The organism is Rhizobium sp. BK591 (assembly GCF_014195045.1).
Lineage (GTDB): Bacteria > Pseudomonadota > Alphaproteobacteria > Rhizobiales > Rhizobiaceae > Rhizobium > Rhizobium anhuiense.
In genome coordinates, this window is the sequence record NZ_JACIAZ010000005.1 from 54,580 (window position 1) to 110,187 (window position 55,608).

56 protein-coding genes and 1 pseudogene (2 of these 57 cut by a window edge) are annotated in these 55,608 nt (G+C 60.8%); 17 read left to right on the plus strand and 40 right to left on the minus strand.

Going from position 1 to position 55,608, the window contains the following annotated elements; genetic code table 11:
* From FHX10_RS22240 to FHX10_RS22320, 18 genes and pseudogenes are all read right to left on the minus strand, one after another.
* A protein-coding gene (locus tag FHX10_RS22240) for a lytic murein transglycosylase (protein ID WP_184390274.1) crosses the window boundary here: on the minus strand, window positions 1-500 show its start. The gene continues 1,918 nt to the left of window position 1, outside the view; the window shows 500 of its 2,418 coding nt (coding positions 1-500); it begins with the start codon at window positions 498-500; its stop codon lies off the left edge, out of view.
* On the minus strand, window positions 500-1,501 hold the full coding sequence (locus FHX10_RS22245; RefSeq protein WP_184390277.1) for a tail fiber domain-containing protein: 1,002 nt from the start codon (window positions 1,499-1,501) through the stop codon (window positions 500-502). Before FHX10_RS22245 ends, FHX10_RS22240 begins: the two co-directional genes overlap by 1 nt.
* Window positions 1,470-1,883: pseudogene (locus FHX10_RS35225) on the minus strand (GNAT family N-acetyltransferase); the annotation flags it as partial. The pseudogene FHX10_RS35225 and the gene FHX10_RS22245, both read right to left, overlap by 32 nt.
* Complete coding sequence (locus tag FHX10_RS22250) at window positions 1,880-3,703, minus strand: hypothetical protein (protein ID WP_184390279.1); 1,824 nt, start codon at window positions 3,701-3,703, stop codon at window positions 1,880-1,882. The pseudogene FHX10_RS35225 and the gene FHX10_RS22250, both read right to left, overlap by 4 nt.
* Window positions 3,700-4,404: a hypothetical protein gene (locus tag FHX10_RS22255; protein ID WP_184390282.1), complete on the minus strand. Its 705-nt coding sequence runs from the start codon at window positions 4,402-4,404 to the stop codon at window positions 3,700-3,702. Before FHX10_RS22255 ends, FHX10_RS22250 begins: the two co-directional genes overlap by 4 nt.
* A gap of 15 nt (window positions 4,405-4,419) precedes the next feature.
* Complete coding sequence (locus FHX10_RS22260) at window positions 4,420-4,983, minus strand: hypothetical protein (RefSeq protein WP_184390285.1); 564 nt, start codon at window positions 4,981-4,983, stop codon at window positions 4,420-4,422.
* Between the two features lie 73 nt (window positions 4,984-5,056).
* Window positions 5,057-5,842 carry a hypothetical protein gene (locus FHX10_RS22265; RefSeq protein WP_184390288.1) on the minus strand — a complete coding sequence of 262 codons (786 nt, stop codon included), beginning with the start codon at window positions 5,840-5,842 and terminating at the stop codon, window positions 5,057-5,059.
* Between the two features lie 21 nt (window positions 5,843-5,863).
* Window positions 5,864-6,838, minus strand: a complete 975-nt coding sequence (locus FHX10_RS22270) for a phage major capsid protein (protein WP_184390291.1) — start codon at window positions 6,836-6,838, stop codon at window positions 5,864-5,866.
* A 17-nt stretch (window positions 6,839-6,855) separates the two neighbouring features.
* Window positions 6,856-7,962 (minus strand): hypothetical protein, encoded by a 1,107-nt coding sequence (locus FHX10_RS22275; protein WP_184390294.1) that lies wholly within the window; start codon window positions 7,960-7,962, stop codon window positions 6,856-6,858.
* 35 nt (window positions 7,963-7,997) lie between these two features.
* Window positions 7,998-8,309, minus strand: coding sequence for a hypothetical protein (locus tag FHX10_RS22280; protein ID WP_184390297.1), 312 nt, complete (start codon window positions 8,307-8,309; stop codon window positions 7,998-8,000).
* Window positions 8,306-8,572 carry a hypothetical protein gene (locus tag FHX10_RS22285; protein WP_184390299.1) on the minus strand — a complete coding sequence of 89 codons (267 nt, stop codon included), beginning with the start codon at window positions 8,570-8,572 and terminating at the stop codon, window positions 8,306-8,308. Before FHX10_RS22285 ends, FHX10_RS22280 begins: the two co-directional genes overlap by 4 nt.
* Window positions 8,572-9,384, minus strand: coding sequence for a hypothetical protein (locus tag FHX10_RS22290; protein ID WP_184390301.1), 813 nt, complete (start codon window positions 9,382-9,384; stop codon window positions 8,572-8,574). The genes FHX10_RS22285 and FHX10_RS22290 overlap by 1 nt, the downstream gene beginning before the upstream one ends.
* Before the next feature lie 42 nt (window positions 9,385-9,426).
* A complete protein-coding gene (locus FHX10_RS22295) occupies window positions 9,427-11,550 on the minus strand; it encodes a hypothetical protein (protein WP_184390302.1) in 2,124 nt (707 codons plus the stop codon).
* Window positions 11,550-13,124 carry a terminase gene (locus FHX10_RS22300; protein WP_184390304.1) on the minus strand — a complete coding sequence of 525 codons (1,575 nt, stop codon included), beginning with the start codon at window positions 13,122-13,124 and terminating at the stop codon, window positions 11,550-11,552. Before FHX10_RS22300 ends, FHX10_RS22295 begins: the two co-directional genes overlap by 1 nt.
* Window positions 13,090-13,566 (minus strand): DUF2280 domain-containing protein, encoded by a 477-nt coding sequence (locus tag FHX10_RS22305; protein WP_184390306.1) that lies wholly within the window; start codon window positions 13,564-13,566, stop codon window positions 13,090-13,092. Before FHX10_RS22305 ends, FHX10_RS22300 begins: the two co-directional genes overlap by 35 nt.
* 23 nt (window positions 13,567-13,589) lie before the next feature.
* The gene (locus FHX10_RS35230) at window positions 13,590-14,228 is read right to left on the minus strand and encodes a putative metallopeptidase (protein WP_246781251.1); all 639 of its coding nucleotides are present in this window, start codon (window positions 14,226-14,228) and stop codon (window positions 13,590-13,592) included.
* Window positions 14,173-14,355, minus strand: a complete 183-nt coding sequence (locus FHX10_RS22315) for a hypothetical protein (RefSeq protein WP_184390416.1) — start codon at window positions 14,353-14,355, stop codon at window positions 14,173-14,175. The genes FHX10_RS35230 and FHX10_RS22315 overlap by 56 nt, the downstream gene beginning before the upstream one ends.
* Before the next feature lies 1 nt (window position 14,356).
* Window positions 14,357-14,659 (minus strand): hypothetical protein, encoded by a 303-nt coding sequence (locus FHX10_RS22320; protein WP_184390310.1) that lies wholly within the window; start codon window positions 14,657-14,659, stop codon window positions 14,357-14,359.
* A gap of 130 nt (window positions 14,660-14,789) precedes the next feature.
* On the opposite strand from FHX10_RS22320, the gene FHX10_RS35235 reads away from it, so the two are divergent.
* Together FHX10_RS35235 and FHX10_RS22330 are read left to right on the plus strand one after the other, a co-directional pair.
* Window positions 14,790-15,116, plus strand: coding sequence for a hypothetical protein (locus FHX10_RS35235; protein WP_246781252.1), 327 nt, complete (start codon window positions 14,790-14,792; stop codon window positions 15,114-15,116).
* A gap of 243 nt (window positions 15,117-15,359) precedes the next feature.
* On the plus strand, window positions 15,360-15,653 hold the full coding sequence (locus FHX10_RS22330) for a hypothetical protein (protein WP_184390312.1): 294 nt from the start codon (window positions 15,360-15,362) through the stop codon (window positions 15,651-15,653).
* Window positions 15,654-15,986: 333 nt separating this feature from the next.
* Here the strand turns inward: FHX10_RS22330 and FHX10_RS22335 are convergent, their stop codons facing one another.
* The 10 genes from FHX10_RS22335 to FHX10_RS22380 form a co-directional block, all read right to left on the minus strand.
* Window positions 15,987-16,898 (minus strand): transcription termination/antitermination NusG family protein, encoded by a 912-nt coding sequence (locus FHX10_RS22335; RefSeq protein WP_184390314.1) that lies wholly within the window; start codon window positions 16,896-16,898, stop codon window positions 15,987-15,989.
* On the minus strand, window positions 16,895-17,182 hold the full coding sequence (locus tag FHX10_RS22340; protein ID WP_184390317.1) for a hypothetical protein: 288 nt from the start codon (window positions 17,180-17,182) through the stop codon (window positions 16,895-16,897). Before FHX10_RS22340 ends, FHX10_RS22335 begins: the two co-directional genes overlap by 4 nt.
* 123 nt (window positions 17,183-17,305) lie before the next feature.
* Window positions 17,306-17,791 carry a hypothetical protein gene (locus FHX10_RS22345; RefSeq protein WP_184390319.1) on the minus strand — a complete coding sequence of 162 codons (486 nt, stop codon included), beginning with the start codon at window positions 17,789-17,791 and terminating at the stop codon, window positions 17,306-17,308.
* Window positions 17,733-18,410 (minus strand): hypothetical protein, encoded by a 678-nt coding sequence (locus FHX10_RS22350; protein WP_184390323.1) that lies wholly within the window; start codon window positions 18,408-18,410, stop codon window positions 17,733-17,735. The genes FHX10_RS22345 and FHX10_RS22350 overlap by 59 nt, the downstream gene beginning before the upstream one ends.
* Before the next feature lie 5 nt (window positions 18,411-18,415).
* Entirely contained in the window at window positions 18,416-18,832 is a 417-nt protein-coding gene (locus FHX10_RS22355) for a hypothetical protein (protein ID WP_184390326.1), read from the minus strand.
* The gene (locus FHX10_RS22360; protein WP_184390329.1) at window positions 18,829-19,074 is read right to left on the minus strand and encodes a hypothetical protein; all 246 of its coding nucleotides are present in this window, start codon (window positions 19,072-19,074) and stop codon (window positions 18,829-18,831) included. Before FHX10_RS22360 ends, FHX10_RS22355 begins: the two co-directional genes overlap by 4 nt.
* Complete coding sequence (locus FHX10_RS22365) at window positions 19,071-19,304, minus strand: hypothetical protein (RefSeq protein ID WP_184390332.1); 234 nt, start codon at window positions 19,302-19,304, stop codon at window positions 19,071-19,073. Before FHX10_RS22365 ends, FHX10_RS22360 begins: the two co-directional genes overlap by 4 nt.
* Before the next feature lie 3 nt (window positions 19,305-19,307).
* The gene (locus FHX10_RS22370) at window positions 19,308-19,694 is read right to left on the minus strand and encodes a hypothetical protein (protein ID WP_184390335.1); all 387 of its coding nucleotides are present in this window, start codon (window positions 19,692-19,694) and stop codon (window positions 19,308-19,310) included.
* The gene (locus FHX10_RS22375) at window positions 19,691-20,206 is read right to left on the minus strand and encodes a hypothetical protein (RefSeq protein ID WP_184390337.1); all 516 of its coding nucleotides are present in this window, start codon (window positions 20,204-20,206) and stop codon (window positions 19,691-19,693) included. The genes FHX10_RS22370 and FHX10_RS22375 overlap by 4 nt, the downstream gene beginning before the upstream one ends.
* A 71-nt stretch (window positions 20,207-20,277) precedes the next feature.
* Window positions 20,278-20,469 (minus strand): hypothetical protein, encoded by a 192-nt coding sequence (locus FHX10_RS22380; protein ID WP_184390340.1) that lies wholly within the window; start codon window positions 20,467-20,469, stop codon window positions 20,278-20,280.
* A gap of 109 nt (window positions 20,470-20,578) precedes the next feature.
* Here FHX10_RS22380 and FHX10_RS22385 point away from each other — a divergent pair, with 109 nt between their 5' ends.
* The 5 genes from FHX10_RS22385 (at window position 20,579) to eat (ending at window position 26,695) form a co-directional block, all read left to right on the plus strand.
* Entirely contained in the window at window positions 20,579-21,184 is a 606-nt protein-coding gene (locus tag FHX10_RS22385) for an Arc family DNA-binding protein (RefSeq protein WP_184390343.1), read from the plus strand.
* Window positions 21,184-22,419 (plus strand): site-specific integrase, encoded by a 1,236-nt coding sequence (locus tag FHX10_RS22390; RefSeq protein ID WP_184390346.1) that lies wholly within the window; start codon window positions 21,184-21,186, stop codon window positions 22,417-22,419. The genes FHX10_RS22385 and FHX10_RS22390 overlap by 1 nt, the downstream gene beginning before the upstream one ends.
* A gap of 690 nt (window positions 22,420-23,109) precedes the next feature.
* A complete protein-coding gene (locus FHX10_RS22395) occupies window positions 23,110-24,558 on the plus strand; it encodes an ethanolamine ammonia-lyase subunit EutB (RefSeq protein ID WP_063476280.1) in 1,449 nt (482 codons plus the stop codon).
* A complete protein-coding gene (gene eutC / locus FHX10_RS22400; protein WP_063476279.1) occupies window positions 24,555-25,301 on the plus strand; it encodes an ethanolamine ammonia-lyase subunit EutC in 747 nt (248 codons plus the stop codon). The genes FHX10_RS22395 and eutC overlap by 4 nt, the downstream gene beginning before the upstream one ends.
* 29 nt (window positions 25,302-25,330) lie before the next feature.
* Window positions 25,331-26,695 carry an ethanolamine permease gene (gene eat / locus FHX10_RS22405; RefSeq protein WP_063476278.1) on the plus strand — a complete coding sequence of 455 codons (1,365 nt, stop codon included), beginning with the start codon at window positions 25,331-25,333 and terminating at the stop codon, window positions 26,693-26,695.
* 176 nt (window positions 26,696-26,871) lie between these two features.
* Here eat and FHX10_RS22410 read toward each other — a convergent pair whose 3' ends face one another.
* Complete coding sequence (locus FHX10_RS22410) at window positions 26,872-27,390, minus strand: DUF2937 family protein (protein WP_063476277.1); 519 nt, start codon at window positions 27,388-27,390, stop codon at window positions 26,872-26,874.
* 160 nt (window positions 27,391-27,550) lie between these two features.
* Between FHX10_RS22410 and FHX10_RS22415 the strand changes: the two genes are divergently transcribed.
* Window positions 27,551-27,793, plus strand: coding sequence for a hypothetical protein (locus FHX10_RS22415; protein WP_063476276.1), 243 nt, complete (start codon window positions 27,551-27,553; stop codon window positions 27,791-27,793).
* 128 nt (window positions 27,794-27,921) lie between these two features.
* Window positions 27,922-28,074 (plus strand): hypothetical protein, encoded by a 153-nt coding sequence (locus FHX10_RS22420; RefSeq protein ID WP_164736003.1) that lies wholly within the window; start codon window positions 27,922-27,924, stop codon window positions 28,072-28,074.
* Window positions 28,075-28,154: 80 nt separating this feature from the next.
* Here the strand turns inward: FHX10_RS22420 and FHX10_RS22425 are convergent, their stop codons facing one another.
* Entirely contained in the window at window positions 28,155-28,457 is a 303-nt protein-coding gene (locus tag FHX10_RS22425; protein ID WP_028756459.1) for a BON domain-containing protein, read from the minus strand.
* 62 nt (window positions 28,458-28,519) lie between these two features.
* On the minus strand, window positions 28,520-29,170 hold the full coding sequence (locus tag FHX10_RS22430; protein WP_063476275.1) for a hypothetical protein: 651 nt from the start codon (window positions 29,168-29,170) through the stop codon (window positions 28,520-28,522).
* A gap of 381 nt (window positions 29,171-29,551) precedes the next feature.
* Here FHX10_RS22430 and dxr point away from each other — a divergent pair, with 381 nt between their 5' ends.
* Window positions 29,552-30,742: a 1-deoxy-D-xylulose-5-phosphate reductoisomerase gene (dxr, locus tag FHX10_RS22435; protein WP_063476274.1), complete on the plus strand. Its 1,191-nt coding sequence runs from the start codon at window positions 29,552-29,554 to the stop codon at window positions 30,740-30,742.
* A gap of 54 nt (window positions 30,743-30,796) precedes the next feature.
* On the opposite strand, the gene FHX10_RS22440 is transcribed toward dxr, so the two are convergent.
* The 7 genes from FHX10_RS22440 to hemA form a co-directional block, all read right to left on the minus strand.
* Window positions 30,797-31,870, minus strand: coding sequence for an ABC transporter ATP-binding protein (locus tag FHX10_RS22440; protein WP_174824527.1), 1,074 nt, complete (start codon window positions 31,868-31,870; stop codon window positions 30,797-30,799).
* A gap of 23 nt (window positions 31,871-31,893) precedes the next feature.
* Complete coding sequence (locus tag FHX10_RS22445) at window positions 31,894-33,816, minus strand: glycoside hydrolase family 127 protein (RefSeq protein ID WP_047615509.1); 1,923 nt, start codon at window positions 33,814-33,816, stop codon at window positions 31,894-31,896.
* Between the two features lie 19 nt (window positions 33,817-33,835).
* Window positions 33,836-34,699 carry a carbohydrate ABC transporter permease gene (locus FHX10_RS22450; RefSeq protein WP_063476273.1) on the minus strand — a complete coding sequence of 288 codons (864 nt, stop codon included), beginning with the start codon at window positions 34,697-34,699 and terminating at the stop codon, window positions 33,836-33,838.
* Window positions 34,696-35,613: a carbohydrate ABC transporter permease gene (locus tag FHX10_RS22455; RefSeq protein ID WP_063476272.1), complete on the minus strand. Its 918-nt coding sequence runs from the start codon at window positions 35,611-35,613 to the stop codon at window positions 34,696-34,698. The genes FHX10_RS22450 and FHX10_RS22455 overlap by 4 nt, the downstream gene beginning before the upstream one ends.
* Before the next feature lie 73 nt (window positions 35,614-35,686).
* Window positions 35,687-36,925: an ABC transporter substrate-binding protein gene (locus FHX10_RS22460; RefSeq protein ID WP_063476271.1), complete on the minus strand. Its 1,239-nt coding sequence runs from the start codon at window positions 36,923-36,925 to the stop codon at window positions 35,687-35,689.
* Window positions 36,926-36,979: 54 nt separating this feature from the next.
* Window positions 36,980-37,957, minus strand: coding sequence for a LacI family DNA-binding transcriptional regulator (locus FHX10_RS22465; protein WP_063476270.1), 978 nt, complete (start codon window positions 37,955-37,957; stop codon window positions 36,980-36,982).
* A gap of 363 nt (window positions 37,958-38,320) precedes the next feature.
* A complete protein-coding gene (gene hemA, locus FHX10_RS22470; RefSeq protein ID WP_132574534.1) occupies window positions 38,321-39,535 on the minus strand; it encodes a 5-aminolevulinate synthase in 1,215 nt (404 codons plus the stop codon).
* A gap of 326 nt (window positions 39,536-39,861) precedes the next feature.
* Here hemA and FHX10_RS22475 point away from each other — a divergent pair, with 326 nt between their 5' ends.
* The 3 genes from FHX10_RS22475 (at window position 39,862) to FHX10_RS22485 (ending at window position 48,385) form a co-directional block, all read left to right on the plus strand.
* Entirely contained in the window at window positions 39,862-40,119 is a 258-nt protein-coding gene (locus tag FHX10_RS22475; RefSeq protein ID WP_028756469.1) for a YMGG-like glycine zipper-containing protein, read from the plus strand.
* A 169-nt stretch (window positions 40,120-40,288) separates the two neighbouring features.
* The gene (locus FHX10_RS22480; protein ID WP_176707316.1) at window positions 40,289-42,217 is read left to right on the plus strand and encodes an autotransporter assembly complex protein TamA; all 1,929 of its coding nucleotides are present in this window, start codon (window positions 40,289-40,291) and stop codon (window positions 42,215-42,217) included.
* A 66-nt stretch (window positions 42,218-42,283) separates the two neighbouring features.
* Window positions 42,284-48,385 carry a translocation/assembly module TamB domain-containing protein gene (locus tag FHX10_RS22485; RefSeq protein WP_184390410.1) on the plus strand — a complete coding sequence of 2,034 codons (6,102 nt, stop codon included), beginning with the start codon at window positions 42,284-42,286 and terminating at the stop codon, window positions 48,383-48,385.
* A 71-nt stretch (window positions 48,386-48,456) separates the two neighbouring features.
* Here FHX10_RS22485 and FHX10_RS22490 read toward each other — a convergent pair whose 3' ends face one another.
* Entirely contained in the window at window positions 48,457-48,894 is a 438-nt protein-coding gene (locus tag FHX10_RS22490; protein WP_174824498.1) for an Lrp/AsnC family transcriptional regulator, read from the minus strand.
* Between the two features lie 123 nt (window positions 48,895-49,017).
* Between FHX10_RS22490 and rocF the strand changes: the two genes are divergently transcribed.
* The 4 genes from rocF (at window position 49,018) to FHX10_RS22510 (ending at window position 53,961) form a co-directional block, all read left to right on the plus strand.
* Window positions 49,018-49,953, plus strand: a complete 936-nt coding sequence (gene rocF, locus FHX10_RS22495) for an arginase (protein WP_028756020.1) — start codon at window positions 49,018-49,020, stop codon at window positions 49,951-49,953.
* 74 nt (window positions 49,954-50,027) lie between these two features.
* Window positions 50,028-51,227 carry an ornithine--oxo-acid transaminase gene (rocD, locus tag FHX10_RS22500; RefSeq protein ID WP_028756021.1) on the plus strand — a complete coding sequence of 400 codons (1,200 nt, stop codon included), beginning with the start codon at window positions 50,028-50,030 and terminating at the stop codon, window positions 51,225-51,227.
* Window positions 51,228-51,424: 197 nt separating this feature from the next.
* Complete coding sequence (locus tag FHX10_RS22505; protein ID WP_011427049.1) at window positions 51,425-51,901, plus strand: chemotaxis protein CheW; 477 nt, start codon at window positions 51,425-51,427, stop codon at window positions 51,899-51,901.
* A gap of 290 nt (window positions 51,902-52,191) precedes the next feature.
* Window positions 52,192-53,961 carry a methyl-accepting chemotaxis protein gene (locus FHX10_RS22510; RefSeq protein WP_028756022.1) on the plus strand — a complete coding sequence of 590 codons (1,770 nt, stop codon included), beginning with the start codon at window positions 52,192-52,194 and terminating at the stop codon, window positions 53,959-53,961.
* Window positions 53,962-54,077: 116 nt separating this feature from the next.
* Here FHX10_RS22510 and FHX10_RS22515 read toward each other — a convergent pair whose 3' ends face one another.
* On the minus strand, window positions 54,078-55,608 hold the 3' portion of the coding sequence (locus FHX10_RS22515) for an OFA family MFS transporter (RefSeq protein WP_028756023.1). Its footprint extends 125 nt past the window's final position; only the last 1,531 of its 1,656 coding nucleotides appear in the window; the start codon falls outside the window, past its right edge; its stop codon occupies window positions 54,078-54,080.

A 55,608-nucleotide genomic window follows, 5' to 3' on the forward strand; every position in this document is an offset into this window, starting at 1 on the left:
TCTCTGATCGGCATGCTCGAAACGGATGTGCCAGCAAAAGGGCCATCTTTTTGAGCGTGTCCGAACAGAGTGTCGTAATCTCCTGCCCCTTCCGTCTTGTCGACCGCGGCAAGGAACGAACTCGGGAGACCGCCAGTGGACGGCATGGCGACATTGCCCGCGGCATCCACCTTCGGCATAGACGATCCGGAAGCACCGGGGTTGGCCTTGCTGCCGCCGAAGATCGACGACAGGAAGCCCTTGGGCTGCTCAGGCGGGGTATAAGGCTGCCCGGTGATAGCGGACATGTATTGAGCGTCGGCGGCGCTCTGCATCTCGCCTTGCTTGCGAATAGCGAGACCACCCATGAGTGCTTGCGCCATGCGGGCAGCACCTTCCCAAGGCGACTGGATAGGGCTCGTGTCGGTTCCTTGCTGGAGCATTGCCGCAGCGAGCCGCTTGCGCGCATCGGTGACATCTGCCTGCGATTGACCGGTGTCGCCACCGAAAATGAAGCCCATTACAGAACCCCCGCGTAGTTGACCATTTTGAACCCGCCCGGGCCTTCGGCAATTGCTTCAGGGAAGACGGTCTCGACTTCATCGGCCATAAGACCGACCTGACGGCCACCGCCAAAGACATATTCGTATTCGTAGACTGGAAGACCGGATTCCGTGACGCCGATCTGATGAACGTCGCGCTTCAGGCGGCGATCGGACATTGCCCAGCCGCCAAGCAGCGATGAGCCCAGACCGAAGAGACCGCCCATGGCGGCGTTAGACTTGGCCACCTGCTGATTATAGGCGCCCATCTGCTGATTGTAGTTTTCGTTGATGAGGCCGGCTTGGTCCACCGTCGGCAACTGCGTCGTCGGCGAATTCACGTAGTTCGGTTGATTGACCTGAGACCCAGACATCAGCGCCGAAATCTCGTTCAGCGGCTGGTTTCGCTCGGTCAGGATCGAGTTCTGGGCGTTCGAATACATGTCGCCGAGATATTGGTCGGATGCGGCCTGCTTGCGCGTGCTGAAGTCCTGCATGGCGTTATTGTAAGCCGCGGAACCCATCGAAATGCCTTTATCGGCAAGGCTCTGGTCAAGGCTTGCCTGATCGCGATCCCACTGATTGTTGAAACCACCCTGCCAATGGTCGTTGACATATTTGTCAACGTTATTGCCGCTGAGATCAACGTTCGTGCCGAGGATGCCGGAGATCTTGCCGGTCTGTTCATTCGCCAGTTTCGACAGACCGAGCTGCGTCTGCTGCGTCTGATCATAGATCGCCTGGTTTTGCGGAGAATAGCTCTGATAGGCCGAATAGGTCGGCAGCTGGTAGGTCTTGCCGTTCTGGTCGGTCATCGTCTGGTAGCCGCTGACCTTGTATTCCAGCGAACCGTCCGGCGTGTACTGGTTGGTGTGGCTCAGACCTGCATTGGCGATCGCGGTATCCACGTTCGTCGCCGTCTGCGCCGCTGCTGTCTGTGTCGGATCGGGCGCTTTTGGCGCCTTCGGGGTCGAGACCATAAGGGAAGTCCTCTTTCAAAATTCCATAGAGAAGCGCGTCGCAGTCGCCGAAATAATTGCGCTGGCGACCTTCCGGACGGGCGCCGAGCCTATCGAGCGCCTTCTGAGCGGCCATGTTATCGGCCCGCGTCCTGAACGTTGCACGACGGCAGCCAAGCTGCTCGACGACATATCGGAAGGCTGCCCGCATCAGAGTTGCCGAAAGCCGATCGGCGGCGAGCGACACCTCGACGTCATGCTCGGTCCAGACGTTGAACACATAGCCCGCGATGATCCGGCCGCCCTGGACCTGGGCAATGGCCGTAAATGGCGGATGGAATGTCACCCCGATCTTGCCGCCCACCCATGCCGCGATATCCTCTCGGGGCTCGGTGACGATCAAATCGGAGCACCCTTCTCATAGAGGACCGAACCGCCAACGACGGCCGCTTCGGATACCGAACCAGTTGCTCCGGAAATCAACGCCCGGATCGTCGGCGCCAAGGCAGAGCCAACCCCTCCTGCGGAGGCAAACTTGCGCACAAGCGACGTCCCCGGAAATTTCGAGACGCCCCAGATCGCAGTTCCCCACTTGGCTGCGGCGTTGCTGTCGACCGATGCCAGGAGCGCCGTCGGGATCTTCACCTGATAGTCGAAGGAGATGCCCGCATACATCAGGGTCGAGACGCCGATCTGGCCAGTCACGCCGATGAGCTTCGAAAACTTCGAAGCCAGATCTTCGCCGTACCGGTTCCATGCCCCGACCATGAGAGCGTCGATCGTGGCGCCGTTGTCGTTGGCACCGACTTCCGCTTCGTAAACTGTCCCATTAGCCGCGCCGAAGAACAGCCGGTCTTGCCAGTTGGCCCAGCAGGAGGCGGCAAGTCCGACAAAGCGGCACCATGCCCCGGTTTCCGTGTTCATTACGTATTGATAAGGCCCCAGAGACGACGGCAGGTTGACGATTGCCATTTGTCGTGACGGAAAGCTTGCCAACTGCCATTCCTGTGACGTCGTGCCGGCCGTCATCACGGTTTCGCGCCATGTCGGCCCGATCTTGGCCGTGATCGCACCAAGACTGGTCGCGCCGCGATCGAGCTGCACCGCCTTGGTGATCGGAACAATCCCGTCTGTTGTCATGATCGCCAGATCTGCACCGACGGGCAGGAAGCAACGTTCGGTCCCGAGCGGCCGCCCGAGCTTGAATGTGCCCAGCAGGCTCCAGTTCGAAGCGCTCGACGGATCGGAGCCCTGATAGACGATCACCTCGCCCTCGGTCGACATGAGGACCAGGCACTGCTGCAGCCCGGTGGAGACAGGGATCGTCCAGACGCCGATCGCCGCAAGCGTGCCACCGTATTTCATGTTGCCGCCGACCGGCAGAACCGTCGCCGCGCCGCTGACGGCGTCGGTGGCGAGATACCAGACATTGGTCGAATTCTTCTCGATGAACCACAGGCGCGAGCGATAGGCCGTCACCGCGATCAGCAGCGAGGCGTCAGGAATGCCCGTGATCATCGTCGAGGGGACGTAAGGGGTTGCGACCGCGCCCGTCTCCAATTGGGCATTGGTCACTGAACCCGCCACCGTGAGCGTCAGCGTGCCGGCAGTAGGTGTAAACGTCAGCGTGACGCGGTTGCCAACACCAGTCCCGTTCAACACGCCCACGAACGCCCCAGAGAGCGTTACCGAGCCGGTCCCGAAGAAGCTTAGAGTATATTGGACCGCCCTCACCGCGACGTTCTGCGTGGCGAGGGTGGCCGTTCCGACCAACATATTGTTGGTCCACGACGTGCCATTGTAGAGCAGCGGTAAATCGAGGCCGTTGACGAGGCGCAGATATTCCTGACCAGCTGGGTTGGTGTATTGCTGAAAGGCCCAGCGCGCGCTGCTCTGCCCGCTCACTGCAGCAGTCCCGACGGCGCCGCCGGCCGTGACGTCAAATATCTTGTCGCCGGCGGCTGCGAATAGACGATTGCTCACCCCTACATAGGGAATGATCGTCAGCACCGAGGCTCCGAGGCCCGTCGCAAAGGCTGTATGACCGTATCGCGCACGGACTCGGTTGGCTTCCGGAAAGAAGTTATCGAGTTGGAACGCGGCATCCTTCGGCATATCCGCCATCTCGACGTCGGTTCGCCAGCCGCCAGTGGGCGCGATCCAGTCTTTGCTTGGCGAAACGCGGGCGGTACGCCCGTTCGGTTGAACTGGTTTTCTTGTCATGAGTTTGAAATGATGGTCCCTGGCCAGTAGTTGTCGGGGACTTCGCCGCGGTACGGCATCGACAGGCTTACGGGTTGCGCAGCCCGATCGGCACCGATCGCCGACTCTTTGGCGCGCTCGAAGTTTTCGAGCTCCTCGCCGTAGTCGAGGCCCTTGGCACGCTTCCAGCGCCAGATCAGCGAGAGCTCGATGAGGTCTTCCGGAATGCGGGAAGTATCGGTGTCGTTGGCCCAATTCTCGGCATAGGTCGATCCGCCGGCAACCGCGATCCAGTATTTCGAGATGTACTCATACCGCATGGTTTCGGTCGCGACATTCGGGAAGAACGCCAACTTACCGCCCAACATGCGCCAGATCTGCGGCACTGGATTGGAGTTGAGGATAGTGTTCCGGTCCCAGGTTTGCGGCTCGACAGGGCCGTTCAACTTCCAGAGGCGCGATGTATTCCAGATAACCGAGTTGGTGGTGAACTTGGCAAAATCGTCCGGCGGCTCTGTCGGCTCCGGGATCACCCCGGTTGCCGCAAAATTCCGGATGGTGTTGAGCACCGACCAGTCATGGTCTTTCAGCAGATCCTTACCGGCACGATACGACAATATCTGCAACTGCCTGATCTGCGGGTCCGCCGACGACATAACTGCGGCCGGCGGATCGAGGCTGATTTCCGCGCAAACGTTCTGGATGATAGTCAAGAGCGACATGCGCGGAACTCCGGTTCAGGCGGCTGCATTGCGGCGGCCGGGGGCGCCCTGTTCTTTTGCAAGCGCTTCAAAACGCTTGCCCATTTCGTCGATCTGCTGCTGCATGCGAGTGACGTCGTCCTTCAGGCGTTCGTTCTCAGCAGCGAATGCGGATGCGGCGCTGGCGTCCTTGGCCGTGGCGAGGAAAGCCTGGGCGGCCGCCACGAGCTCGTTCGCCCCCATACCGATCTTCTGCTTGGCGGTATCGGAAAGCGCGGCCAGCTGCTCGACGCTGTAGACATTCATCGCCTCCAGCTCCTTGATCTGGCTGGGCTTCAGATAAACCCATTGCGACAGCGGCGTGCCGATCAGTTGCTCACGCGCCGCCGCGCCTTCCTTGAAGCGCTTATAGGCCTCCGAAAACCGATCTTTGTCGTGCTCTGTCGCAAGGCGATGAACTTCCGTGTGCTTGTCGCCGGCAATGAAGATGGTGACGAATTCCGTGTCTTTGAAAATCGGCCGTCCTTCCTGTTCTGTCAGGAACGGCTGTTCAACGGGCTCGATGCTGAAGGAGGCGTAGACGCCCTTGTTGTCGGTCATGGTGATTGTCTCGCTGTTGATGGCGTGGAGAAAGGGGAAAACGGGCGCCGAAGCGCCCGCCGTTGATCGCTGCTTAGTTCACCTTCGACAGGTACGGACGCATCAGCGTTGCTTCGAGCACGCCCGTTGCCGTGACCGTGATGCCAGTGCCATTGGCCGTGGCGTTCGCGGACATGGTGATGCTCTGGACCACGCCAGAAGGGCTGTAGGTGATCGAGCTGATGGTCGTGGAACCGGGAATGCCGGTACCGGAGATGGCAGCACCGATGAACGGCCCACCTTCCGGGGTGACGCTCCCGAGCGCCGTCAGCACAGCTGAACCGTTGACGGTCGTCGCCGTGAACGTCTGGTTGGCGGCCGCGAAGTTGACGCCCTGGATCGCCTTGGTGGTTGCCGTCGGAGATGCCGGGGCAGTTGCCAAGCCTGCGGTCGCCGTGGTTTCAGCCACGACGAGAGCCGCCGTTGCCGTGGTCACGAGAGCCGGAGCCTGTCCGTTGCGCTGCAGCCAGATGTAATAGGTGCCTGCTGCAAGCGTGATGGCGCCGACCGGGCCGCCGGTCAGCGTCGGGGGCTGGGCAGCGCCGGAGAAGACGCCGCAGCGCTGGCCGACGACAGCAGCGGCCGTGGTCAGCAGCGATGCGACATAGTCCTTGGTCCACTGGAACCATTGGCCGGGCTGAAGGGTCGTCTGCGACGCCAGCACGAGCTGGCAATAGACCCACTCGGATTCCTTGGTTCCGCCGGAAACGGAGCCAAGGGCAAAGTTCGGACCCGGGATACCCGAGCCGGCGACGATCGGGCCTTCGACGACGAACGGATTCGCGCCAAGACGATCGATCTGAGATGTTGCGATAGTCATGGAAGTTGATCCTTTCTCGACTTAGGCGAACAACACGCCCTGCAGGAAGGCGTTGTTCATGGTGAGGTTGCCGGCGAAGCCCATCAGCTGCACGAAGGCGTCCTGGTTGGTGTTCATGCGCTCGTCGCCGATCGGAGCCATGTCGCGGTCGCGGTGCGGGCGGTAAAACAGGTACTTGGTGTTCAGGAAGAACATCTGGTTGAGAGGCGCACCGCCGCCGAAGCCGCCGTCGAAGATCACGTCGGCGCCCATGTACTGCAGCGACTGGAAGCCGGCCATGCCCTTGTCCGCCGAGGTGATGCGCTGGATCGCCTGCAGCGATTCCCAGTAGAGGCGGAAGAAGTTGTTGTCGGCGACGACAAGATCAGGTGCATCGGGACCGCGAACACAGCTCATATAGAGCCGGTTCATGTACGACTGGATGTTTGCGGTCGATGCCGCGGCGCCGCCATCCGCCGAGGCCGAGAACTTCTGATTACGCCAGAAACCCCACGTCGCCCGGCTGATGCCGCCTACGGTGCCCGAGGTCGGCGTGGTTGAGATCAACAGCTGCAGGCCGCCGATCTGCTTACCGCCGTCCGCCGTGCCATCGGAATAGCAATCGAGGGCGATGTTGTTCTTCAGCGTGCTTTCGGCATTCTCGATGCGCTGCTCAAGCAGATCCAGAACGGCATCTTCGCCGGAATTCTGCAACTGTTCCAGACCGGACATCGAGACGGCAACGGCTGCCTGCTTGTAATCGTATTCGGCAGCGGTGATGACATCAGAGGGCTGGACGTTCAGGATCTCGTAGCCGGAATAGCGCTTGAAGGTGCTGTTTTCCTGGTATTGCAGTTCCTGGACGATGGTGCGGCCGCCCGAGACGGGCTTCTTGCGGCCGCGGCTGTTCAGACGAGAGAGAAGACCGTTGTTCTTCGTCACGTCGTCGGCGACCGTGCCGCTCCGGTTGCGCAGCGTGGTGGTCACGATTTCAGAGAGGTTGGGCGAAATGGGCATTGATCATGGTCCTTTGGTCAAACGCGACCATTCGCGGCGTGCAATGCGCTGCGGAGGGATTCGCGGATTGAAGTTGGTTGGCCGGCACCGGCGCCCTGGGTTGGCCCAGGCGCGGAAGAGCCGGAGATCGATCGCGAGGCGCGGCGGGCTTGATCTGCCGCTGCTGCCCTCTGGGAATTCTGGTCCTGGACTGTGTTCACCGTCGGCGCAGCCTGGCTGATCAGCTGCTGGCGAATATCAGGACGCATCCAACATGCCGCGTCGTAGGCGTCCTTTAGGCTCGATGCTCGCCCCGCGCTGATAAGGGCGACCATGTCGTCGAGAACTGCTTCGGCGTGCACATTCGCTGGGTCGGAAATGAAGGCATTGACCTGAGTTTCAGTGTCTCGCTTCCGAAGTACCTGTTCAACCGTGGCCTCGACATTGACGGGCTGAGGGCGCGGCTGTTGCTGGGCCTGCTGCGGCTGGCGCTGCAGGATCTGATCCGTCTGGCCATTGACGAGGGCGGAGAGGTTTACCCCTGCCATCTTGGCGACGTGAATAACGGTGTTGACCGGGTCGCGGATGAGCGACTGTTCCCAGTCGATCGCCTTGCGCATGACGTCGGCATGGGTGATGCCGGCGTTCTTCACAAGCGGCGTGAATTCCTCGAGGCCCTTATAGTCCTGAAGGACGCGGAAGCCGTTGTCGACCTCCTGCTCTCGCTTGGCGACGGCGGCCTGCACTTCCGGCGGCAGGGTTGCGAACTGCGCCTTTGCCTCAGGCGACCAGCCTGGGGGAACACGGTGCGTCGTTGCGGCCGGCTGCTGCTCTGCTGGCTGTGCTGCGGCAGGAGCCGCCGCCTGTGCGGCCGCCGGAGCGGCGTTGGCGGCTGCCGGTGCATCGCCGGGCTTCGGCGCTGCTGCGGCGGCCTGCTGTGCTGCTGGAGCGGTTACGCCCTTGTCCCCATCCTTCGGGGCGAAGCGTCCATGCTCATCGCGCTGTCGGTCACTGCCAACGGATGTCGTTGCCGTTTCGGTGCTGTCGAGCGCGGCTTTAAGGCTGTCGCGGATACTTAATGGCTTTTCGGTGGACGTGCCGAGGTCTTCGCTGCCGTTGCCGGCGTCGTTAATCAAGTCTTCCATGTTGGGTGGTTCCTATTTCGGGGATTGATGCCCGTTCAGGCGTTGTATTCGGCGTGAACGCGCCGCAGTTCGTCCCGGATCGCCTTGCGGTCCGTTTTCGGCTTCTCGATCGGCTGCGGCTTTTCGTTGCCGATCTCGACCACGCCGGCCGCCCGGTAGGCGGAGCGCAGCTTGGCTTTCGAGGTGTAATGCCTTCCGTCATGCATCGACTGGATATCGATGGCGTCGCTGATGAAATGAGGCGCCGGCAGATCCGACTGTGCAGGGTTCTGCACCGGCATGCAGTTGTACGGCCATTTGTCGAGTTGGTGCCAGCCGCCGCAGGTTCGGCAATAGCGCTCTCTCATGGCTCAACTGCCTCATAAGTGGCTTCGAAGATATCTGGCTTGCAGGGATAGAACTCGCCCTTCACGCCCTTGATGATCCAATCACCCGGTCGCGCTGTCATTTCGCCTTCGAGCGTGGGGATAACGGGATGGTCTGTCGTATGAAGCATCTCGTTATCGACGATCTCCTGCGACCGTCCGATAAACCGCAGGACTTCGAAGAAGTTGCTGCCATTGAACTGAAGGGCCTCGATCACAACCGGCTTCTTGCGAAACTTTGCCATTATGCCACCCCGACGAACGTCATCTTATTCTCGGAACAGTAGCGGCGGAAAGCAGCCTCATGCAGTTCGGTCTTCTTCATCTCGATCGCATGCCCGACCGTGCCGCCCTTCCACGAACCTTTGCGCCGCCCGGTCTCGCCGCTGAACTGGATATCAAGCGATCGACGAATCCGACGGCGCCGGAAGAGAGATAGCCATTTGAAGCAGCCGGTACCGAACCGCCATTCCATCTCTTCAAGATGTGTGGTGGCGGTCAATTCCTCTCCGTCGAAATCTTTGAAGGCGAAAACAGCCTTCGGCATAGCGTCCTCGAATTCACGCTGCACCTGCCAGGCGTTGCGGCGCGTCTCCATATCGGAGCTTTCCCAGTCGGTGCGAAGGTGCTCACCATCGAGCCCAAACCACGACTTGCGAACATAGCGCCACTGCGTCCACGGCAGAAAGTAGCCCTTTGTGCGGTCCGTGGTGCTGTCGCCGGTCGAGCGGCCAAGCTTAAACTGCAGGAAGCCTTCGCTGTACGAGAGGCCGAAGACACGCTCGTCCGTCTGCGTGTAGCCCTTCCGTCCGTCCTGCCGTGGCGTGGCCCAGTCTCGGTCACTCAGGTCAACCCACTCCGAATGGGGCCGGATGATCTGAGGCAGGCTGACGATGACTGTGAAGCCGTAGCAGCTGAACCGAAGGAAACAGCCGTCTTCGTCATCATCGACACTGCCCGAGCTGATGAGGAGTGCCAGGTGCTTGTAGCGGCGGTCACGGGCGAACAGGAACGGGCCGAAGTGGCGATCGTGGTCGCCCCATCTACGTGCATACATATGCGATTTCCTTTGGTTGACGAAAGAAAACAGGAAAAACGTTTACTGCTGATAGACGGGCTGCTGCGGTTGCTGGAACTGCTGCATCGCGCTCTTCGCCATGTCGGCGCGGGCCTGCTCCACCGTGGTCTGATGCTCGATCTGCGCCGTAGCAACCCCAAGCTTGGCCTTCGTCTCTTCGGCGCCTGCCTTCACCTGTGCCGTCTTCAGATTGATCATGTCCTGCGGCGTTGGCTCGGGAGGTTCCTTCGGAGCGGTCGCGGACTGCGAGAGTTGCGCGCCGACCTGCTCCAGTGTGTTTTCGAGCTGACGCCCTGCCCTGAAGCCGCGAGCGGCGAACAGCAATGTCTCGACCATGACAGGCACGAGCATCGGAGTCTGCTGCGCTATCGCCCCGGCCTGTTGCATGAAGCCTCCGACCATCTGGACGAATTCCATGCGGCGCTGCTTCTCAGCATCCTCGTCGGGCTCGATCGTCGAATCCGTCTCGATGTCGATCCGGAAGCCGCGCACGCTGTCATTGCGCAGCAGCTGCACGACTTCATCGATCGTCGGCTGCTCCATCATCTTCTGGATTTCAGGCGGCAACTGAGGCGGTTGCGGCGGCGGTGCGGGCTGGCCCATCTGCTGAGCGCGCTGCGCTGCCTGCTGGGCCATCATCTGCTGCTGTTGCATCTGCATCTGGACCTGCTGCTTCTGCGCTGCGGTCGGAAGCTGGATGCCGCTGACGAGCATCAGCGTTTCCGGCTGGAACTGGTCGCAGATGATCTCGCCGGCAAGGTTGACGATGTCGCGCGCAAACCGTGCCAACTCAGCCTGGCGATCACGGATGCGGATAGACCCCCATTGGCTTTTGATGCGCTGCGCCGTCGCCGTCTCCGAGGCTTGCGTGTCGCCCCGGACGATGTCGGAGATGCCGGTGATCTGGTAGACGTCCTCGACAAGCTGCTTGCGCACCTCGATGCAGGCAACGATGACCTTCTGTACCTGATCGATCGGCAGGGTGACGATGGCGTTCGAACCGCCCTTGTCGGTAAAGGCAGCCCATTCCGGGATCGGGACCATCACCGTGTCGTTGTCGGGTCGCATGGCCTTTTCGATCGCAGGCGATACCGAACCGTCACCCGATGGATAGAACACCTTCAGCCGGAGCTGATCTGTCAGCTTGTTGATGCGCTTGGTGAGAACGTCGATCTCGTCGCACTGGCCCTGGTAATAGACGTAATCCGGGACTGGAATTAGCGAGCTCGTCGACAAGGTACCGAATGCCGGACGTGGGCAAGGCCAGAAGCCATTGAGCTTCAGCGGCGGCTCGGATACCTCAAGCGCAACCGGCGCGCCTTCCGCGATCCAGACGGTGTAGTTTTCGCTCTTGCACCAGATTTCAATAACGTTGATCTTGCCCTCGTTCTGAGCGCGTTCGGTCTGGTTTGCACCTTGTCGGGAGCCCTGACCATCGGCATTCAGGCTGGTCCGCCCTTCCGGAAACCGCTTGTCAAACTCCTCATCTGTCATCGGGACGCGGCGCGCCACCCAGGTGACATCTTTCCAGCGCCGCGCTGGCGAGTGCAGGAAATCCGACCAGTGCACGTAGTCGACGCACACACGTTCGTCGGTGATCTGCTCAGGAGCAGGCCCACCATTATCGCCCATGCCGCCACTTAGAAACCCTTCTTCCGCTGGCGGATCGGAAGGCTCGACGCCCATGTCGAGCGGTTCGAAATCGGCTTCGTAGCGCAGCCACACTGTGCCGCGGGCGCAGAGCAGGAAGTCGTCCCGTACTGCCCGCATGACGGAATCGAGATCGGCATCGTCCGCAGTGAAGGCAAGGTTGCGCTCCACAAGCTCGGACGCCATCCGCGCCACCGGCTGAGCGTCCTTGAAGCGGCGCTCGACGACCGGCTGCGGCACCCGGGCATAGACGGCCGGCTGCAATACCGAAGTGTTCGCCCACAGCATGGGGAACTTTCGCTTGGCACTGCTGTTGCTGGTGCTGTCCTGCCCGGACTGCTGCAGGTAGATCTTCTCAATCTTCGTGCAGCGATCGATCCAGGATTTGAAATAGCGCTCAGCGCGTTCAAGTTCGCCCTGCCACTTCTGTCCGACCTTCGCGAGATCCCACGGGTCGTCAGCCTCCAGCGATGCCAGCCCTGTCGTGCTATTCATCAAACGCGCTCGCTATCAAATGTCGGTGTGGAGTTGACGAAGTCGTTGAAGGTCATGGTCTGGAACGTCGGCAGCCGCTTTGGTTCTGGCTTCAATGGTTCGGCCGCCAGGCCGGTGAAGATGATAGCGAGGCCGCCGAAAGCGTCGGCGCCGTGCGAAGCCCAGTTGTGCAGCGGCTCATCTCGGAACACGCCAAGATCCTCGTCCCACTCTTTCCGGTAGTTCCTCAGGCACTTGACGCCCTGAGCGCACCCCGCCTGGTCGAACTCGACCTTGCCCAGGATCCGCCGCGTACCGTTGATCCGGTCGTGGACATAGGCGCGCTCAACCTTGCGAACCGTGCCGAGGTTTCGAGCCTTGACGTCCTTCAGCATGATCTCGATGCGGGTCATGCCCCCTCTGGTCCATTCCCGCACCTTGATATCGTGCGGCATGTTGTGGACGCCGTAGACATAGCCGTGCTCTTCAGCGCGGCGCTCCAGCTCGTCGAGCATGCCGTCCATGCCGGTGCCGGTGTGCTCGAAATAGCCGATCATCCGCACGCGGCTTGGGAGCACCTGGAACAGCCAGACGCTATTCGTGTCATCCATGCCGATGTCGGATATCGTGTGGACTGGATAGCCAGGCACATGCGGGAAGATGCCAATCCGTTCTTCAGCGTCGGCGACGGCCATCTGATCGGCGTAGTAGGCACCCTCGACGCTCGCCTCGAACGCTTCCGCCGGTGACGACGGATATTCGCGTTTCATGTCCCCGAGCTGCGTTTCCGCTTTCTTTACGTACCAGGCCTTTTGGCCGTCCGTCAGTTCGATGCCCTGATCAGCCAAGGAGCGGAAGTACTTCGCGAACGCTGCAGTGATGATGACGCCCTCGGGCGCGATCGAATACAGTGGCTCTTTCCACCATGGAAAGAAATGGAACTTGAAATCCAAAGACGTCAGCGACGAGACCTGGCGCTGCTTGATCTGAGCATCTTCGCACAGATTGTAGAAATGACCTTCCTGCCCCTCGGCAGTGCTTTCGATAAACACCAGTTGGCCGGCCTGCACGGTGTTGAGCGCGCCGGTTCTGACTTCCCTCGCCTTCTCCGGATACTTCGCGCAGAGCTTTCCGTATTCCGAGATATGCAGGTACTGCAGCGTGCCCGATCGGAGAGACGTGCCGACGCGGATGCTCGAATTGTTTGCGAGCAGCAGTTCCGTCTGGTTGTCCCTTATGATCGGGACGGCATTCCGAATGCCCTCGGGCAAGTTATCGTAAGGGTATTTCACCTTGTCCCGGAAGATGGTCTGAGCGTCGCCCAGGGTGTGCGCGATGGTGCCGGCGCGGATATCCCGGTTGAATACGCAGGCATCGAGCATGAAGATCTGAATGAACGTGGTCAGCCCGAGCTGGCGAGCTTTCAGCAGCACGTTGAGATAGTGCATCTGCTCAAAGAAGGTCATCTGAGCCCAGTTCATTTCGAACCGCACTCGTTTGCCTTCCTTGTCCGTGATCCAATAGAGATTATTAAGACGCCAGCGCCAGTCCGAGAACTGATCAACCGCCGTTTGGAAGTCCGCGGGTTTTGCCATTGATAGCTTCCAGCAGCTGCGACACCTCGCCGGTCACGCCGTGTTCAAGCTTCCCAGCGAGTTCGCGGCGGTTTGTGTAGACACCTCCAGATTCCTCCGCAGCCTGCTTCAACAACGATGAGGCGAGGACCAAGTTGCCCCGGTCTTCAGCCTTGTCGGCCATGCGCTGCAGAGCGCGGAGACGGACGGCACGATGGCTGATCGCGATCTTGCTCGTATCTTCCAGAAACGTCTTCCGCGTCTCCTCGAACAGAGACTTCCAGCGGACGGCCAGATTACGCCCAGCCCTCTTATTCGGGTCATAGGCCTCGATCGACTGCGGCGTTAACGTGATGCCCAAGTCCCTCTTGATCGCCGCAGCGACGACAGAGGGAGTGTCAAAGCATGCAAGCGCCTGCACGACATAGGTTTGCTGTTCAACCGTGAGCTTCGATTTTGGCATGGTTTATCAGGAAGCCATCAGGTCTAAGCGACACGCAGATTGCATGTGCCGCATGCATGGTCGATGAAAGCGCGGGCGACCGCTGGCGGCCGGCGGGCTGCATCCACCAATTCCCGAACACCGGACGCATCCGCCCCATACCGGCGGACGACACCAATGAACTGTTCTACGTCGTGCCCTTGGATGGTGAAGACCGGAAGGCCGGTCATCTTGTTAAACTTGGGCGCGCCGAATGCATCGCGCTCTTGGGCAGCATGATACAACTCGTGTTCCAGGAGCGCCAAGAACTCAGCGTCACCGCAGTGTCGGCAGTACTCCGCATCGAGTGTGATGATGAAATCCGGAACTGTCCCAAACCATTCGATCACCTGAAGCTCCGCGCGAGCACGGGACCATTTGCCCATGGCGCCCTGAGGCTTTCCGATCTCACACTGACCTACGACACGCTTGCCTTTGCGGCTGTTCTCAACGGCTGTCCAGAGATACCCAATCTCCGCGTGGGCCAGATGTTCGTGGTCTGGGTTGAACACCGGCGACGCTTCATCGAGGAAGGTTGCCTCTATCCATTCTGCCAGATCGGGCGCCGGAACGAACGCGCCCAGCCGTTCAACGTCGAACAGGTTTGAGGGCGGCTGCGGCCTTGGTGATCTTGATGCTGTCATTGTCTCCTGCCTTCTGATCGGCTGGATGGGTGGTGATGAAGATGGGCTGCGATACCTTGCCGGCGCTGTGCAGCGTTGGGATTTCGTTCAGCGGGATGTTCTTCGCGGAGGCCAACGAGGCCGACATGTCACATCACCTCGCGTTCGAGGCGGTTGAGCTGGCCCTGGGCGTTGCGGATCATGTCGACGGTCCGTCCTGCATCTTGGCGAAGGCCGCTGAGTATGGAGACAGCCTTTCCTTGATCGGTCTGGCCAACAGGCTGAGGAGTGGCACCACACAGGCGGTTGACCATGTCCTCGACGCGGATCGCCAGGCTTCTGGCCTCTTCGAGAGCGTAAGACGCGGCGTTGATTGCGCTCGGCTCGTCGAGGGCTATTCCTTGGACGGCTTGTCCAAGGTAATTTCCTGCTGTGGTTGTGGCATTGTACATGGTCATTCTCCGTTTGATTGGGGGCGGTGGGGCCTGAGCATTTCTCGGCTGCTGAGAAAAGATTGCTTCTCAGCATCTTTTGACAAAGATGCAATTGTGAGTTTCATTGATGTAAGTTGTGGGGACTTCAATGAACAAGCTGCTCATTTCCTGCGTGACGGCGGTCGCTCTGTCGGGGTGCGCCGATTACATGAACCATCGGGACACGATCACCTTCGGGGCCGGGAACGCGATGGAAGCGAACAAGGCGATCCACATCGCCCAACCGTTCAACCCGCAATCTCAGAATACGAGGATCTATGCCGATGGCCGGCGCATAGGCAGCGTCATGAAGGAATACAACGGCGGCGGTCCGGCCCAAGGCGGTCAGCAGCCATATTCCGGAAACTGCCCAACCGAAGAGGATACTGCTGCCGACGGGTCGAGATGCGGCGGCAGGGCCGCATCGGTGCAATAGTCGCTCTGATCGAGCCGACGAGAAAACCCGCAACAGCGAACCGGGCGGGTGGTGAAGCGGACTTCCGCAACGTCGATTTTTCTGCAAGATCTCGTTTCAACCAAGGGACCAAATCGACATGAGCGACAAGATGAGTCTCGTCCACTACTTGAGGGACGATCGTGCTGAGGCGACCATTGAGCTTCACCAGAATGGGGTGCGGAGAGTTCCCTTTAACGCTTAGCTAGAAGCATGGAGTTGAACATGGAAACGCATAGATTTGAGACAGCGGCAGATTTCAAGAAATGGGCCAAGAACGCCTGCAAGTTCAAGCTTCAGCGGTATGATCGTATTCCAATCGGCAAGCAGACGTGGACCTACGGCGACGGCCATGTGGTTGAGACTGAATACGGGGAAAAGGGCGGCAACCTGCTCGTCAACCTCGGGTACATTCTGGCAGCACTCGATGGCAAACTTAAGAGCCCTGGCGATGTCCAGAAAATTGAGGACATTGACGCCCGAGGCGGCCTTGCCTTCGCGATAAATTTTGGCGACTAAATTGCGTCCCTAGCAGCTATGCCGTTCACCTTGACTGCCCACTCTTACTTCACTGAAATCGCCGGGCTACCCTCCCGGCTGGCCGACGGGCTCGGCGTCGTGTCACCCTTCTCGGCAACCGGAACAACGCTTCGCTATCGCTTGATATTCGGAGCGCGTCGGCTTCCCCTGGTATAAAGTGGGCCTCAGGGTTCCGGCTGGTCTCCGGCAGCAAGCCTGGATTTTGGATGCAGTCCTCCCTACGCGGCGGCTAGCGCCAAATTAAGGGACCGGCAGATTGCACAGCGCTTGGCATGTGGATCGCAACAGGCGTCCCGGAGAACTGCAGGATATCTATACTGCTTCGCGATATTCATCAAGGTTCGTGTCGTCTTCCAAGCCATCCAGCAGCTCCATTATCCCCAGGACATGGGCCTTCAGCTTTTCGTTCAGTTGGTCGAGCGTGTTTTCGGCGTGATAGCGCAGCGATACCGTGCGGCCTCGGCCACGAGGCAAAAGGCGACCGAGCTGAGTATTCAGATGCTTGCGGCGCTTATGCCGAGCCTCTTCAGTCGCGCTGGCCTTGGCAAAGCGATAAGCCTGCTGTTTGTCGAAACCCGATAGCATAAGCGCCTGCATGTCCGCCTCAGTGAAGGCGATCGGCCCACCGTCGCGGCCCACGGAAACTATACCCCCGACGCCGTCAACCTGACGAACTCTGTCAAAGCCGTCGCCGGGATCGCGGCGGATGAATGCATACCCGACCAGGAGTGGCAGTCGGCGCTCGAAAAGCTTCCGGCTACGGTGCTTGCGGATCTCCTTCCAGAACGCTGGCATGAAGACGTCGATGCCCTCGTTGCGGAGATTGCGCTCGATGATGCTCTCGCCCCGCCGGTCTTCGGGTGCCCCCTCGATCGCCTTCGCCATACGCTGATAGCCGGGCGCTACGCGGATCGCATACCAGCGGACGGCCGGGTCGCCGATCGGGTCGTTGATGAGGATCGAGCGACGATACGAGTGTGACTGCGGGTTGGTACCGAAGTGGACGATTTCCCTCGCCGGCAGGATCTCGTAAGGCGGCCTTACGCACGCTTGCGCCGTTGATACCGCGGCGGGTTGAGATTGGAATATCTGGTCACCCCAGGCCTTCTTTCCGCCCTTTCCGTCGGAAACCGCAACGACGAAACCAAATCGAACACCACGGCCCCAGCTGTCGACGTTCTCGAATTCGAACGGTTGGCCGGAAATATTAATTTTCTCGTTCATGCGGCCCTCTTCTTGATCAGATTGCGGCGCTCCGGCGTCACGTGGACGTAGGATGGGCGCCAGTTGATTGGCTGGGCGAAGTGAATTTTCCGCTCGGGAATGATCTGGTACCAAGTGCCGTCGGCATCGAGAAAGAACTGCAGGCCAGAAGCGGGGTAGTGCCCCATCATGTCGTCGAACAGCAGGTCGCAGATGAGGCCGGTTCCGCGCGGTGCGGTGTTCATCGGCCTCCATGGGTTCTCCCGGTCGTGGGCTTCACGCTCTTGCCGTTCCTTGATGGTCATGCGGCGTCTGTTAGATCGCGGAGGCTGCCTTGGAAATCTTGGACCGGCTGACGAGCGGTGCGGAGCGCCTCCTTGCGATCGCGCCAGCCGATGAATTCGCCGCAACTCGTGGGTCTTACTCCTTCAGCCATGAATATGGGCCTTTCCCGACTGATGTTGGCGCTTGAATTCACGGTGCAGTTCTCGAATGCGAACCCTCTGGCGTTCGTTCTCCTCCACCGAAACCTTGGGAGGCTTACTCGCTTCCTCGATCGCATTTCGTTTGGCGCGCAGCCTGGCGATATCCTCGACGATGAGGCGGCATTCGGCCCGAGCCATATGCGCTAGCTTGGCCGGCACTGGCATAAACTCGCTCGAAATATCCGGGTATTCCCCGCGCTTCAGTTTCGTGACCACGGCAATGAGGCCATGGCGCGGAACGCTTCCGAGGGCGATTGTGTATTCCCTGAGAAAATCTTCGGCGGCCACCCCTTTGGGGACAAGCATGCCGCCAGCCTTGAGGCTATGAAGGCATTCAGCGATGAACTCAGGCCTCGCCGGCTGCAGGCGTTCAGCCAGCGCGGTAATCTCTTGGTCCAAGGTCGAAAGTGCTACCGGTAAATTCGTCATTTCTGGATCTTCCTGTGGCCTCGTCTAGCACCCTTTGGACATCATCCTGGTGCTGCATGAACTCGCTTTTCGGCTTGTTGGGCGGCGCTTGCGGCTGGTGCCGTGATGCCGATCGGTTTTCCATCCACTCGATTTCGAACCCCTGCCAGCCGTTGGCGATCATCGCATCCGCCGCGGCATTGGCATCCGGGCACCGGCGGAACTTTCCAGCCAGAAGCTTGGCGGCATGAGCCGTGAGCGGCTTGCGGATTTTTTGCCGATGCTGGATCACTGCATCGGCACGGTCCGCGTCGAGAACAGCTTCGAGCTCGGATTTTGGCGTGGGGGAAGAGCCCCCTTTAGGGGGCGAAGGGGGTATGGATTGAAGGGGTTTAGGAGAAGGGGGTGTGGGGGAAGAACCTTTCGGGGAAGAAAGGTTTAGATCCTCCGCGGAATCCGCAGATTCCGCGGAATTCCGCAGACGTTTCCGATCGCGATCCTTGGCGCGGCGGCGTGCTGCCTGCTCATCAACGATCTTGACTGGCTCGCGTTCCGACAGAGCCGCGGCGGTCCTGCCAATTAGGTCAGGATCCACCCCAGCACGAACCATGTCCGCTATGAGATCGGCAACCGCACTCATCCGGGCTAGCCCCGCCCTTCCGGTGTTGCTGCGGCCAGAGCTAGTTGTTTGAATTCCAGCAGGTCGAACCGAGGAGTATCCCCACGCTTGTTTGTCAGGATCAATTTTGCCTGAGCGGCAGCATGGAAAACGCTCGATCGGATCCGCACGGCGCCGTATTGGTCGCGACCAGGCAGTTGCCATTCAGACAACTCTCCTGCAGCTACAAGCTCACCGAGCGCCTGCATGCGGAACATGATGGCGGTCGCAACCAACGGGGAAACATCGCGTCCCGACAGGGCATGGAATACTATCCACATGGGATCGTCGACGGTACCGCCTCCAGCAGTTCGAACGCTCTCGTCGAGTGCGTCTGCGATTTCTTCGAGCATTTCAGGCTCGACCTTTGTGCTTGCTATGCTCCGCAGAAACTTGGTGGTCATTCCCCGCTCCCTGAAATATTGGCAGCAATGTCGACGCCCCGTTCGCTCCAAAGTCGATACTCAAGAGCCAAGGCACAAGCATCAGCCGCTTGTGGGGGTGCCAGTCGGAAGCGTTCGATGATGGCGGGGATAAAATGAACAAAGTCCGCGACAGGCACAGGCGCGCCATCGTCGAGCAAGCGCTGTGACAACCAAGCGCCGGCACGCTCTTCGATCGAAAAGGCTGGAGCTTCATGCTTCATCCGAAAGCCCTCCTGAGGATCCGCATCCGTCCCGCCAGATCATGGGCCTCGCGCGCATGCACGTGCGCGAGGCCGAAACGGCTCTGGAGTTCGATCGTGATCGAGTGCTGTGGCCTACCCTGGTCGGCAAGCCACTGGGCGGCGCGGACGATCGCTGGGTCGCGGCTCTCGCGCGGATGGCGCGCGACGCGCACAAGCATCTGAAGGGCAGTGAGTGCTTGTCCTACCATTCGTTACGCTCCCATCGCTTCACGAAGCATAGGCTCGTTCGTGACCTTGATGTTCGCGACGACGAAGCCGAGAACCATTTCATTGAATTTCTCGAGGGTGAAGTAGGAGTATCCGTGATCGGCTCCACGATGATAACACGGGTTATCCAGTCGCATCCGGATAGGCGTCTCGCGCCGGTCGGAACGGTCGGCGCGGTAGAGCGTGCCTCCGAAGCCCCGATCAACAAGGTAGACGCCGTCGCAATGGTATCGGTCAACAGGCAGGATCATAACGTAGTCGCGCAAACCGCAGAGATCGGGAGCCATGCCGTCGCCGTCGACCATGCGAATGCGCAGGCGATCGGACATGATGGTTTCGGCCGGGATCGCCGATGCAAGGAAATTGCTCATGCCATTGCCCTCGCGATCGAGGTTAGGGCGGCATGCAACGTGTCGGCATCATCGCGCAGATAGGTCTCCTCCGAGTCCTTCAACTTGTGCAGTATCCACTGCGCTTTGCGGCTGGCTTCCTCCAGGGTCGTCGGCACAAAGTTGAGAACTTCACGCTCGATGGATTTGACCGCGCTTGAAGATTCATTGATGCGGCGCTCGGCATCAGTAAGTCCGCAAGCGTCTTTGATCCGCCTCGTCTCTTCACTGATTTGCGTGAGCTTCGGGGCGCTCGTCATGGCATCACATTCGACGATATTCGAGAAATGATCCCACTCGACGCAATCGAAATCCCAAGCGGCGCGGTGGCGTTCAAAGAGAATCCCGAGCGAATCAACCGCGGGGAAGCCGCCGGTGAGAGCCTCCTTCGAGGCTTCGTGGTGTTCGAGTTGGGGGAGTTTACCATTTGCGGTGATTGCGGCTGATGGCACTGGAATTTCCACCGCCTTGCTGATATTTACTTTGCTGTTCATTTTCGTTTCCTTTGTGAGGGATCGAGAACCATGGCTCGGGACCGTTGGCGCGGTTGCCGAGCCTTTTCGGCTCATGCTGCTGTGTCCATGAAGAAGGCGATGAGCTTGCTACGGCTAGCGACGTAGCGACCGCCAACCTGCTTAACCATCGGCAAGTGACCACTGTTGATCATGTGATAGGTCTGGCGAGGCGTCCGCCCGATGACTTTGCCAATCTCTTCAACCTCCCAGATCAAATCTAGTGGCTCTGCATTGTCGCTCATTGATTCGCTCCATTAACTGTGTTCACTGGCTACATTCTGTAGCCATTGCCTACGATAGCTACAGAATGTAATGATGAATGTCAATCATCACTAATTACAGATTGTAGTCATGTCCGATAATCCCAAGGAATTGCTCGCTAATATCGCTCCCTTCGGGCTGCGGATGCAGGCCGAGTTGAAGGATCAACTTAAAGCGGCTGCTGAGCAGAACGGACGATCGATGAATGGAGAGATCGTTGCTCGGCTTGAGAGCTATCCAAAACTAGCCAGGCTGCCCATGGACGTCTCCTACCTGAAGATGGAAAACGAGCGACTTGCCGGTGAACTTCTAGAGGCGAAAACCGACGCTGAAAATCAGCGCGTCCTTGTTGCCCAACTTCAACATCTCCTCAGCGAAGACCTTCGTAAAGCTGAACGAGACCAGGAGACTTTGGGCGAGATTGAGCGTCAATTCAATAAATTGAAAGAGCAATCCGATTACCTTAAGACGCTGAAAGCCGAACTTCTTGAAGCAACAAAGGAGCGAGACGAGGCGGCAGAGGCGCAAATGAGAGTACAGGCCGCCTTGATCGATCGCCTTACAAAATCACAGGAAACGAATGCCGTTATCCTTCGGGGCTTCCGGAAAGTGTTTTTGAAGGCAGCTGATGGCAATGATGACGAGCTAAAGAAGCTCGTTGAAGTGTTTCAGACCATAGGCGAAGAGGACTCCTGATGTCCGTCCGCAAACGTGAATGGACCACACCAAAGGGAGTCGAGAAATCGGCATGGGTGGTCGACTATCAGGACGCGGGAGGAAAGCGCCGTCTCAAGACGTTTGTTCGGAAGAAGGAGGCGGACGCATTCGCTGCGACAGCTTCGGTAGAAATCCGTGAGGGGGTGCATGTTGCCGAGAGCGCCAGCGTCACCATCGAGGCGGCGGGAAAGCTCTGGATCGCCAGCGCGAAGGCTTCTGGACTTGAGCGCGCGACTATCCAGGATTATGAGCGCCACCTGAGGCTCCACATCAATCCCTTTATCGGAAAAACGAAGCTCCCCACCCTCTCGATCGCCAAAGTGCGCTCCTTCGAGGATGACTTGCGGGGCGCCGGCCGGACGTCCGCGATGATCAAGAAGGTCCTGGTGAGCCTGGGCACTATGATTGCCGATGCTCAAGAAAGGGGATTGGTCGCGAGGAACGTGGCGCGCGATATGAAGAGGCGGCGAGGTTCGGGCGAGAAGACGAAGGAGAAGCGTCAGAAGGGCCGCCTGAAGATCGGGGTGGACATACCCACCCGCGAGGATGTTAAGGCTCTTCTGGGCGTTCCGGCGCCTCGTTGGCGCCCTATGATCCTTATAGCGATATTCTGCGGCCTGAGAGCGTCCGAGCTGCGGGGCTTGAGATGGCCGGATGTAGATCTCGACAAGCGCGAGATCCATGTTCGCCAGCGTGCCGATCGGTTCAATGATATCGGCCGGCCGAAGTCGGAATCCAGCGAGCGAACTGTTCCTGCCCCGCCTATGGTCATCAATGCCTTGAGGGAGTGGAAGCTCGCCTGCCCGAAGCGAAATTCCGGCAAGAAGGACGAAGCCGGCGAGCCGATCATGGTGCTTGATCTCGTATTCCCGAACGGGACTGGCAGGGTCGAACAGCTGAACAACATCCTGCGGCGCGGTCTGCACCCCGCCTGGGTAGCAGCCGGCATCGCCGTGGACAGTGGCAAAGTCGACAAGAAGGGCAACGCGATCCTCGCGCCCAAATACACGGGCATGCACGCCCTACGGCACTTTTATGCCTCGTGGTGCATCAATCGGAAGGAAGACGGCGGCCTCGGGCTGACACCGAAGATGGTTCAAGAGCGCATGGGCCACTCAACCATTGCTATGACGATGGACACCTACGGACATCTGTTTCCGAAAGACAATGACGCCGACGAATTGGCGGCCGCTGAGAAGGCATTTATGGCCTGACTGCAACATGGATGCGACATGAAACGCGGGGCGCCCTGCCCTGTATGGATTTGTAGCGGTTTCCTAATCTGGGGGTCGCGCGTTCGAATCGCGCCGGGATCACCAGTCAATCAGGTGCTTATCTCCCTTGAAAGAACGCACGTTCCTGCGGACATGCAAGAACGCAATAATGATGTCATGAGAAACCGGCCTTTGATCGGTAATAGCCAGGCCAAGTGTCGCGTTGAGGCCGCACGACCGAACTCTTCGGATGCAGAAATTGGCGATCGATTGGATTCGTTCAACTGGCTAGTTTTTCAACATCGGCGTCGATCTACGGTCAGTCAGCTCAAAATGCACGATCGCGTCTCATTACAGACTGCCCCATCGAAAAAACACTCCGGCTAGAACCGCTGGATCAGGACGATCAACGAATATATTCGCAATCAGTGTTGAGCCGGTCGCAAATCTGCGCACATCGGAGCATGCTATCGCAAAGTGGATACAACCACGCTAGCGAATTAGCCGTCCTAAACTGAAAACAGTCTCTGCAATAACCGCGCGCAGCGTCGGCCCTGATGGTCAGCCATGCGAAGTCCTTGGCACGGCTGCCTTGGCATCCCAGCCCGTAAAGAATGGCACGCTTCTTGCGTTGTTTGGCGTAGTGCCGAGCATACTCGGCGGAAGCCCGCGAATGCCCACAATCGGAAGGTGGACGAGTTCCCGGACATCGAGAATAGGCTGATCGACGGCCAGGAGCAGATGACAACATATTCGATCGTTCTAGGACGCGAACGCCATGTCTTTCAGGATCTGAAATCGGTATTGGCTTGCGCTTCGCCATTGAAATCAGGTGACGTGCTGGCCGGGATCGCCGCGTCAAGCAACGAGCGGCGGGTGGCCGCCCGCTATCTGCTTGCGGATATGCCTCTCAAAACCTTCCTGGAGGATCTCGTCATCCCATACGAGATCGACGAGGTCAGCCGACTGATCGTCGACCGCCATGATTGGACGGCATTCGCGCCGATATCTCATATGACGGTCGGCGAGTTTCGCGATTGGCTTCTCTCCTATGACGCGACCGCCGAAAGACTGCTTGCCATTGCACCGGGCCTCACCCCCGAGATGGTCGCGGCGGTCTCCAAGATCATGCGCAACCATGATCTGATCACCGTCGCCGGCAAATGCAGGGTGGTCACGGCCTTTCGTTCCACGATCGGTCTGCCCGGCCGGCTGTCGAGCCGTCTTCAGCCCAATCATCCCACCGATGATCCTGAAGGTGTCGCCGGCTCGACGCTCGACGGACTTCTTTATGGGATCGGCGATGCGGTGATCGGCATCAACCCGGCTACCGACAATCTCGAGGCATGCACAAGATTGATGGTTCTTTTCGACCGGCTGCGCGAACAGTTCGATATCCCGACCCAATCCTGCGTGTTGACCCATGTCACCACGTCAATCAAGGCGATCGAGGCTGGAGCGCCGCTCGATCTGGTGTTCCAGTCAATCGCCGGCTCGGAAGCCGCCAATAAGGGTTTCGGCATCGACCTCGCCCTCCTGAGGGAAGGCCAGCAGGCGGCACTTTCCATGAAGCGCGGCACGGTCGGCAACAATGTCATGTATCTGGAGACCGGCCAGGGCAGCGCCCTCTCGGCCGACGCCCATCATGGCGTGGACGAACAGACGGTGGAGGCGCGGGCCTATGCCGTTGCACGTGAGCTCGATCCGTTGCTCGTCAATACCGTGGTCGGCTTCATTGGCCCCGAATATCTTTTCGACGCCAAGCAAATTATCCGCGCCGGGCTCGAAGACCATTTCTGCGGCAAACTGCTTGGCGTGCCGATGGGGGTCGACGTTTGCTACACGAACCATGCGGAAGCCGACCAGGACGATATGGACAATCTGATGGTGTTGCTGACTGTCGCGGGTGTCAGCTTTCTGATCGCCGTGCCCGGCGCCGACGACGTCATGCTCAATTATCAGAGCCTTTCCTACCACGATATTGTCGGCCTCAGGCACCAGTTCAATCGTCCGCCGGCTCCGGAGTTCGAAGCCTGGCTTCATCGCATGGGCATGCTTGATCACACGGGTCGTCTTGCGCCTGCCAGCGCCTCGGGCGCCTTCTCCCGCAATCTCTTGAGCTACAGGGCATCCGCATGACTCCCTTCGAACGAGATCCGTTTGCGCGGTTCCGCAACGCCACACGCGCCCGCATTGGGCTTGGAAGAGCAGGCGACGCCTTGCCGACATCGGCAATTCTCGACTTCCAGCTTGCCCATGCCCGGGCGCGGGATGCCGTGCATGGGCAAGTGGATTTTGTCGCCCTTGCCAAGCAGCTTGCTCCCGTGCCGACGATCCGGATTCGGTCTCGCGCCAAAGACCGGACGATCTATCTGGCACGCCCGGATCTCGGCCGTCAGACCAACGCAGCCGATCTCCCGAGCCCAGGCGATCGTTATGAGATCGCCTTCATCATTGCCGACGGACTTTCGGCCTCGGCGGTCGAGCACCACGCGGTGCCGCTGTTTAACGCATGCATGAAGCGTCTCGGGGCCTTCAGCGTCGCCCCGGTGATATTGGGCGAGCAGGCCCGGGTGGCATTTGGCGATGAGGCAGCGGCGGCGTTTGGCGCGGAAGTTGCCATCGTGCTGATCGGCGAGAGGCCGGGACTAAGCGTGCCTGATAGCCTCGGCGCCTACATCACGTTCCGACCGCAATCGGGACGGCGTGACAGCGAGCGCAACTGTATTTCCAATATCCATGCCGACGGGCTCAGCTACGAGGTCGCGGCCGACAAGATCGTTTGGATCGTCCGGGAGGCGCTGCGACTGCAACTGACCGGTGTCGATCTCAAGGAAAATGCCGAAGGCGCCATAGAAGCGCTGCCACACCAAGAAGCATAAAGTTCAATCTACAAAACACGGGAACAATCATGTCAAATTCTCAACCGACGCTCGCCAAGAGCCTGACCGGGCTGCACTTATGGGGACTTGCAGTCGGCCTCGTCATCTCCGGCGAATATTTCGGCTGGAGCTATGGCTGGGCGGCGGCCGGTACACTCGGCTTCTTGATCACCACGATTCTGATCGCCGTCATGTACACCACCTTCATTTTCTCCTTCACGGAGTTGACGACGGCTATTCCGCATGCCGGTGGGCCGTTTGCCTATGCGCTCAGGGCCTTCGGCCCGCTCGGCGGCTTCGTTGCGGGTTTTGCAACACTGGTGGAATTCGTCTTCGCCCCTCCGGCCATCGCGCTTGCGATCGGCGCCTATCTCAATGTGCAGTTCCCGGGGCTCGATCCGAAACTTGCGGCCGTCGGCGCCTATATCATCTTCATGGCGCTCAATATCGTCGGCGTCACCATCGCCGCGACATTCGAGCTCTTCATTACCATCCTCGCCATTATCGAACTCCTGGTGTTTATGGGCGTCGTTCTGCCCGGCTTCTCCGTCGCCAACTTTGCGGCCAATGGCTGGGCTGGCGCTCCTGAATTCTCGGTCGGTGCCATTGGAGGCATCTTTGCCGCCATTCCGTTCGCCATCTGGTTCTTCCTGGCGATCGAAGGCGCGGCCATGGCTGCCGAGGAAACCAAGAACCCCACCCGCACCGTGCCGATCGCCTATATCGCAGGGATTCTCACCCTCGTATTCCTTGCTTTCGGCACGATGATCTTCGCGGGAGGCGTTGGCGACTGGCGTATGCTGTCCAACATCAACGATCCGTTGCCGCAAGCGATGAAGGCTGTCGTCGGCGAATCCTCCGGCTGGCTGCACATGCTCGTCTGGATCGGCCTGTTCGGCCTGATCGCATCGTTCCATGGCATCATCATGGGCTATTCCAGGCAGATTTTCGCGCTGGGTCGCGCCGGCTACCTGCCGGAAGTTCTCGCGAAGATCCATCCGAAATTCCGCACGCCCTACCTTGCTATCCTCGCAGGCGGCGTTGTCGGCATTGCGGCGATCTTCTCCGACAACCTGATCCAGATCGGCGGCTTGCCGCTGACTGCCAATATCGTCACGATGTCGGTGTTTGGCGCGATCATCATGTACATCGTCTCCATGGCATCGCTGTTCAAACTTCGTCGGACCGAGCCGGAGCTTGCCCGACCGTTCAAGGCATGGGGCTATCCCGTTGTCCCGGCCATTGCCCTTGGGCTTGCGCTCGTCGCGCTGGCGGCGATGATCTACTACAACTTCCTGATCTTTTTGATCTTCCTTGCCATGGGCGTGGTGGCGTTCGGTATCTGGCGCTTGCTGTCCGGCGGCGTCGCCAAGGAAGCGGCCGCTTCCGCGTAACAAGGTTCTCCGGCCCGATCATCAAGCCGGCAATTGGACGAACCTGTTCCGATCGATATCAACGATCCCCCGCCGACGTTTGGCGGGGGAATTCGAGCGCAAAGCCCAGCCCGCTCGCAAAATTCTTAATTTCCTCCTCGAGACAAGCTCGCGCCAAGCCGCTTCGCCGTCGTTGGTTACCGCACCTCACGATGGACCCGCCGCGTCCTCACCGCCTGCCGCGCGCCTAATCCCAGCAGCGCCGCCACGATCCAGCCACCGATAAAACCGATCGCGCCCCAGACAAGCCCGGCAAAACTGACCGGCACGCCGGGCACGAAATCACGCCAGGTATTGGCGAAGACGACGTCATCGGCATTGCCCAGCAGCACGAAGGGCTTGGCGACGGGTGCGGCGGTACCGAGGTGGAGCTGCTGCGACAGCAGCGTTTCGTAGCGCGTGATCGTGCTGCGCATCGAGACGCCGCGGTCGCGCAGGAAATCATCGGACGATTGCGCATAGGCGTTCAGCGCTTGCTGGCGATCGAGATGGTGTTCGGCCGCCTGGGCATTGAAATCCTCGACGATGACGCGCAATTCGTCGATCGCTCCGCCGATCCGCTGGCGGTATTGCTGCGCAAATTCCGGCGCCTGCGAAAACACCGTGCCGCCGGCAAGCCCGGCGACAATAGCGATGATTCTTGCAATCGGACCCATGATCGATGCCTCCGGCTGTCCCCTGCGCTAACGATCAGCGGCCGTAAAGGTTTCTGCCTTCGACACAATCGGTAACGCTATGTGATTGAACCGACGGCGCTTCCGGCGAGTTGATGCCCTGACCAACCCAGAATGACCAACTCAGAAAGAGAGACTTGTCATGAAACAGATTATCCTTGCCTGCACGCTCGCCGCAGCATCTATCTTTTCCGCAATGCCGTCCCAGGCGGCAAGTGTAACCATCACCACGGACGACGCGCGTCCCACTTACCGCGATGCGGAACGGCCCTATTACCGCCATCACATGAGGCCGCGCCACGTCTCCCAGGATTGCTTCACCAAGACGGAAAAAATCCGCCGTCACGGCCACACGGTCGTCAAGGAAACCCGAATCTGCCGATAAGGCAAGTTCCTGCAGGAAAGCCCGGCTGATCTTCCCAGCCGGGCTTTTCATCTGATCTCGCCTCGATCTCGCAGATGAGGAACTTTCGCAATATCAGCCGCGTTTATTGCGAAACGGGAGTGTTCATCATGCGTATCAAGATGATTCTTTTGGCCATCGCCTATGTCGCCGTCAGCGCCGTGCTGCTGGCCATCGCCTACCAGCCGCAGGGGTCGGGCGCCATGCAGAAGACGGATCGTCTGGCCGGCTCGTCCTTCCTCGTCGAACGCTTCGCCGGTTGACCAGCTGAGCGCGGCCCTACCGGTGACGACGTGGAGATAGTCCTCGTCCGGGATGTTTGGCCCCGGAGCGAGCTTTCGGTTTAATGCGTGCCGTCAAGTGACAATCCACCAAGCGGGCCGCCAAGCAGGATTCGGTTCTGCACCGAATGCACGCCCTCGACCGCCTTGGCGACCACGGTTGCCCGTTCGATCTCGCCGACCGTGCCGACAGTGCCGGTGAGCACGATGTGGTCGTTTTCCATCGTCACCTCGACATCAGACGCATCGATCCCGCCGGCAATCGCCAGCGCATTGGCGACATCCGCCTCAACAGATGCACGATTGGCGATTTCCGCTTCCATCTCGGGCTCGAGCCCGTGAAATGTCTGCTCCTTGAAAACCATGATCCATTCCTCCGTGAAACCTGCTTAGCAAACGCCGTTCGACGGAGTTGGTTTCAGCGCCGCTACCACTGCACGCGATAGCGGAGATTGATGCTGCCGGTCTCACCTCCCGAAAACGGGTTGCTCACCGAGGCATCGAGATTGAGGTTCGGCAGGATGGCCTGGTTGACCGCCACCGTGCTCGAGAAGTCGCCGCTGGCATTGCTGACGCCTGTGCCCGCCGAAAGCGACGTTCCCGTCCAGGGATGGATCAGTTTCAGCGCCTGCGATGCCGTCACCGAGGCCTGCCTGATATCGACCGCATCAAATTGAACGCTGATGGAACGGCTCGATTGCATATCGAGCGAATCGGACAGGATCCAGCTGCGCGAGCGGCTCAGCGTCAGCGCACCGCTGCCGCGCAGCGTATCGACACTGACCTTCGCGCCCTGCTGCGATTGGCCCGCTGGCGTGACGGCCGTCTTTACGATCCTGCCCCAGAGCATTGCCTGTTCGGAATCGGGCAGCGGCGCCCCGCCTTTGGTCGAGGCAAGGGCTATGTCGGCGCCGGCGCTCGTTTCCCATTCCGCCGGCAGGCGAAAACCCAAGGTCGCCTTGTAGGACCGGTCCGAAAGCTTGGCCGGCGACCAGATCACCAGATCATCAGCTCTCGCTGCAACGGTGAGCGAGAGCAGGATGGCGAAAAGAATGCATGCTATTTTGAATGTCGTCATCAAGTTAAGAACGTTTTGACCTAACACAGGGCCGCCGTGCCGAAACCGACCCAACAGCGGACATGAAGCGCTCGCAGCCGAACGCGATGGGGGATCACGGCAAGCCGTCCATCCCGGTTTCATCCTCGATTTAATGTTGGCCGAAAAGGCCGGCGGCACGCGTGCCAGTTCTTCGATGGACGCCGCAGCGCCCCGAATTGCCATGCGACCGTGACCGGCCGCAGCGGAATCGCGATTCCGCCAGCAATGTTAGAAGGATCACATCTACCTGCGGCTCTGTAAACCCCTTACGGGCTGAAATCTGCTGCACCGCACACTTGCCGCCCCTTCCAAACCCTAGTAGAGCCTGAGCCTACGAGAGAAATTTTCGCGAAATTTCACATGATGACCGGCAAAAGCGCGCCGCGGCGCCTCAGCATCTTCGGTTCGACGGGTTCGATCGGCCAGAATACACTCAATGTCGTCGAGCACCTGGGCGGACGGGAGAATTTCGAAATCTCCGTGCTGACCGGCAACGGCAATATAGAATTGCTGGCCCGGCAGGCGAAATCATCCGGCGCGCGGCTGGCGGTAACGGCGAACGACCGGCACTACGAATCACTGAAAAGCGAACTTTCCGGCAGCGGCATCGCCGTCGCCTCGGGAAGATCCGGCCTGATGGAAGCGGCTGAGCGCGAAGCCGACTGGGTGATGGCGGCAATCGTCGGCACCGCAGGCCTGGCGCCGACGCTTGCGGCTGCGCGCCGCGGCGCCGATATCGCCCTTGCCAACAAGGAATGCCTGGTATCGGCGGGCGATCTCTTTATCGCAGCCGTTCGCCAGGGCGGCGGCAGGCTGCTTCCTGTCGACAGCGAGCACAATGCCATCTTCCAGGTGCTGGAGGAAACCCAGCGCCACGCCGTCGAGCGCGTCATCCTGACGGCGTCGGGTGGTCCCTTCCGCACCGCCTCGCTGCGGCAGATGGCCGATGTGACGGTGGAAAGCGCGCGCGCCCACCCGAACTGGTCGATGGGGTTGAAGATCTCGATCGACAGCGCCTCGATGTTCAACAAGGCGCTGGAGATGATCGAAGCCCGGCACCTTTTCGGTCTCAGGCCCGAACAGATCGAAGTCATCCTCCATCCGCAATCGATCATCCATTCCATGGTCGGCTATACGGACGGGTCGGTGCTGGCGCAGCTCGGCGCACCGGATATGCGCACCGCCATCGGTTATGCCCTGTCCTTTCCGCGCCGGCCGAACCTGCCGATCGAGCGGCTGGATTTCGCCAAGCTCGCCAGGCTGGATTTCGAGGCGCCGGATGAGGTGCGGTTTCCCGCGTTGCGGCTGGCGCGCCTGGCGATGACGCGCGGCGGCGTTCAGGGTGCGGTGCTGAACGGCGCCAAGGAAGTGGCGCTTGAAGCCTTCATCGAGGGGCGGCTGCCCTTCCTTGCCATGGCCGAGATCACCGAGAGGGTCATGGACGATCTCGCCGGCCTGCCGCCGGCTGCCGGCATGGACGATGTCTTCGCCGCCGACAGGCAGGCCCGGCAGAGAGCGGCGGAGCTCATGACACCGGCGATCGCCGTGTGAAATGCCCACGGGCCGTTCGCCGAGAGGCCGCCCGCTTATCCCTGGCGGCCGCCATTACCGCAACCGGTTGCCGCCCTCGTCGAACAATCTGCAATCCGACGGTTCGAACAGCAGGCTCACCTGCTCACCCGCCGCGATGCTGACCGGTGACCGATGCTCGACGGTGAGCGACTGGCCATCGGCAAGCTGGCAATAGAGATATTGCGTTCCGCCGAGATACTCCGAAAAATCGACCCTGGCCGTCAGGCTGCCCGAAAGGTCGGATGCCACCTTCAGATGCTCCGGCCGCAGGCCGAGCGTCACCGCGGCGCCAACCGGCCTGTCTGCCGGCGGCAAGCCGCTGCCGATGCGCCGGCCTGCGACTTCGACCAGACCGCCCTCACCCCAGCGGGCGTTCAAAAGGTTCATTCGAGGCGAGCCGATGAAGCCCGCGACGAAGGTATTCGAGGGATTTTCGTAGATTTCCCGGGGCGTCCCGGCCTGTTCGACACGGCCGTCACGCAGCACGACGATCTTGTCGGCGAGCGTCATCGCCTCGGTCTGGTCGTGCGTGACATAGATCATCGTGTTGCCGAGTTCGCGGTGAAGGCGGGCGATCTCGATGCGCATCGAAACGCGCAGTTCCGCATCGAGATTGGACAGCGGTTCGTCGAACAGGAAGACATCGGGCTTGCGCACGATCGCACGGCCGATCGCCACGCGCTGCCGCTGACCGCCGGAAAGCTGTCCCGGCCGCCGGTCGAGAAGATGATCGATCTTCAGGATCGCGGACGCGGCCTTGACACGCGTCTCTATCTCGGCGGCTTGCGTGCGCGCCATCTTCAAGCCGAAGGCCAGATTCTCCCGCACGCTCATATGCGGATAGAGCGCGTAGGACTGGAAGACCATGGCGATGCCGCGCTCGGATGGATCGAGATCGGTGACAACACGTCCCTTGATTTCGACCTCCCCGTCGGTCACGTCTTCCAAGCCGGCGATCATGCGAAGAAGCGTCGATTTTCCGCAGCCGGACGGCCCGACGAAGACGACGAATTCGCCCTCGGCGATCGTCAGGTCGATGCCGTGAACCACCTGCAGACTGCCATAGCTTTTTCGCACGTCCTGGAGCACGACGCTCTTGTTACCCATATCCTTCGTCATCCCCAAACGGCCTATTTGTCCGACTGGACCCAGACGAGCATCTCTCCGGGCGCGCGGTTGTCCCAAAGATGATAGGGCACGAAACGCGCGGTGGCGACCTGCCTTTCGGCCGGCGCTTTGCGGTAGAGCGGCGTTCCCCAATTCGATGTTTCCTCGCGCTCTACCTGGAGATCGAGGGCGACGGCATCGTTGAGATCCTTCAGCACCACGGTTTCGGCGGCCGGAAGCTCGCGGGGCAGGACGATGGCGTTGAGGTCTTCGCCATTGTCTGTGGTTTCGACGCAATAGACGAGCGGGCCGCGCATCAATGCGACCCGGCCGGCATCCTGACGCACCTTCGGATTGGCATATTGCGGGCGAAGCGAAAGCGGCAGGTAGAGGGCGACACGATCGCCGTCGGCCCATTCACGATCGATCCTGATATATCCGTCCTGCATATTGGCGTTGAGATCGAGCATCGTTCCGTTGATGCTGAGGGTGGCGCCCTCCGCCCAGTCCGGGATGCGCAGCGACAGCGCGAAGCGCGCCGGCCTCTCCAGCCGGGTGGTAAAGGCGACCGCGCCCTCCCACGGGTAGTTGGTCACCTGCTCGAGCTCCACGTTGGCGCCGTTGGCAAGCTTCAGCCGCGCGGTGCTCTCGCCATAGAGATGCACGGCGATCTCGTTGTCGGCAACGGCGTACATATAGGAGCCGATCGAGGTCACCAGCCGGGCAATGTTGGGCGGGCAGCAGGGGCAATGGTGCCACTTCCAGCGGTGGTGCTTGCCGGCACTTTCGAGCGGATTGTCATAGAAGAACGTCTTGCCGTCGGTCGAAAGCCCCGGCAGCGCGCCGTTGTAAAGCGCCTGCTCCATGATATCGGCATAGCGCCGATCCGGACCGCGGCCGAGCATTCGGCTTGCCCAGAACACCAGGCCGACCGAAGCGCAGGTCTCGGCATAGGCGGTGGCATTGGGCAGGTCGTAATAGTCGGTGAAGCCTTCGTTGGAGGCTGCCGGGCCGATGCCGCCGGTAATGTACATCTGCTTGGTGGTCAGATCGTCCCAGAGCGTTTCCAGCGCCGCCGTCAGGCTGTCGTCCTTGTATTCGGTGGCGATGTCGGCCATGCCCGAATAGAGGTACATGGCGCGCACCGCATGGCCGACGACCTTCGTCTGCGCACGCACCGGCTGGTGCGCCTGCGCATATTCATAGGTCTTCTGGTGGTATTCGGAGACATTGCGGCCGTCGCGGCTTGCCTCGGCGGTGAAGAAATGCGGCTCGGTGCCGCGTTCGTCGATGAAATATTTCGACAGGTCGAGATATTTCTTCTCGCCGGTCACGCGGGCGAGCTTGACCAGTGCCAGCTCGACTTCCTCATGGCCGCAATAGCCTGATATCTGGCCTTCGCCGTGGCCAAAAATCTTGATCATGTAATCGGCATAGCGGCACATGATGTCGAGCAGCTTGCGTTTGCCGGTCGCCTGGTAATAGGCGACCGCGGCTTCCATGAGATGGCCGGCGCAATAGAGCTCATGATGGTCGCGCAGATTGGTCCAGCGGCGGTTCGGTTCGACGCGCTGGAACCAGGCGTTCAGATAACCGTCCTCGTCCTGCAGTTTCTCATACATGTCGATGATTTCGTCGGCGCGCGCCTCGAGCTTCGGGTTCGGTCGGCGATAAAGCGAATAGGCGATGGTCTCGATCGACTTGCCGAGGTCGGAATCCCAGAACATCTGCGTCGTCCCGCCCCAAGGCTGAATGGGAATGACGACCCCGGGGCTCGGCTGGCTGACATCGATCGCCTTGAGCATGCCGGCCTCGACGCAGCGGTCGAGCAGGGTCTCGGCGGTGGAATTGCAGACGGCGTCCTGCCATTTGCCCCAGAAGCCGCCGAGCTCGACATCGGGAACGGCGACGGGACGAAACTGGCGATCGTTGCTTGCTTTGGTCATGGCTCCACTTTCTCTCAAATCATTTCACCGCGCCGGCCATCAGCCCGCGCATGTAGTAGCGTTGCAAAAGCAGGAAGACGATCAGGCAGGGGATCGTCATGACGACGACACCGGCTTGGACCGCTCCCCAGTTGATGGCGCCGAGCCGTCCGGCGCGAACCGCCGTCATCAGCACCGGCAGGGTGTATTTCTCATTGCTGGAGAGCAGCACGAGCGCCGCGAGAAACTCGTTCCAGGCGTTGAGGAAAGCAAAGATCGCGACCGTCGCCACACCGGGAAGCACCAGCGGCAGAAGAACCCGGACCAAGAGCCTGAGGTCGCGCGCGCCGTCGATGCGCGCCGCCTCTTCGATCTCCTTCGGCACGGCGTCGAAGGCGTTGCGCATCATGAAGACCGAGAAGGGCAGTTGCAGCGTCACATAGACGAGCGTCAGCCCAAGCAGCGAATTGTTGAGGCCGAGCTTTGCCAGGATGATGAAGAGCGGCGTCAAGATCGATTGGAACGGGATCATCAGCGTCGCGATGATCAACACGAAGAGCGCATTCTTCATCGGGAACCGGTAGCGCGAGAAGCCGTAGCCGGCGAGCAGGCTGACGGCGACGGTGAGCACCACGGTGGCGACCGAAACGAACAGCGAATTGATCATGTGCCGCCATATGCCGGCGCCGAACGTATCGAGCAGCGCATAGGAATCGATGCTGACGCCGGAGGTCGGCCACGGCGGCAAGGGCGGCAGGCTGGCCTCCGTGCCATGTCGGAAGGACGACAAGAGCGTGATCGCGAAAGGGGCGAGAAAGAAGATCGATATGGCGATGCCGGTCAGGTGATAGACCGATTTCGTCCGGATCGCCTTGCGCGTGCGGCGCTCTTTTGAGGTGGTCATGGACGCTCCTCCCCGACGCGAAGCAGCCAGAGCTGCACGATGCTGATCGCCACCAGGATGGCGAGAAGCACGATCGAGAGTGCTGCGCCATAACCGAGATTGAACGACACGAAGGACTGATTGAAGATGTAGTAGACCACCGAGATCATCTTGTTCTGCGGTCCGCCTGCGGTCATGATGTAGAACTGGTCGAAGGCGAGGATCGAACCGGTGACGGAGACGATCAGCGCCAGCGCGATCGTCCTGCGCATCAGCGGCAAGGTCAGATGCCTGAACCGCTGCCAGCGGCCGGCGCCGTCGATGCGGGCGGCCTCCGTCAGCTCGGACGGAATGGCCTGGAGCCCGGTTAGAAGAATGATCATGGTGAAGCCCGCGATCTTCCAGACGACCATCACCACGATCGTCAGAAAGGCGGTGTCGAAGGTCGCGAGAAGATTGGGGCTCTTTTCCAGAAGACCGAGCGCCTTCAAGGCGGGACCGATGAAGCCGCTATCGACATTGGCAAGCCAGACCCAAAGCAGCGAGGCCGTGGCAAGGCCGACCACGACGGGCAGGAAGATGATCGTGCGGTAGGCGCTGACGAACTGCCGTTCCTTTTCGACGAAGATCGCCAGCGGAAAGGCGATCGCGAAGATCGCGACAGTGACGATCACCGTATAATAGGCCGTGAAATTCAGCGCCGTCATGAAGCGGCTGTCGTTGGCCATGCGAACGTAATTGTTGAAGCCGATCCAGCGCGACGCCCCCATCAGCGGCCAGTTGTGAAGGCTCATCCATCCAGTGAAGAGAACCGGCATGATGAAGAAGACGATGACCAGCGCCATAGCAGGCGCGATGTAGACGAGGCCGCGCCAGTTCGATTTGCGCCGTCGTCTGCGTCGAGGCAACAGGATCTCCGAACCGAAACCGGTCATCAAACGCTCCGCATCTGTCAATTGAAATTGGCCGGGAAGCTGCCACCGCTCCCCGGCCGCGGCCGAGGGAGAGTTATTGGCCGCTATCGATGATCGATTGCATTTCCGACTGGGCGCTCGAAAACGCGCCGTCGACGTCCTCGCCGAAGATCGCGGCGTTGGTGAAGCTTGCCCAAGGCCCGTTGGCGCTGTTGATCAGATCGTTGAACTGCAGCGTATAGGGCGTCTTGGCGACGGCGATCGCCTTCAGGCCAACCTGCATGCGCGGGTCGAGACCCTCCAGCACCTTGTCGGCGATATCACCGCGCGTCGGCAGGCTGCCATATTTCGCCATGATCTTCTGGCCGTCCATCGAATAGACGTATTCGAGGAACTCCTTCACCGCATCGATCTTCTTCGTGCCCTTGGTGATGACGAAATTGTCGCCGCCGGCAAAGGACGAAGGCTTGCCGTCGACACCGGGAATGAGGGTCACGCCGAAGTTGATATCGGGATGTTCGGTCACCAGCGTGCCGATGGCAAAGGCGCCGAGGCTTTGCTGTCCGATCTTGCCGTTGGTGAAGGTCAGGAAGTTGGCGCCGTTGTCGCTGGCAGCACCCGCCGGCACGAGGTCCTTCTTGACCATGTTGCGGTAGATATCGACCGCCTTGCGCATCTGAGGCGTATCCAGCGTCGCCGTCTTGCTGTCGGCCGACAGGATATCGACGCCGGCGCCCCAGACCAGCGGCGTGAAGGTGAAGATCATGCAGCCGCCGCAGCCGCCGCCGGAGAAATAGAAGCCGTAGGTATCGTCACCCAGCGCCCGGATCTTCTCGGCATTGGCGGTGATTTCGTCCCAATTCACCGGTGCTTTCTCCGGGTCGAGACCGGCCTTCTTGTAGAGGTCCTTGTTCCAGGCAAAGACCGAGGTTTCGACCGAAAGCGGCAGGCCGTAGATCCGATCCTGATAGGTGCCGAGGCGAACATGCGACGGCGAAAGCGAATTGAAATAGGGAAGCGACTTCGCCCAGTCCGTCAGGTCTTCCAGCTGGCCGGCCGCGGCAAAGGCAGGGTTATAAATCAGATCCATCGACAGGGCGTCCGGCGCCTGTCCGCCGGCGATCGCCGTCGCATATTTCTGCACCAACTCGGAGAACGGCACCTCGGTCATCACGACCTTGTTCTCGTGACCGGAATTATAGGCTTCGACGACCTTCTTGAAGGCATCGCCGATCCCCGAGCGAACCCACATCTCGACATTTTCGGCAGCCGACGCGGCCGATACCAGACATAGGGTAGCGATGCTGGTCGCCACCAATAAACGCTTGATCATGACACTCCTCCCGATATGGCGCATCTCCCTGCGCCTTTGCTCATTCCCTTGTTCTCATTCCGTGGAAGCTTTGCTCCCGCATGACTGCCGGACGATCAGCCGGCAGGGCAATTTCCTCACGCCCGGCTCGACAGGCCGTCCTTCCGCGAGCGCCAGCACCGTCAATCCGGCCTGCCGTCCGAGTTCCTTCAATTCCATGTCCACCGTCGTCAGCGGCGGCCGCGTCTGGGCCGCGACAATCTCCCAATTGTCGAAGCCGATGACCGAGACGTCCTGCGGCACCTTGACGCCGCGCTCGCGCAACGCATCCACAGCGCCGCGGGCGATCTGGTCATTGCCGCAGAAGAGCGCATCCGGTTTTTCTCCCGGCCTCTTCCACAGCTGTTCGACCGCGTCATGGCCCCAGCTTTCCGACCAGACGCCGTAGAGCACCGGTTCGCGGTGACCGGCCACCTCGTGATAGGCGCCGGCGCGTTCCCGCACCGAGAAGAAGTCCTCCGGCCCGGTGATATGGGCAATCCGCCGCCGCCCGATCTTCACGAGCCATTCCACCGCCAGCCGCGCACCCTGCTCGTCGTCCGACCGGAAGGTAACGCTGTTCTGCGTCCCCTCCGTGAAGGCGTAGACAACAGGCACATGCAAATTCGACAGATCGACGGGCAGGCGCCGATCCAGGCGCTTCCCCGTCGCGATGATGCCGTCGACCTGTTTGTCCAACATCGCATCGACATGGATCTGCGCAAGGGCCGGATCGTCTTCGATGGCGCACAGGAAGACCGAAACGCCGTGATCGACGAGCGCGTCCGAAATACCCGCCATGACAGGCAGCGTGAAACGGCCGTAGGTATCGTTCGTCAGCAGCCCGACGGTGAAACTGCGCTTGCTGAGAAGACCTCTTGCCAGCGCATTCGGCCGGTAGCCGATTTCCGCTGCGATCCGCTTCACCCGTTCACGCGTTTCCGACCCCATCCGGCCGGTATCGTTGAGCGCTTTCGACGCCGTCGAGATGCTCACCGCGGCAGCCGCCGCCACCTCGTGGATGGTAATCCTGCCCCCTTTTCCTCCCAATATGTTCAGACCTTCCTCCTTCTGAAGTGAGCTGAGAAAAGCTTTTACCAACTCGCATGTCAAGTGAGAAAAGGTTTTCCCATTCCCGCCGAGCGTCCAGTCAGCAAGTGCAGTGGCGGAATAATAGGGATGGCGCGAGCAAGACCGGGCGCGCATCGGCGGGGCCGGATTGCCGGATGATGTAAGGGTTAGAGGAAATGCGATGGAGCTGGATCGCCCTGTCCTTGCGAAGACAGGTTTGTTGCTGCGCCTGATGATCGCCGAAAGAGGCCGCTGTCAGCGCCTCCAATGGAGGCGCCGCGTTACGGCCGAACGATCATCGAAAGATCAGGCTACGTGCCTTGCGAGTGCACAGCGCGACCAGAGCGAATGCAGCGCCTCGACCAGATGGGCGATATCGGCATCGGAATGCAGCGGCGTCGGCGTGATGCGCAGCCGCTCGGTCTTCTTCGGCACCGTGGGGTAGTTGATCGGCTGGACGTAGACGCCGCAATTGTCGAGCAGCAGATCGGAGATCCACTTGCACTTGGCCGCATCGCCGACCAGCACCGGCACGATATGGCTCGGATTGGGCATATGCGGAATGCCGCGCTGGTCGAGCAGCGCTCTCAGCTTGCGGACCCGGTCCTGATGGCGGGCGCGCTCGAACTGGCTGACCTTCAGATGCTGGATCGAGGCGACGGCGCCGGCGGCGAGCGCCGGCGGCAGCGCCGTGGTGAAGATGAAGCCGGAGGCGAACGAGCGGATGAAATCGCAAAGGGCCGTCGACGCGGCGATATAACCGCCCATCACCCCGAACGCCTTGCCGAGCGTGCCCTCGATGACGGTCAGCCGGTCCATCAGCCCTTCGCGCTCGGCAATGCCGCCGCCGCGCGGGCCGTACATGCCGACCCCGTGCACTTCGTCGAGATAGGTCATCGCCCCATATTTGTCGGCGAGGTCGCAGATCTCCCTGATCGGGGCGATGTCGCCGTCCATCGAATAGACGCTCTCGAAGGCGATCAGCTTCGGCGCCTTCGGATCGGCGGCCGCAAGCTTGGCTTCGAGGTCGGCGACGTCATTGTGCTTCCAGATCACCTTGTCGCATTTGGCGTAGCGGATGCCCTCGATCATCGAGGCATGGTTCAGCGCATCGGAGAAGATGATCAGGCCGGGGATCTTCGCACCGAGCGTGCCAAGCGCTGCCCAGTTGGACACATAGCCCGACGTGAAGATCAGCGCCGCTTCCTTGCCGTGCAGATCGGCAAGCTCACGCTCAAGCATGACGTGATGGTGGTTGGTGCCAGAAATATTCCGGGTGCCTCCCGCACCCGCGCCACAGTGGTCGATGGCGTTCTTCATCGCCTCGATCACCTTCGGGTTCTGGCCCATGCCGAGATAGTCGTTGGAGCACCAGACCGTGACTTCCTTCTCGCCATCGGCCGTATGGCGGGTCGCGCGCGGAAAGTTGCCGCGGTGACGTTCGAGATCGGCAAAAACGCGGTAACGGCCCTCGGCATGAAGCCCGTCCAGCTCGTTTTTGAAAAACGCTTCGAAATCCATCATATGCTCCAGTATCACGCGGACGTTCTTGATGACCGGACGTCCGCGCGTCAATGCTTACCCTTTGCTTTAACATCAACTGCGGCAAAAGGCCCAGATTTTTGAATGATTCCAGATAAAAAATATGCGAGCCGAGATCAATGGAATTGATGCGGCAGAATGCAGCGGAGTTTACCAACCATGCGAAAGGTGACGACGGCCGCATCGCAAAAAAATCAGCACATCGGATGGACAACCCTTTCTTCCGACATAGTTTTCGGTCTAGCGTGACGAAAAAATAGAAGGGACGGCCTTTGCCCGTTGGGCAACAACCTCGGAGAGAAAAGATGAAGAAAGCTGTCATACTCGCATTGATCGGCCTGTCGATCGCAAGCTGCACACCGACACAGCAGGGCGCCGGCATCGGCGCTGCATCCGGTGCCGTGATCGGCGGCGTCGTCACCGGCGATGTCCGTGGTGCGGCAGTCGGCGCCGCCATCGGCGGCGTGTCCGGCGCCCTGATCGGCAGCGTCGCCGAACAGCCCGGCCAGTGCTACTATCGCGACCGCTACGGCCGCCGCTACATCGATAGCTGCCCGCGCTGAGAGCGCTTGGAAAGCGTCAAATTCGGAAAATCCCGGACACATGTCCGGGATTTTTTGTGCTAAATTAGCGCGTTGGCAATTTAAAATGGTACACGCCGCGCGATTTTGCCGCTAAGCTGTTCACGGCTGGGCAACGAAGCTTCATTGTAGGCATAACCAAAAGCGGCGGATGCGGATCAGAGGGACAGGCCCGAAAACAGGTACTGCGTATCGGCGAACAGGCACCATGATGGTGGTCGCAGCGGCAGCTGCGTTCTCACCGGTCCTGATCGGCGACGCTTATGCCTTCAAGCTTTTCGGCATCACCATTTTCGGCAAGGAAGAAGACGAAGGTGAACAGGTGCCCGATCCGGTGCGCTACCACGTCGACCTCAGAGCCGATACCGTCGATCCCGACCTGAAAGAAGCGCTGGAAAACAGTTCCCGCCTCCTCAGTGACCAGAAACTGCCGGTGTCCGGCGATCTCGGCATCGTCGTCAAGGCGCGCGACGACCGTGAGCGGCTGATCGCCACCTTGTATGAAAAGGCCCGCTATGGCGGCCTGGTAACGATCACCATCGACGGCAGAAACATCGACGACCTGCCGCCCAATCCGACATTCGACCGGTCCGGGCCGATCCCCGTCACCGTCGACATTGCTCCCGGCCCGGTTTTCAAGGTCAGGGAGGTCCAGTTCGGCGGCGATGCCGCAAACCATAATCCCGCCGATTACGATCTCGCCCCGGGCGCCGAGGCCGGCTCGCTCGCCATCATCAGAGCCGGCGACAAGATCGTCGAACAGTTGAAGAGCGAAGGCCGTCCCTTCGCCAAACTGACCGAACGCAAGGTGGTCGCCGACCACAAAAGCGATACCGTCGATATCGTCCTTGCCGCCGAAGGTGGTCCGGTCGCCCCGATCGGCGATGTCGGCGTCACCGGCGAGAAGACCGTCAAGCCAGCTTTCATCCAGCGTTATTCCCGGCTGAACAAGGGCGAAGCCTATTCCCCGGAAGCGTTGAAGAAAGCCGGCGAGCGCCTTCGCGCCCTCGGCGTCTTTTCGAGCGTCACCATCCACGAAGGAGATGCGCTGGCGCCGGATGGCACCCTGCCGATGACGATCGAGGTTTCCGAAGGCAAGAGGCGCTATTTCGGCGTCGGCGCGCAATATTCCACCACCGACGGCTTCGGCATTCAGGGCTATTGGGGCCACCGCAACCTGTTCGGCGAAGCCGAAACGCTGAGGATCGAGGGAGCGGTCTCTCGGCTTGGCGAAACGACGGATGTCGGCAGCCTCGACTATTCCGCCGGCATCCTCTTCACCAAACCCGGCGCCTTCTTCCCCGCCGCCACCCTGAAGGCCGGCATCGTCGCCAAGACCGAAAATCCGGATGCCTATAATGCGACGCTCGTCACCGCCTCGCTCGGCCTGTCCTACGAGTTGACCGACCAGGACACTGTCTCGGCGAGCGGCGAGCTCAGCTGGGAGCGCGACGACGACGCATTCGGCGAGAACGACTATCTGACCTTCACCCTGCCGATCCAATATGATCGCGACGCACGCGACGACAAGTTCAACCCGACGGAGGGCTATCGCGCGACCTTCTCGGCAAAGCCCGGCTACGAAATCTTCAACGCCACGCCCTATGCGGCATTCCAAGGCTCGATCTCCGGTTATCTGCCGTTCGGCCAGGACGACGGCTTGGTGCTGGCCGGCAAGGTAGCCGCCGGCGTCCTGATCGGTGGCGACAGCATCGGCGACATTCCCGCCACGCAGCGCTTCTTTGCCGGCGGCGGCGGCTCGGTCCGTGGATACAGCTATCAGGAAATCTCGCCCTATAACGACAATGGCGATGCCACCGGCGGCCGCTCCTATGTGACCGGTTCGCTGGAGGCCCGCATCAAGATCACCGATACGATCGGCATCGTGCCCTTCATCGATGTCGGTACTGTATCGGACAGCACCTTTCCGGGTTTTTCCGATATCCGCGCCGGCGCCGGCGCCGGAATACGATATGCAACGCCTTTCGGCCCGCTGCGGCTTGATTTTGCCATGCCGCTGAACAAGTACGAAGATGGCACAGATTACGGAATCTACGCCGGCATCGGCCAATCCTTCTAGAATTGCCGATCCGCTCGTGTTTTCCGATCTGCGAGCCGTCATGAAAACGGGGTAGTGTCCGCGCCGATGCAAACGCTGGCAAAAATCGTCAACTGGATCCTGCGGCTCACCGGCTATGCGCTGGGCGCCACTTTGATTCTCGCTGTCGCAGCCCTTGCGATCTTCGGCTTCACCAGTTTTGGCGCCCGCATCGTCACCGAAAGGATAGCCTCGACGCTTTCCAACCGCGACATGACGATCGAAGTGCGTGAACCGCAAGGTCTTCTGACCGGCGGGCTTCGCGCTGCCGAGATCTCCCTCTCCGACACCCGGGGCGTCTTTGCGGAAATTCATGGCATCGCAATCGACTGGAATCCGCTGGCGCTGCTGACCGGAACCTTCCACGCCAAACGCTTCGAGATCGAAGCGATCGACGTGCTGCGCAAGCCGGTGCGCACCCTGCCCTCGCGGCCCCGAACTGAAGCCTCCGGCGGATTCAGCCTGCCGATCAAGATCGATATCGACCGCGTCGCACTGCCCAATATCAAACTCGCCGCACCCATTGCCGGGCGCGCCTTTGCGCTCGCCGCCGAAGGCAGCCTTTCGGCGAACGGCGATGGCGGCGAGGCTATCGTCAATGTCAGCCGTCACGCGGTCCCCGATGCGCGGCTTGCCGCCGACATCGCCTATGCGCCGGCCGAAAACCGGCTGCGGCTAAAGGCACAGCTTTCCGAGCCGAAGGGCGGGCTGCTGGCGGGCTTTCTCGGCCTGCCGGACAGCCCGGCGGTCAACATCGATCTCGACGGCCAGGGGCCGATATCCGATTGGAAAGGCAAAGTGCAGGCCGCCCTCGACGGGCAGCAACGCGCCGCAATCGAGGCCCGGCATCAGATCTCGGCAGACGGACTGCATCACCTCGACCTCAAGGGCGGCGGCGACCTAAGCTCGCTGCTGCCATCGGCATTCCGGCCGCTTTTTGCCGGCCAGACCAATATTGATCTTGCCACCACCTTCGACAACCACGGCAAGATCGATATCCAGACCGGCAATATCGCCACCGGCAGCGTCGTCATCGCTGCCTCGGGCACCCTCGATCCGGCCGGCAACAACAGCCTGAACGCCAATCTGCTCGGCACCTCGGGGCCTGTCGATTTCCGCTGGCCGCTCGCCGAAGGCGAAGCGCGCTTCCTGATATCAGGTCTCAACCTCGCGCTGACAGGCGATGCGCAGGCGGCCCGGCTCAACGTCAGCGGCTCGCTCGACACCGCAACCCTGCCCCAGGCCGATATCGGCAACGTCAAACTGACAGCCAAGAGCGACGCCTTCAATCTCGCCGCGCGTTCTGGCAGCATCCAGCTGCGCCTCGTTGCCGGTGACATGAGCTTTGCCGAGCCGAACCTCAATCGCGCTGTCCAAGGACCGGTCACGATCGCCTCGCCGCTGCAGATCACGCCCTCCGGCATCGGCTTCAACGGCACCACCGTCGAAAGCGCCAATATCAACGGCAGCCTCAACGGCTCCTATCGGCTGGCAGACCAGGCGCTGACCGGCAACCTCAAGCTCACCGTCGAACCGGCGGCCCTGCCGGCTGCGGCAACAGCCAGGTTCGACGGACCGATCTCGCTCGAAAGCCAGGTGGTCGGCACCATCCCGTCGAAATTCGCGCTGTCCAATCTCGTCCTCAAGTCCGGAACGCTGGAAGCGGCCGGCAACGTCGCGCTTGATGGCCAGATGTTGAATGCCGATCTCTCCGGCCGGCTGCCTGACGTCGGCAAGCTCATCCCCGGCGCCAGCGGCGGGGTGGGTTATGCGTTGAGAATAGGAGGTGAGCTCCCGGCAGTCTCGGTGACGGCCAATCTCAAGGCCACCAGCCTTGACATGGCCGACCGCAGGCTCGGCAACCTCAATATCGACCTGTCGGGCCTCGCCGATCCCAAGGCGCCGCAAGGCAAGATCGCCGCCACCGGCACGATCGACGGCCAGCCGATCAGCATCAACGGCGACATCAGTTCGAAGGACGGCAAGACGAGCATTCCGGCACTGACCGCCGATATCGGCGGCAACCGGTTGACCGGCAATGTGGAATTCTCGCCCGCGCTGGAGCCGACAGGCGCCCTGACCTTCGATTTTCCCAATCTCGGCCTGCTCGCCGCACTCGGCGGGCAGAAGGCCGAAGGCGACCTTAAAGGCTCGCTCGGCGTCAGCAGCGATGGCGGCAGGATTGCGCTCAAGCTGCTCGCAACAGGCGGCTCGATCCGCCGTGATACGCTTGCGATCGTCAAGCCTGAGATCGATGTCACGGTCAGCGATCTCAGCGCCCTGGCCGCAAGCGGTACGGTCAAGGCCGAGGAGGTGAGTGCCGGAACGAACAAGCTTGCCGGCCTTTCGCTTGGGTTCACCAAGCAGCAAGACCATACAGATTTCGATCTCAATACCGCCTATGACGGCAATCCCGTACTGGCGACCGGCAATATCGAGGCGGCGGGCGGCACGATGCACCTGAACCTCGATCGGTTCTCGGCAAGCCCCCGCAATATCCCGATCGAGCTTGCCGCACCAACGCAGGTTACAATCGCCAGCGGGGCCGCCAGCCTGAACGGACTGACGTTGAAGACCGGAACCGGCTCGGTCACCGTCACCGGCTCCGCCGGCGAAACGCTGAAGCTCGATGCCGACATCCACCAACTGCCGGCAGCGCTCGCCAACGGTTTCGTGCCCAATCTCTCAGCCGGCGGCACGATCTCCGGAAGGATTGCCGTGACGGGAACGCCGGCAGCACCCGTCGCCGACTTCAAGCTCGACTGGAAGGATGCGACGACGGGCCAGACCAAGGGCGCTGGCCTGGCGCCGCTCGGTATTGCCGCCGGCGGCAAATTCGCCGACAACAAGCTCGATTTCGACACGACGGTCGGCAGTGGTGACGGCCTCTCGCTCAAGGCCGCCGGCAATGTCTCGCTCGCCGACCCGAAGGCACCGGTGCTTGAGGTCGACGCCGATATCCTCAACCTGCCTGCCCGCATCGCCAATGGTTTCGTTCCCGATCTCGCCGCCGAAGGCACGATCACAGGAAAATTGACGGCGTCGGGCTCCCTCGCTGCTCCAACCGCCAATGTCGATCTCGATTGGAAAAGTGCTGCGACGAGCCAGACGAAGCGCGCCGGCCTTGCGGATCTGACCGTCAAGGCATCCGGAAAATACGCCGACAGCAAGCTCGATTTCGACACGGCGATATCAGGCGCCAACAGCCTCTCGCTGAAAACATCAGGCAATGTCGCCATCGCCGGCACGACGATCGGCAACGTCAAAGTCGACGCCACGCTGACGAATGTCCCGGCGAATATCGCAAACGGTTTCGTCCCCGATCTCGCCGCCGAAGGGGCGATCTCGGGAAAGGTCTCGGCCAGCGGCCCGCTTTCCGCCCCGAGTGCCGATTTCGATCTCAACTGGAAAGACGCGGCGACGAGCCACACGAAACGTGCCGGCCTTGCAGCGCTCGGCGTGACCGCGTCGGGAAAATTTGCCGAAAACAAGCTGGATTTCAACGCGGCAGCCCGCGGCGATCAAGGCCTCTCACTGACGGCCATGGGTAATGTCGCACTCGCCGGTACGGCGATCGACAGCATCAAGGTCGATGCCGAGGTCGCCAAGCTTCCGGCCAGTCTCGCAAATGCCTTCGTTCCCGATCTGGCCGCCGGCGGAACGATCTCCGGCACTGTGTCCGCCGCCGGGACACCCGCCGCACCGAAGGCCGACTTCAAGCTCGACTGGACGGATGCTGCGACCAGTCAGACCCGAAGCGCTCATCTCTCTGGCCTCGCGCTGTCCACATCCGGACGCTTCGCCGACGATCGCCTCGATTTCGATGCCAATCTCGCCGGCAAGGACGGCCTCTCGCTCAAGGCCGCCGGCAATATCGCGATATCGGGCACATCAGTTCGTAACATCGACGTCAAGGCCGATCTTGCCAACCTGCCTGCAGGTCTCGCCAACGGCTTCGTCCCCGGTCTAGCCGCCGAAGGCACGGTCTCGGGAACGGCATCCGCCTCCGGAGCACTGCCGAAACCGGCCGTCGATTTCAAGCTCGACTGGAAGAATGCCGCCACCGCCCAAACCAGGAGCAGCGGCCTGTCGGGACTGAGTGCTGCGGCATCCGGCAAATTCGCCAATGACCGGGTCGATTTCGACGCCAACCTCGCCGGCAAGGACGGCGTGCTGGCCAAGGCAAAGGGCGGCGTCACCATCGCGGGAACGGCCATCAGGGACCTTTCGATCAATGCCGATATCCCGGCGCTGCCGGCAAGTATCGCAAATGCCTTCGTTCCCGATCTTGGTGCCGAAGGCACGCTCTCGGCAAATGCCGTGACGTCGGGAACGCCGACAAATCCGATCGTCGATTTCAAGCTCGAGTGGAAAGATGCCGCGACCAGCCACACCAAGGCTGCCGGCATTTCCCGCCTTGCGCTGGCGGCGACGGGAAAATACGCCGGTGACAGGCTGGATTTCAATGCCGCCCTCACCGGCAGCGGCGGCATTGCGCTGAAAGCCACCGGCAATCTCGCCATCGAAGGCACATCGATCCGCTCGCTCGACGTCACGGCAAACACCAGCAATCTGCCGGCTGGCATCGCCAACGGCTTTGTTCCCGGCCTTGCAGCCGAGGGCGCGGTCTCGGCGACCGTCAAGGCCACCGGTGCGTTGTCTTCGCCCTCCGTCGACTTCAAGGTCGACTGGAAGAACGCAGCGACGAGCCAGACAAAGGGCGCCGGCCTTTCGCCCTTCAACATCGACGCATCCGGCAAACTTGCCGGAAACAAGCTGACGGTCGAGACCAGCCTTGCAGGTGACGCCGGCATGTCGCTGAAGGGCGGCGGCAGTGTTGCGATCACAGGCAATCGCCCCATCGACATGCGCTTCAACGGCAATCTTCCTTTCGCCGTGCTCGGCGCCCCGCTTGCGCAGCAGGGTCTCGTCGCTGACGGCGTCGCCACCGTCAATCTCCAGATCGGCGGAACGGCCGCAGCACCCGTCATCAACGGCACTGTCTCGACCAATGGCGCAAAGCTCGTCGACGTCCGGCGCAATCTGGCCGTCAACAACCTTGCGGCAACGGTGACCTTCAATGGCAGCCAGGCCGTGATATCGCGCCTCAACGGCAGCCTTGGCAGCGGCGGCACGATTTCGGCCAGCGGCACGATCGGCATCCAGCCGGCCGGCGGCTTTCCCGCCGACATTTCGATTAAGCTCGATAAGGCGGTCTATGTCGATGGAACCCTTGTCGTCTCGACCGTCAATGGCACGCTCGGCCTACGCGGGCCGATTGCAAACGCGACGCTGAGCGGCAAGCTTCGGCTGGACAAGACCTCGATCACCGTCCCGGAAAAATTGCCGACCTCGCTCAGAGAAATCGACATCCGGCATAAGAACGCGCCGCGGGCGGTGCTGGCGCAGCTGCGTGATGACGGCGAGCGCAAACCCGGCGAGAAATCCTCCGTGATGACACTGGATCTCGAAATCGACGCGCCATCGCATATCTTCGTGCGCGGCCGCGGCATCGATGCCGAGCTCGGCGGCCGCGTGACCATTCGCGGGACGGCGGCGGCACCGGTCGTCACCGGCGGTTTCACCATGCGCCGCGGCCGCCTGACCATTCTCAACCGCCGCCTGGATTTCTCCGACAAGAGCCGGATCACCTTTGCCGGCGACCTGACGCCGGCGCTCGAGATGGAAGCGACCTCGACCTCCGGTACCACGACGCTGACCGTCGACGTCGCCGGCCTCGCCACCGACCCCGCCATCACCTTTTCTTCCTCGCCCCAGCTGCCGCAGGACGAGGTCCTCGCGCAGCTGATTTTCGGCCAGTCGATGTCGAAGCTCTCACCCGTGCAGATCGCCCAGCTCGCCGACGCCGTCAGCCAGTTGGCCGGCAACCGCTCCACCTCGCTTTTCGAAGGCCTGCGCAACCAACTCGGCGTTGACGACTTTGACGTCAGCACCGATTCCAAGGGCCAGACGAGCGTCAGCGTCGGCCGCTATCTCAACGACCGCACCTATTTCGAATTGCAGCAGGGTGGTTCGGCCGGCGCCAAGGCGGTGATCAACCTCGATGTCGGCCGCGGCGTCAAGCTGCGCGGCGGAGCAGGCGGCAATGGTGAAGGCGAAGCTGGCATCGTCTATGAACGGGAATACTGATGCATCGCATCTCGCCTGAAGCTGCTGCGCGGCAGTTTTGGAATGACGGCATGCACGAGCTCTAAGCCACCTTAGAAACCGGTCTTGCTCGTCTTGAGAAGAATGTTGGTCTCGGTCGAATTGATGCCGTTGATCAGTCGGATGCGGCGCAGCGTCTCGTCGAAGGAGGGAAGATCCCGATCCTCGAGTTCGGCGACGAAATCCCATTTGCCGTTGGTGCTGTGAAGTGCGCGCACCTGTGGCAGGCCCCGCAGCTGATCGGCCACCCTGTCGGCGAGCTTGCCGAGCACCTCGATCATGACGATGGCGCGCACGCCGGCGGACCGCGTCTCGTGACCGGTGCGGATGGTGAAGCCGACGATGGTGCCGCTGGCGACCAGCCGGTCGATCCGGGCAGCGACCGTTGCCCGCGATGCACCCGTCATCGCTGCAAGCGAGGAGACGGAAATCCGGGCATTGTGGCGAAGGGCACTGAGAAGTTCGGTGTCGAGATCATCCACGCTGATCACTTTGTCAAAATAGGTTTATCATTCTGCGCAATCATAATCCATTTCTGACAATTTTCCATCTTTTTGCCGTCAGCCCTTTATCTCACTATCGGTCGAAACAGGCCTGAACACGGAGCCCCAGACATGAATGCCCAATCGCGATCCGTCACCCTCATCGGCGCGCCGCTGGAAGAAGGCTCCGGCCGCAGAGGCGCTGCCATGGGGCCTGCCGCCTTGCGCATTGCCGGCGTCGATCAGACGTTGATCGAGCTTGGCCATGACGTCGCCGATATCGGCGATCTCAGGATCGTGCCGGCGATGGATCTGCCGAACCATCCGAAAGCCCACAATCTGAGGATCGTCGGCGCCTTCACCCGCGCGCTCGAAAGCAGCGTCCATGACGTCGCCGCCGCCGGCCGTTTCCCGCTCATTCTCGGCGGCGACCACAGCCTTTCCATGGGCAGCGTCTCCGGCATGGCCCGTTATGCCGCCAGCAAGGGCCGCCCGCTCTTCGTCCTCTGGCTCGATGCCCATGCCGACTTCAATTCTCCGGCCACCTCGCCCTCCGGCAATATTCACGGCATGCCCGTCGCCTTCTTCTGCGGCGAGGCCGAATTCGCCGAGATCCTGCCGAAGGACCGTCCGTTCGTCGATCCGAAGAATGTCTTCCAGGTCGGCATTCGTTCGGTCGATGCGCGTGAGCGCGAAGAAATCCACGAACATGGCGTCAACGTCTTCGACATGCGCGCGATCGACGAGCAGGGCATCGGCGCCATCATGCGTGAGATCCTGGACGTCGTGACCAAGGCGAACGGCCTGCTGCATGTCAGCCTCGACCTCGATTTCCTCGATCCCGAGATTGCCCCTGGCGTCGGCACGACGGTCCCGGGCGGCGCGACCTTTCGCGAGGCGCATCTGGTGATGGAAATGCTTTCGGATAGCGGCCTCGTCTCGTCGCTCGATCTCGTCGAACTCAATCCGTTTCTCGACGATCGCGGCAAGAGCGCCCGCATCCTGGTGGAGCTGACGGCAAGCCTCTTCGGCCGCCGCATCTTCGATCGTCCGACACGCGCGGCATAGAGCATGTCGCGCAAAACTGTGCAGCAGTTTTGCGATCACGACATGCGGAAACCAAAGACTAAGGGAGAACGGCCATGACCACTTCGGAAAAACTGATCGCCACCGAACAGCGGCTCGGCGCCAACAATTACAAGCCGCTCGACGTGGTATTGACGCGTGGCGAAGGCGTTTATGTCTGGGATACCGACGGCAACCGTTATCTCGATTGCCTCTCGGCCTATTCCGCCGTCAACCAGGGCCATTGTCATCCGAAGATCCTTGCCGCCATGGTCGAGCAGGCGGGCAGACTGACGCTCACCTCCCGCGCCTTCCGCAACGACCAGCTCGCCTATCTCTACGAAGAACTCGCCGCTCTCACCGGCTCACACAAGATCCTGCCGATGAATTCCGGCGCCGAAGCCGTGGAGACCGCCATCAAGGCGGTGCGCAAATGGGGATACGAGGTCAAGGGCGTGCCGGAGGGCAAGGCGGAGATCATCGTCTGCGCCGATAATTTCCACGGCCGGACGCTGAGCATCATCAGCTTCTCCACAGATCCCGATGCCCGCATCGGCTTCGGCCCCTACACGCCGGGCTTCCGCACCATTCCCTTCGGCGATGCCGAGGCTTTTGCCGCGGCAATCAATGCCAATACGGTGGCCGCCCTGATCGAGCCGATCCAGGGGGAAGCCGGCGTCATCATCCCGCCGGCGGGTTATTTCACCCGCATTCGTGAACTCTGCACTGATAACAACGTCACCCTCATTCTCGACGAGATCCAGACCGGCCTCGGCCGCACCGGCAAGCTGCTGGCTGAGGAACACGAAGGCATCGAGGCCGACGTGACGCTGATCGGCAAGGCGCTCTCCGGCGGCTTCTACCCCGTGTCAGCAGTGCTTTCGAATTCCGAAGTCCTCGGCGTGCTGAAGCCCGGCCAGCACGGCTCGACCTTCGGCGGCAATCCGCTCGCCTGCGCGGTGGCACGCACCGCACTGAAGGTGCTGACGGAAGAGGGCATGATCGAGAACGCTGCGGTCATGGGCGATTATTTCCTCGATGGCCTCAGGTCGATCCGCTCGAACATCGTCAGGGACGTGCGCGGCCGCGGTCTGATGATGGCCATCGAACTGGAACCCGAAGCCGGCGGCGCGAGGCAATATTGCCATGCGCTGAAGGAGCGCGGCCTGCTCGCCAAGGATACCCACGACCATACGATTCGTCTCGCTCCGCCATTGGTCATAACAAGGGAGCAGGTGGATTGGGCAGTCTCGCAGATCGAAAAGACCATAGGCTGAGGTAAATCGGGGCTGAAAACCTTCGCAACCCCCCTCCCGATTTAGATTTGGGCAACACTCTTTCGCTAATGTCGTCGTAACCGTAACGATGCTTCGCCGAGCGCAAAGCCATCGCGTGGTGTGAAGGCAAGGCTCGTCAGCGCCAATGGTGGCGCACCCGCTTCTGCTTTGGCTTACGACAGTTGGGAAGAATTCTAATGGCCACGATCAATTCCACTAGCTTCAGCGGCGATACGCTCGAGATCATTGCCTTCCGCCTGCATGATCAGGAATTCTGCGTCAAGACCACGACCATCCGCGAAATCCGCGGCTGGGCGCCGTCGACGCCGATCCCGCACGCCCCGGCCGATGTCATCGGCGTCATGAACCTGCGCGGCTCGGTGATCCCGATCATCGATCTTGCCTACAAGCTCGGCATGAAGAGCACCGTCGCCAACGAGCGCAGCGCCATTGTCGTCGCCGAAGTTCACAGCATGGTCATCGGCATGCTCGTCGACCGCGTCTCGGACATTCTCACCATCTCGTCCAGCCAGGTCCAGCCGGTGCCTGAGGTGACCGCCTCCTTCGACCGCGCCTATTGCGAAGGCATCATCGCTTCAGAAAATGGCATGATCTGCTTCCTGAACCTCTCCAAGATGTTCAAGGAAAACGAGACCGATGATCTGGCGGCCTGATCGGCCTAGGCATTCGTTCTAGACAATTCGCATTTGAAAAACCGCCTATCCGGGCGGTTTTTTTATTATGTACCGCAAGGCTCTTCCGCACGGCTCAATATTAGTTATTTCTTTTATACGAGATATTAACCACGTCCTATCATCATACGACACACAAGGATGATACGTTTTCCGCAAATCTCGGAGGAATGACAGACGATACGGCTGTCATTCCATCACCGGCATTCTTCGTCCGACACGCTTCGTCTTATCAGCCGAAGCAGCAGAACGCGCATTTCAGAGGGGCAAGGATGTTTGGTCTATCTTCCGACTCGAAATATATTCTCAATGCCATTTCCAAATCGCAGGCGATCATCGAATTCGATCTCAATGGAAATATCCTCACGGCGAACGAGAATTTCTGCAATGCGCTTGGTTATCGCCTGAGCGAGATCGTCGGCAAGCATCACAGCATGTTCTGCGAGCCGGCCTATACGGCAACTCCTGACTATCGCGCCTTCTGGGCGCGGCTCGGGCGCGGCGAATATGATGCCGGCGCCTACAAGCGTCTTGCCAAGGGCAACCGCGAGATATGGATCCAGGCTTCCTACAATCCTGTTTTCAAGGGCGGAAAGCCATTCAAGGTGGTGAAATTTGCAGCCGACATCACTGCCGCCAAGAAGCAGGCGGTCGAGGATTCCGGCAAGCTGCAGGCGATCTCGCGTTCGCAGGCGGTGATCGAATTCAGCCCGATGGGCGAGATCCTGACCGCGAACGAGAATTTCTGCAACGCCATGGGCTATTCCCTGGCCGAGATCAGCGGCAAGCATCACAGCATATTCTGCGATCCGGCCTATGTCGGCACAGAGGATTACAAAAGCTTCTGGCGGCGTCTGGCCAATGGCGAATTCATCGCCAACGAATTCGTCCGTTTCGGCAAGGGCGGTCGCGAAATCTGGATCCAGGCAGCTTATAACCCGATCGTCGATGCCGACGGCAAGGTCTACAAGGTGGTGAAGTTCGCCACCGACGTCACCCAACGCATGAGCGCGATTTCTTCGCTCGGCGGCGCGCTGCGTCACCTATCCGAAGGTGATCTGACAAGGACGGTCGACACGCCCTTCGTCCCCTCGATGGAGCAATTGCGCCACGATTTCAACACGACGATCAAAGTCCTTGCCGAGACGATGAAGACAATCGGCGAGAATGCCGGTGCGATCGCCATCGGCTCACGCGAGATCGGCGCATCGGCCGATTCCTTCTCCAAACGGACGGAACAGCAAGCCGCATCGATCGAAGAAACCGCCGCCGCGCTGGAGGAAATCACCACCACGGTCAACGATTCCAGCCGCCGCGCCGATGAGGCCGGCCGCCTCGTCGCCATGACCAAACAGGGCGCCGAGCAATCCGGCACCGTGGTCCGCAATGCCGTTGCCGCCATGGGCCAGATCGAACAGTCCTCGCACGAGATCACCAACATCATCGGCGTCATCGACGAGATAGCCTTCCAGACCAACCTCCTGGCATTGAATGCCGGCGTCGAGGCGGCCCGCGCCGGCGAAGCCGGCAAGGGCTTCGCCGTGGTGGCCCAGGAAGTCCGGGAGCTCGCTCAGCGCTCCGCCAAAGCCGCCAAGGAGATCAAGGCGCTGATCAACACGTCGGGCGAGCATGTCAGGAACGGCGTCGGCCTCGTCGGCCAGACAGGCAAGGCGCTGGAGGAGATCGTCGCACAGGTCGGCGATATCGACGGCAACGTCGTCGCCATCGTCGAGGCCTCCAGGGAGCAGGCAACCGGCCTCAAGGAAATCAACCACGCGGTCAATACGCTCGATCAGGCAACGCAGCAGAATGCCGCCATGGTCGAAGAGAGCACCGCCGCCAGCCATAGCCTTGCCAAGGAAGCCGAAACGCTGCGCGTCCTGCTGACACGATTCCGTCTGCCGGGCCAGACCCAGGCCGCCGGCCGGCCGGAGGTGAGACATGAGGCGAGGCAAGCGGGTTCACCGGCGCTGCACCTTATTTCACGCGTCGCAAAGGCGCACGGCGCCGCTGCGACCGCCCAGAGCTGGGAAGAATTCTGATCCCAGCCGCCGCAGCCATCCTATCGTGCCGCCACCAGGCGGCACTCTGATCAGACTGAGGCGGTAGACGAAGATGAAGCGCGTCGCATGAAGCCCGTGCGACGCGCCGTGACGGCTCATCCGAACAGCGCGAACGTCGCCCTCAGCGTCACCCAGACACCCCAGAGCAGCGGAATGCCGACGACGGCCCAGGCAAGCATCGCCTTGGCGTCCAACCCGCCTGTGCCGATGCCAAAGGAACCGGTCGGGCCGGCATTGACCGCCGCAGACTTCGCCTGCAGCGCAGCAACCTCGTCGTCCGACATGAACCATTTGTCCGAAAGCGGCCTGATCAGCGAATTGGCGATGAGGCCGAGCGCCAGCATGCCGGCGAGGATATACATGGTGCCGGTATAGAGGGTTGGACCGGGTGCCACGCCGGCGGCGATCTGCGCTTCGCGGATATAGTTGACGACGACGGGACCGACGATGCCGGCCGTTGCCCAGGCCGTCAGCAGCCGGCCGTGGATGGCGCCGACGAACTGCGTACCGAAAATATCGGCGAGATAGGCAGGGATCGTCGCGAAGCCGCCGCCATACATCGACAAGATGATGCCGAAGGCGAGAACGAACAGCGCCTTGTTGCCCATGCCCGCAAAGGTCGGCGCCAGTGCATAGAGCACAATGCCGAGGATGAAGAAGCAATAATAGGTATTCTTGCGGCCGATCTTGTCGGACAGCGACGCCCAGAAGAACCGTCCGCCGATATTGAAGAGCGACAGCAGGCCGGCAAAACCGGCGGCGATCGTGGCGATCGATGCCTTCTGGCCGGCGTCCAGCTGGGCGAAACCGACATCCGGCAGGCCGATCAGCGAGCCGGCGAAGATTTCCTGCAGCATCGGCGAAGCCATGCCGAGAACACCGATACCGGCCGAAACGTTGAGGCAGAGCACGGCCCAGATCAGCCAGAACTGTTTGGTCTTGTGGGCATCGCGCAGGTGCACATGTTTGGTGGTGATCATCGTGCTCTTGGCCGCAGGCGGCGTCCAGCCGTCAGGACGCCACCCGGCCGGCGGGATGCGATAGCCGAAGGCGCCGCCCATCATGAAGACGAAATAAATCGCCGCCATGACGATGAAGGTTTGCCAGACACCGACCGAACTGTCGGTCTTGAAGGCATTCATCAGCAGGTTGGCAAGCGGCGCGCCGATCATCGCGCCACCGCCGAAGCCCATGATCGCCATGCCGGTCGCCATGCCGCGCCGGTCGGGAAACCATTTGATCAGCGTCGAGACCGGCGAGATGTAGCCGAGACCGAGACCGATGCCGCCGATGACGCCGGCGCCAAGCCACATCATCCAGAGCTGATGGGTGATGACGCCGATAGCGGCAAGAATGATACCGCCGCACCAGCAGCAGGCGGAAACGACGCCCGCCTTGCGCGGGCCGGCGCGCTCGAGCCAGCCGCCCCAGATGGCGGCGGACGAGCCAAGGAGGACGAAGAATAGCGTATAGATCCAGCCGAGGTCGGCAACACGCCAGTCGCAGGTGGTGGTGAACAGCGCCGAGGCGAGTGTCAGATCCGGGCAGGCCGTCGAGGCGGTGATCCCGAGCGACTTGGAAAGTGGCAGCCAGAACACGCTGAAACCATAGGCCATGCCGATGCAG

Bases quoted from the DNA above. Each gene is read 5' to 3' on its own strand.
- FHX10_RS22475 (WP_028756469.1), top strand. From the start codon at position 39,862: ATGAAGAAAGCTGTCATACTCGCATTGATCGGCCTGTCGATCGCAAGC.
- dxr (WP_063476274.1), top strand. From the start codon at position 29,552: ATGATGACCGGCAAAAGCGCGCCGCGGCGCCTCAGCATCTTCGGTTCG.
- eat (WP_063476278.1), top strand. From the start codon at position 25,331: ATGTCAAATTCTCAACCGACGCTCGCCAAGAGCCTGACCGGGCTGCAC.
- FHX10_RS22250 (WP_184390279.1), bottom strand. From the start codon at position 3,703: ATGACAAGAAAACCAGTTCAACCGAACGGGCGTACCGCCCGCGTTTCG.
- FHX10_RS22315 (WP_184390416.1), bottom strand. From the start codon at position 14,355: ATGTCGGCCTCGTTGGCCTCCGCGAAGAACATCCCGCTGAACGAAATC.
- FHX10_RS22455 (WP_063476272.1), bottom strand. From the start codon at position 35,613: ATGACCGGTTTCGGTTCGGAGATCCTGTTGCCTCGACGCAGACGACGG.
- FHX10_RS22295 (WP_184390302.1), bottom strand. From the start codon at position 11,550: ATGAATAGCACGACAGGGCTGGCATCGCTGGAGGCTGACGACCCGTGG.
- FHX10_RS22440 (WP_174824527.1), bottom strand. From the start codon at position 31,870: ATGGGTAACAAGAGCGTCGTGCTCCAGGACGTGCGAAAAAGCTATGGC.
- eutC (WP_063476279.1), top strand. From the start codon at position 24,555: ATGACTCCCTTCGAACGAGATCCGTTTGCGCGGTTCCGCAACGCCACA.
- FHX10_RS22350 (WP_184390323.1), bottom strand. From the start codon at position 18,410: ATGAGTGCGGTTGCCGATCTCATAGCGGACATGGTTCGTGCTGGGGTG.
- FHX10_RS22265 (WP_184390288.1), bottom strand. From the start codon at position 5,842: ATGACTATCGCAACATCTCAGATCGATCGTCTTGGCGCGAATCCGTTC.
- FHX10_RS22300 (WP_184390304.1), bottom strand. From the start codon at position 13,124: ATGGCAAAACCCGCGGACTTCCAAACGGCGGTTGATCAGTTCTCGGAC.
- FHX10_RS22355 (WP_184390326.1), bottom strand. From the start codon at position 18,832: ATGACCACCAAGTTTCTGCGGAGCATAGCAAGCACAAAGGTCGAGCCT.
- FHX10_RS22430 (WP_063476275.1), bottom strand. From the start codon at position 29,170: ATGACGACATTCAAAATAGCATGCATTCTTTTCGCCATCCTGCTCTCG.
- FHX10_RS22320 (WP_184390310.1), bottom strand. From the start codon at position 14,659: ATGTACAATGCCACAACCACAGCAGGAAATTACCTTGGACAAGCCGTC.
- FHX10_RS22425 (WP_028756459.1), bottom strand. From the start codon at position 28,457: ATGGTTTTCAAGGAGCAGACATTTCACGGGCTCGAGCCCGAGATGGAA.
- FHX10_RS22280 (WP_184390297.1), bottom strand. From the start codon at position 8,309: ATGAGAGAGCGCTATTGCCGAACCTGCGGCGGCTGGCACCAACTCGAC.
- FHX10_RS22385 (WP_184390343.1), top strand. From the start codon at position 20,579: ATGTCCGATAATCCCAAGGAATTGCTCGCTAATATCGCTCCCTTCGGG.
- FHX10_RS22260 (WP_184390285.1), bottom strand. From the start codon at position 4,983: ATGACCGACAACAAGGGCGTCTACGCCTCCTTCAGCATCGAGCCCGTT.
- rocF (WP_028756020.1), top strand. From the start codon at position 49,018: ATGAATGCCCAATCGCGATCCGTCACCCTCATCGGCGCGCCGCTGGAA.
- FHX10_RS22275 (WP_184390294.1), bottom strand. From the start codon at position 7,962: ATGGAAGACTTGATTAACGACGCCGGCAACGGCAGCGAAGACCTCGGC.
- FHX10_RS22290 (WP_184390301.1), bottom strand. From the start codon at position 9,384: ATGTATGCACGTAGATGGGGCGACCACGATCGCCACTTCGGCCCGTTC.
- FHX10_RS22510 (WP_028756022.1), top strand. From the start codon at position 52,192: ATGTTTGGTCTATCTTCCGACTCGAAATATATTCTCAATGCCATTTCC.
- FHX10_RS22450 (WP_063476273.1), bottom strand. From the start codon at position 34,699: ATGACCACCTCAAAAGAGCGCCGCACGCGCAAGGCGATCCGGACGAAA.
- FHX10_RS22245 (WP_184390277.1), bottom strand. From the start codon at position 1,501: ATGGTCTCGACCCCGAAGGCGCCAAAAGCGCCCGATCCGACACAGACA.
- FHX10_RS22420 (WP_164736003.1), top strand. From the start codon at position 27,922: ATGCGTATCAAGATGATTCTTTTGGCCATCGCCTATGTCGCCGTCAGC.
- FHX10_RS22255 (WP_184390282.1), bottom strand. From the start codon at position 4,404: ATGTCGCTCTTGACTATCATCCAGAACGTTTGCGCGGAAATCAGCCTC.
- FHX10_RS22305 (WP_184390306.1), bottom strand. From the start codon at position 13,566: ATGCCAAAATCGAAGCTCACGGTTGAACAGCAAACCTATGTCGTGCAG.
- FHX10_RS22365 (WP_184390332.1), bottom strand. From the start codon at position 19,304: ATGGTAGGACAAGCACTCACTGCCCTTCAGATGCTTGTGCGCGTCGCG.
- FHX10_RS22345 (WP_184390319.1), bottom strand. From the start codon at position 17,791: ATGACGAATTTACCGGTAGCACTTTCGACCTTGGACCAAGAGATTACC.
- FHX10_RS35230 (WP_246781251.1), bottom strand. From the start codon at position 14,228: ATGACAGCATCAAGATCACCAAGGCCGCAGCCGCCCTCAAACCTGTTC.
- FHX10_RS22340 (WP_184390317.1), bottom strand. From the start codon at position 17,182: ATGACCATCAAGGAACGGCAAGAGCGTGAAGCCCACGACCGGGAGAAC.
- FHX10_RS22375 (WP_184390337.1), bottom strand. From the start codon at position 20,206: ATGAACAGCAAAGTAAATATCAGCAAGGCGGTGGAAATTCCAGTGCCA.
- FHX10_RS22410 (WP_063476277.1), bottom strand. From the start codon at position 27,390: ATGGGTCCGATTGCAAGAATCATCGCTATTGTCGCCGGGCTTGCCGGC.
- FHX10_RS22285 (WP_184390299.1), bottom strand. From the start codon at position 8,572: ATGGCAAAGTTTCGCAAGAAGCCGGTTGTGATCGAGGCCCTTCAGTTC.
- FHX10_RS22335 (WP_184390314.1), bottom strand. From the start codon at position 16,898: ATGAACGAGAAAATTAATATTTCCGGCCAACCGTTCGAATTCGAGAAC.
- FHX10_RS22485 (WP_184390410.1), top strand. From the start codon at position 42,284: ATGCAAACGCTGGCAAAAATCGTCAACTGGATCCTGCGGCTCACCGGC.
- FHX10_RS22370 (WP_184390335.1), bottom strand. From the start codon at position 19,694: ATGAGCAATTTCCTTGCATCGGCGATCCCGGCCGAAACCATCATGTCC.
- FHX10_RS22270 (WP_184390291.1), bottom strand. From the start codon at position 6,838: ATGCCCATTTCGCCCAACCTCTCTGAAATCGTGACCACCACGCTGCGC.
- FHX10_RS22480 (WP_176707316.1), top strand. From the start codon at position 40,289: ATGCGGATCAGAGGGACAGGCCCGAAAACAGGTACTGCGTATCGGCGA.
- FHX10_RS35235 (WP_246781252.1), top strand. From the start codon at position 14,790: ATGAACAAGCTGCTCATTTCCTGCGTGACGGCGGTCGCTCTGTCGGGG.
- hemA (WP_132574534.1), bottom strand. From the start codon at position 39,535: ATGGATTTCGAAGCGTTTTTCAAAAACGAGCTGGACGGGCTTCATGCC.
- FHX10_RS22415 (WP_063476276.1), top strand. From the start codon at position 27,551: ATGAAACAGATTATCCTTGCCTGCACGCTCGCCGCAGCATCTATCTTT.
- FHX10_RS22505 (WP_011427049.1), top strand. From the start codon at position 51,425: ATGGCCACGATCAATTCCACTAGCTTCAGCGGCGATACGCTCGAGATC.
- FHX10_RS22445 (WP_047615509.1), bottom strand. From the start codon at position 33,816: ATGACCAAAGCAAGCAACGATCGCCAGTTTCGTCCCGTCGCCGTTCCC.
- rocD (WP_028756021.1), top strand. From the start codon at position 50,028: ATGACCACTTCGGAAAAACTGATCGCCACCGAACAGCGGCTCGGCGCC.
- FHX10_RS22460 (WP_063476271.1), bottom strand. From the start codon at position 36,925: ATGATCAAGCGTTTATTGGTGGCGACCAGCATCGCTACCCTATGTCTG.
- FHX10_RS22390 (WP_184390346.1), top strand. From the start codon at position 21,184: ATGTCCGTCCGCAAACGTGAATGGACCACACCAAAGGGAGTCGAGAAA.
- FHX10_RS22330 (WP_184390312.1), top strand. From the start codon at position 15,360: ATGGAAACGCATAGATTTGAGACAGCGGCAGATTTCAAGAAATGGGCC.
- FHX10_RS22380 (WP_184390340.1), bottom strand. From the start codon at position 20,469: ATGAGCGACAATGCAGAGCCACTAGATTTGATCTGGGAGGTTGAAGAG.
- FHX10_RS22360 (WP_184390329.1), bottom strand. From the start codon at position 19,074: ATGAAGCATGAAGCTCCAGCCTTTTCGATCGAAGAGCGTGCCGGCGCT.